Origin of the sequence: Bradyrhizobium algeriense, assembly GCF_003062295.1 — a bacterium.
GTDB lineage: Bacteria > Pseudomonadota > Alphaproteobacteria > Rhizobiales > Xanthobacteraceae > Bradyrhizobium > Bradyrhizobium algeriense.
In genome coordinates, this window is the sequence record NZ_PYCN01000016.1 from 110,304 (window position 1) to 167,605 (window position 57,302).

Below are 57,302 nucleotides of genomic sequence, written 5' to 3' on the forward strand. Positions count from 1 at the left end.
ACATCCTGCGCTTCCCGCAGATCACGCGCATCCATTTCATCGAATGCCCGGCCAATGGCGGCATGAACTGGCGCGCCGCGCAGATGAACTCACTGCAATTCAGCCACGGCATGGTCAGTTGCGCCGAATGGACCGGCGTCAGGCTGTCGACGCTGCTGGAGGAAGTCGGAATCAAGAAAGAAGCGAAGTGGGCGATGGTCGAAGGTGCCGACGGCGCGCATATGAACCGCAGCCTGCCGCTCGACAAATGTCTCGACGATTGTCTCGTGGTCTACGCGCAGAACGGCGAGGCGCTGCGCCCCGAACAGGGCTATCCGCTGCGGCTGGTGGTGCCGGGCTGGGAAGGCAACATCAACATCAAGTGGCTGCGCCGGATCAAGCTCGGCGACAAGCCCTGGCATTCGCGCGAGGAAACCTCAAAATACACTGACCTGATGCCGGACGGCACCTCGCGCGGCTTCACCTGGCTGATCGACGCCAAATCCGTGATCACCTTTCCCTGCCCGGAAAAGCCGCTCGATGGGCCCGGCCTCTATGAAATCAGGGGACTGGCATGGACCGGCAACGGCAAGATCAGGCGTGTCGACGTGTCCATGGACGGCGGCGTCAACTGGCAGACCGCACGGCTGCACGAGCCGGTGCTGTCGAAAGCGCTGACGAAATTCACCCTGCCCTGGCGCTGGGACGGCCGCCCGGCGCTGGTCGCATCCCGCGTCATCGACGAGACCGGTTACGTGCAACCGACCATTGCGGAGCTGCGAAAGCAGCGCGGCTCGAACTCGGTCTATCACAACAATTCGATCCAGACCTGGCAGGTCAAACCTGACGGAAGCGTCTTCAATGTACAGCTCGCGTAAGATTTGCCTGGCGATGGTGGCCATCCTGCTTACGGCCGGAAGCCTTGCAGGCGCGGCAGAGCCTGGCTCGTTCGGTTACGGCAGCGTAGCGACGCCGGCGCAGATCGCCGGATGGGACATCGACGTGCGCGGCGAGGACGGAGCAGGCCTGCCGCCAGGCAAAGGTACGGTCGACCGGGGCGCCGACGTCTATGCCGAGCAATGCGCGGCCTGTCATGGAACCTTCGGCGAAGGCGAAGGCCGCTTCCCCAAGCTGGTGGGCGGCGTCGGATCGCTCCGGGACGAGCGCCCGGAGCCGACGGTCGGCAGCTACTGGCCGTTCGCCCCGACCCTATGGGACTATATTAACCGCGCCATGCCGATGGCTGCGCCGCACACATTGTCAGCGGATGACGTTTATGCTTTGACCGCCTATATTCTGAGCCTGAACGACCTCGTTCCCAATGAATTCGTTGCCGATCGCAACAGCTTGCCGAAAGTCAAAATGCGCAATCGCGACAATTTCATCTGGACCGACCCGCGCCCCGATACGATGGCAAAGCCCTGCATGAATAATTGCGTCAACGCCGCCGATGTCAGGCTATCGTCGACAGCGGAAGGCAGAGACCTGACGCCGCGCACGACCGGGCCGCTTGATACGATGCAACCGAAATAGAAACGACGGAAACGCCTGTGACCGATCATTCCCTGACGGAATCCGCAAGACTTCTGGCGTCAAGACTTCTGGCGTTAAGGCTCCCGGCGCTCACGCTGACGCTGGTGATCGGCGCTTGCCTGTCGGCAGGCGCGGCGCATGCGCAGTCCGCCGCGGCCGAAGGCCAGAAGCTCGCCTTCGATCGCAGCAAGGGCAATTGCCTGACCTGCCACGTCATCAAGGGCGGCAACCTTCCAGGCTCTATCGGACCGGAACTGATCGACATCAAGAGCAAGTATCCCAATCGCGCAGATCTCGTCGCGATCGTTCACGATGAAACCGAGCGCAATCCCCTGACCGTGATGCCGCCATTCGGACGAAACCGGATTCTGACTCCAAAGGAAATCGAAGCGGTCGTTGATTTCCTGCAAACGCTGTGAAGCAAGACCAAGCGATTTAAGGCTGTGACGTGCGCGCGCACGCTTTAGGAGACGATGGACATGACTGACGTCGGATTTTCGGCCACGCGGCGGCTGATCCTGCAGGGTGCAGGCGCGGTCGCGCTCGTCGGACTCGGTAATCTTCCCTTTGGCCTGACGCCGGTGCTCGCCGCCGCCAACGACAAATATCCGGAAGAGGCGTTCAAGGCCAAGAACGAGGCCGACGCGATCAAGGCGCTCTACGGCAAGACGGCGGAGCCTTCGGACAAGGTCAAGATGGACGCGCCCGAAATCGCAGAGAACGGCGCGGTGGTTCCGATATCGGTGACGACGACGCTGCCGGACGTGACCTCGATCTCGTTCCTGGTCAGCGAAAATCCGGTCGCGCTGGTGGCGTCCTACAAGATTCCGGCCGGCACGCTTCCAAACGTCGCCAACCGCATCAAGATGGCGCGAACCAGCAACGTGATCGTGGTCGTGGAAGCCGGCGGCAAGCTCTACAGCGCCAACAAGGAAGTCAAGGTCACCGTCGGCGGTTGCGGCGGTTAGCGCATGATCCGGAAAAGTGGGCACCGGTTTTCCGACGAGATCATGCGCCAAATAATCAGCTAGGAGAATTCAGATGGCATCGACCATTCGCGTGCGCGCCACTTCGAGCGGCGAGACCACCGAGGTGCAGGCGCTGATCCAGCATCCGATGGATTCCGGCTTCATCAAGGATGCCAAGGGCGAGATCATTCCGCCGCATTTCATCCAGCAACTGACCTTCGAGTATGAAGGCAAGAACGTGTTCACCGCCGACTGGGGCGGTGGCGTGTCCAAGGATCCCTACGTCAAGTTCGCCTTCAAGGGCGGCAAGAAAGGCGACGAGCTGAAGATCAGCTGGGTCGACAACAAGGGCGCCACAGACACCACCACGGCGAAGATCCAATGAAGCTGCGATCCGCTATCTATCTGGCGTCCGCCGCGCTTGCCCTCGCAGCGCTGACGCTTGCGGGCAGCCTGCCCTCTGATGCTGCTGACAAGATCGACCCGGTCGCCGACGCCAAGGCGTTCCAGAAATTCTTCACCGACAAGTTTCCCAAGGTGAAGTTCGAGGATTTCGTCAACGGCCCCTATTCGATGAACGAGGACCTGCACCGGCAGTGGCAGGAGAAGGAGCAATTCCCGCCCTACGAATTCTCGCTCGAGATGGGCAAGGAAATGTTCTCCAAGCCGTTCAAGAACGGCAAGAGCTATGAAGATTGCTTCCCCAACAAGGGCATCGGCATCCGCCAGAACTATCCTTACTTCGATGAGAAGGAAGGCAAGGTCATAACGCTGGAGCTCGCACTGAACCGCTGCCGCGAGGCCAATGGCGAACCGCCGTACTCCTATGTGAAGGACGAAATGGCGGCGCTGACCGCCTACATGGCCTTCACTTCGCGCGGCAAGCCGATGGACATCAAGATCCCGAACGACCCCCGCGCGCTCGCGGCCTACGAGAACGGCAAGGAATATTTCTACACGCGACGCGGCCAGCTAAACTTCTCCTGCGCCACCTGCCACGTGCAGAGCCCGGGCGAGCGCATCCGCGCCGAAATCCTGGCGCCTGCGCTTGGCATCGTCAACGCGATGCCGATCTACCGTTCGGAATGGAGCGGCATGGGCACCACCAGCCGCCGCTTCACCACCTGCAACAGCCAGATCCGCGGCGTGCCGCTGAGCCCGCAGGATGACGAATACCGCAACGTCGAATACTACCTGTCCTATGTCAGCAACGGGCTGCCGATTTCAGGCCCGGGAGCGCGGCCATGAGGAACGTGATGCAGAAATCCGCGTTAATTCTGGCACTGCTTGCCGCGGGTGCGGCATCCGCGCTCGCCGCAGGCTCCGAGGACGACTTCAAGGCGGCTTACGCCGCCGCTGAAGCGGCCAACAAGGAGGCCGGCAAACTGCGCAACCAATGGACCACCACGGCGGCGACGCTGACGGCGGCGAAGAAGGCGGCGGACGCCGGCGATTTCGACAAGGCCACCGCATCGGCCAAGGAAGCCGAGGCCCTCGCGAAGGCTTCGATCTTCCAGGCCACCAGCGAGAAGACCCGCTGGAAGGACATGGAAATTCGCTAGAACATGATCCGGAAAAGTGGAAGCCGATTTTCTGCCAAGATCATGCTCAACAATTAAGAGTCTTTACGACGCGCGGAGACCCGCATGACCATCCGCCGCCGCGATTTCCTGACGCTAGCGGGCGCCGCCACCCTATCGGGCAGCCTGCCACGGTTGGCGCGCGGCGCCGAAAATGCGGGCGTTTACGATCTTGAGCGCTTCGGCAATGCGCGCATTCTGCACATCACCGATACCCATGCGCAGCTTCGGCCGGTGTTCTTCCGCGAGCCTGGCGTCAATATCGGCGTCGGACCGATGCGGGGCAATCCGCCGCATCTGGTCGGAAGGGCGTTTCTCGATCGCTTCGGCATCCGGCCCGACAGTGCCGACGCCTATGCTTTCACCTGCATCGAATTTGAAAAAGCCGCTGGGAGATTCGGCAAGCTCGGCGGCTTTGCGCATCTGAAAACCCTGGTCGACCGGATGCGCAGCGAGGCCGGCGCGGGGCGCGCGTTGCTGCTCGACGGCGGCGACCTCTGGCAGGGCAGCGGGCTTTCCAACACGCTGCAGGGCGCCGACATGGTCGACGCCGCCAACCTTCTCGGCATCGAGGCGATGACCGGCCATTGGGAATTCACCTATGGCGAAAAGACGCTGCGCGCCAACCTCGAACGCTTCAAGGGCGAATTCCTGGCGCAGAACGTCTTCCTCACCGAGGAAGCCGCCTTCAACGACGCCAAGGCGTTCGATCCGGCATCTGGCCGCGTGTTCAAGCCGTCCATCATCAAGGAAATCGGCGGGCGTCGCATCGCCGTAATCGGACAGGCGTTCCCCTACGTGCCGATCGCGCACCCGAAGCGTTTCACACCGGACTGGAAATTCGGCATCCGCGATGAAGAGCTGCAAAAGCTCGTCGATGTCAGTCGCAACACCGACAAGGTCGATGCCGTCATCCTGCTCTCGCATAACGGCATGGACGTCGACCTCAAGCTCGCCAGCCGCGTCACCGGCATCGACGTCATTCTCGGCGGCCATACCCATGACGCTGTGCCGCAGCCGATTGCCGTGACCAATGAAAGCGGCGTCACGCTCGTCACCAATGCCGGCTCGAACGGCAAGTTTCTGGCGGTGCTCGATCTCGAGGTCGGCAAGGGCAAGGTCAGCAATGTGCGATACCGGCTGCTGCCGGTGTTTTCGGAGTTGCTGAAGCCCGATCCGGCGATGCAGGCCCTGATCGACAAGATACGCGCGCCGCATGCGGCGACGCTGGATGAAAAGATCGCCGCCGCCGACCGCCTGCTCTATCGCCGCGGCAATTTCAGCGGCAGCATGGATCAACTGATCTGCGACGCACTGCTCGGCGAACTGAACGCCGAGATAGCGCTGTCGCCGGGCTTCCGCTGGGGCACTACGGCGCTCGCAGGCCAGCCGCTGACGATGGAGGACGTGATGGCGCAGACCGCCGTCACCTATCCGGAGACCTACATCCAGACCATGACCGGCGGCCAGATCAAGGACGTGCTGGAAGACATCTGCGACAATCTCTTCAACGCCGACCCCTATTACCAGCAGGGCGGCGACATGGTCCGCGTCGGCGGGCTCGCCTACACCTGCAGTCCGAACGAGAGCGTGGGCAAGCGGATTTCCGAACTCAAGCTCGACAACGGCCACGCGCTGGAAGCCGGCAAGCGCTACAAGGTGGCGGGGTGGGCCTCGGTCAACGAGCAGAGCGGCGCGCCGGTCTGGGACGTGGTCGCCAAACATCTGCGGTCGGGCAAGCCGCCCAACCGGTCGCCGCCTGGCGTCACGCTGAAAGGCGTCGAGGACAATCCGGGCATTGCGGGACAGGGATGACGGGTTTTTCGACCATCATGCGCACCATCGCCGCGGCGCTTCTGATCGCAGCCGCCGCGCCCGCCGCCCGCTCCCAGCAGGTGCCGCTGCAGGACAAGCCGTTCGCCGAGCACAGAATCGTGCTGCAGCTCTCCGACAACGACCCGCGCAAGCAGGGGCTCGTGCTCAGCGTCGCCAGCAATTTGATGAAGCATTACGACCCCGACAAGGTCGCGATCGAGGTCGTGGCGTTCGGTCCCGGTATCGAGCTGCTGCGCCCGGAAAATCCCAACCGCAAGATGGTCGAGAGCCTGGTGGCGCAGGGTGCGCGTTTCGACATCTGCCTCAACACGGTTGATACAATCGAACGCGAAGCCGGCAAGCGGCCGGAGTTCATTTCAGCAGCGACGCCGGTGCAGGTCGGCGTCGCGCAGATTCTGTTTCTGACGGAGAATGGGTATACGCTGGTGCGGCCGTGACTGCTTCCGCCGTCATTGCCGGCGGACAGATCGCAATACCGCCTCACCGTCATTGCGAGCGAAGCGAAGCAATCCATCTATCCCCGAGCGGAAATATGGATTGCTTCGTCGCTACGCTCCTCGCAATGACGTGGATAGAACTTTTACCATCGTACCGTCAGGCGTGGTACAATTAATGGAACTGCAGGAGCAGGGCTGGAGCCACGTCCGGCCGTAATGTGATAGATTTGAGAAGCAACATCCGGCAGCAGTAGCCATGATCTTTCGTCAGCTCTTCGACAGCGTTTCGGGCACCTACAGCTACCTGCTGGCGAGCCGCGCCGGCGGCGAGGCCTTGATCCTCGATCCCGTGCTGGAGAAAGCCGACCGCTACTGCCAGCTCCTGCGCGAACTGGATTTGCGGCTGGTGAAGGCGGTCGACACCCATCTGCACGCCGACCACGTCACGGGCCTCGGCGAATTGCGCGACCGCACCCAGTGCATCACCATCATGGGCGAGCAGAGCAAGGCCGACGTGGTGTCGATGCGGGTTTCCGACGGCGACAAGGTGATGATCGAGGGGCTGAGCCTCGACGTCATGTACACGCCCGGCCACACCGACGATTCCTACTCTTATTTGATGGGCGACCGCGTCTTCACTGGCGATACGCTTCTGATCCGCGGCACCGGCCGCACTGACTTTCAGAACGGCTCTTCGCGCGCGCAATACGAATCGATCTTCAACCGGCTGCTGAAATTGCCGGATGAAACCATGGTATTCCCCGCCCACGACTACAAGGGCGACACGGTTTCCACCATCGGCGAGGAGCGGCGTTATAATCCGCGCCTTCAGGTGCGCTCGGTCGACGAATATATCGAGCTGATGGCCAATCTGAAGCTGCCGAACCCGAAGATGATGGACGTGGCGGTACCCGCCAACATGCATGTCGGCCTGCATCAGGAGGATCTCGCCAGGCAGGGGCTCGCGCTCTCTGCCCGCGACGCGATCAACCGTCTCGGCCGGCCCGACATCCTGCTGGTGGATTTGCGCGAAACCAGCGAGCGCGCCAAGCACGGCACGATCTCGGGCGCGCTGCATGCGCCCTACCCCGGCATCGCCGAGAGCCTCAAGCCCGGCGGCATGCTGCGCGAAGTCGCCGCCGCCACCGGCCGCCGCGTGGTGTTCTTCTGCGCCTTCGGCGAACGCTCCGCGATGGCGGTAGCCGCCGCCAAGAGCGCGGGGCTCGCCAACACCGCGCATATCGAAGGCGGGATTGACGCGTGGAAGAAGGTAGGTGGGCCGGTGGTGATGGGGTAGTCTTTATGGGGGCCGTCGTCCCTGCGAACGCAGGGACCCATACGCCGCGGCGCCGATGATGGAAGGCAGTGGCAGACGCCTTGCTTGAATTATAACGTCCTGTGGTTATGGGTCCCTGCGTTCGCAGGGACGACGAGATAGTTTTGCCGGGACATCACCGCCCCACCCGCTTCACCTCCGCCGTCAGCGCATCCAGCGCATCCGCCAGCATCACGCCGCCGCACTCGGTCAGCCGTTCCGGAATCACGATGCGCTTTTCCGGCGGATAAAAACGCTCCAGCGCCGGATGCAACAGGAACGCCTGGCCGTCGTCCCTCGCGGTGTCGCCGGCCTGCGACACCACGATGAAGTCCGGCCGTAAGTTCACGATCGCTTCCAGCGAAGCAAAGCCGCCGAAGGCAAAGCCGAGATCACCGGCGGCGCTGCGCAGCCCGGTCTCGCCGAGCAGCGAACCGACAAAGCTGTCGCTTCCCGCCACCCAGCCGCGCCGCGATAGCGGCAGCACGCGATAGTGCCGTTCCGACACCGCGCGGCGGGCGCGCGCCAGCGCCGCATCGAGCCGCGCGATTTCCGCGGCCGCGCGATCGGGATGACCGGTGATGTCGCCGGCTTCGCGAATCTGCTGCCGCGCTTCATCGAGGGTTCGCGGCACCGCGAGTTCGGCGAGACGAAGCCCCTTGGCCTTCAACAGTTCCCGCGTCGAGCGCTTGTCGAACGCGCTGGCGACGACGATGTCGGGCCTGATGAGCAGTACATCCTCGGCTCCTCCTGATAACACCGGATAGCGGCTGATGTCGCCCGCCTGCGATTGCCAGCCGTCCCGCGAAAACCGGCTCAATCCCAAGATCTGTTCGGGATCGGCCAGCGCCAGCAGCAATTGGTCGGTGCAGACATTCATCGACACCAGGCGCGGCAGATTGGCTGCGAACGCAGTGCTGCCCGGCAACGCAAGCGCCATCACCGCGACCAGAAATGCCAGATATCGGCCCATCAGATATCCGCCCACGGCACGATCACGGCCTCGCGCTGGAATTCCGCGCGATAGGCCGAGATCCTGAACACGTCAGCCATCACCTGCTCGGACAGCGCTACCGCCGGCCCGCCCTGCGACACCAGGCGGCCTTCGCGCAGCACCAGCACATGGTCGGCAAACCGCGCCGCCAATCCCAGATCATGGGTCACGACAATGACGAGCACGCCCTTGTCGGCGGTCGCGCGCAAATTCTTCATGACGTCGATCTGATGCCGCGGGTCGAGCGAGGCGGTCGGCTCGTCGGCCAGGATGACCGGCGCCTCCACCGCCAGCGCGCGGGCCAACGCGACGCGGCTGCGCTCGCCGCCGGACAATTCCGTGACGCGGCGGTCGCTGAACTCGATCACGTCGACCGCCTGCATCGCGCGCAACACCGCCTCGGTATCTTTCGGCGACAGGCGCGCCGGATCGGTGGCGCCATGCGGATAGCGGCCGAGCGCGACGATGTCGCGCGCCGGCAGCGGCCAATGCACGACATGCCCCTGTGGCAGATAGCCGAAGCGTTTTGCGCGCTCGCGCAGCGGCAGCGAAGCCAGTGCGACGCCGCCGATCTCGATCTCGCCTTCGGACGGGATCAATCCCGACAGCGCGCGCAACAGCGTGGTCTTGCCGGCGCCGTTCGGCCCGACCAGCGCCACCAGATGTCCCGGCGACAGCGCGAGCGAGACATCCTTCAGCACGACGCGGCCGGCGAGCCTTACGCCAAGCCCCCTTGCGGTCAACAGTGCCGTCTCGCTCATGCGACACCTCCGCCGAGCGCGCGGCGTTCGCGCATGATCAGGTAGAGGAAGAACGGCACGCCGATGATCGAGGTCAGCACGCCGACCTTGATGTCCGATGTCGAGGGGATGATGCGCACCGCGATATCGGCCGCCAGCAGCAGCGCCGAGCCTGCGAGCGCGCTCGGCACCAACAGCCGCCCCGGATCATGCCCGATCAAGGGCCGCATCAGATGCGGCGCGACAAGCCCGATGAAGCCGATAGTGCCGGTAACGGCGACCGCACCGCCGACGCCGAGCGCGACGCCCGAAATCACGAACAGCCGCAAACGGCCGACATCGACGCCGAGACTTTGCGCGGTTTCCTCGCCCAGGCTCAGCGCGCGAAACGCATGGCGCTGGCTGAACAGCATGATCCCGCCGGCAATGATGAAGGGAAATGCCAGCATGACATGCTGAAAGCTGCGGTCCTCAAGCGAACCGAGCAGCCAGAACGCGATCTCCAGCACCAGAAAGGGATTGGTGGCAAGGTTCATCACCAGCGCGGTGGCAGCTCCGGCAAAGCTCGAAATCGCAAGCCCCGAGAGAATGAGGATCAAAAGCCCGGCATTGCGGCCGGCGATCGAGAGCAGCATGAATACCGAAGCGAATGCCGCACAGATCGCCGCGACCGGCAGCGCGTAGGAGCGCACATCGGCCAGCCCCAGCGCGATCACCAGCACCGCACCGAACGCGGCCGATTGCGGCGCGCCGAACAGATCGGGCGAAGCCAGCGGATTGCGCAACAGGCCCTGCAGCGATGCGCCTGACAGCCCGAGGATGGCGCCGATCGCCAGCGCCAACAGCGTCCGCGGCAGGCGGATTTCCCGCACGATCACCTGCGAAACCTCGCTGCCGCCGCCGAACAGCGCTTCCGCCACGGCAAGCGGCGACAGCCGCACCGGACCAATACCCAGCGAGATCAGCACCAGCAGCCCAACGAGGGCGGCAAGCGCCGCGGTCGCGCCGATCCGCCGGCGCGCGGCATCCTCGTTAGTCACGGTTACAGCCTCAACACTCATCGATCGTCCTAAAGCAGGTTTACCCGCTCCGGTACAGGAGCTGAGGCAGCAGTGCTCATGCGGCAAAAATAGCGCACTCGTCCAGTTGACATCGCGAGCGCGCCCAAGGCGGATTGACTCGAACTTTGGCAAACTTCTACCATAGTTCCCGACGGTTCCCGTTTTGGGGATCAAAAGGGAATGCGGTGCGGGGAAGTCCCCCAATTCCGCGGCTGCCCCCGCAACTGTAAGCGGCGAATCCTTCGTCATAGGCCACTGGGAATCTCGGTCCTGGGAAGGCGACGATGGGTAACGACCCGCGAGCCAGGAGACCTGCCGTCAGCCGTGGTCACACGCGAAGATGTCGGTCGGGGAGTACAGGCATTAGCTTCACCTAAGCTGCATTAGCACATGGTGAGACTTGGTTCGCTGTGACGTGCCACTGACGTCATACCGAGGTCTGAACCATGTCTTCCATCATCGCCACGCGGCAGCGCCGCTACTGGCTTGCCTCCAGTTTCCTGGTGCCCATCGTATCGCTCGGCATTTCCGGCGCGCAGGCGCAGCAGACGCCATCCGAGCAATTGCCGCCGATCGAGATCACCTCGCCCACCGACCCGAACCGGACCCGCGCCAGGCCGACCTACGATGAGCCATCAACCTCGCGACGCGTCGTACCGGCGGCGGCGCCGTCGAGAGGCACGCGGCCCGCAGCCGGGCCCGGCTCCAACGTCGCATCGCAAAGCGCCTCGCAAGGCGCGGGCGGAAGCGGCGGCCGGCAATTCTCCGGCATCGTCGGCACGGCGTCGACCGTTATTACCGCCGAAGAGATCGCGCATTCGCCGGCTCAAACCGTTCAGGAGATCATCGCGCAGGTGCCGGGCGTGCAGCTGACCAGCCTCTATGGCGGCGTCAACGGCGCCAAGACGTCGGTCGACCTGCGCGGCTTCGGCGCGTTCGCGACCTCAAATACCCTGGTCCTCATCAACGGCCGAAGGCTCAACGACATCGACATGGCCGGCGTCGATCTCTCGACCATTCCGCGCGATTCGATCGAGCGCATCGAAATCACGCGCGGCAACAGCGGCGCGGTGCTCTACGGCGACAACGCGGTCGGCGGCGTCATCAATATCGTCCTGAAGAACGGCGTCAGCGGCCCGCCGGTCGCCATGCGCGCAGAGGCCGGGGTTGGCTCCTTCAATCAGCGCATGGCGTCGGTTTCGACTGCGCTGAATTCGGGACCATGGTCGACGTCATTCTACGGCAACGCCATCAAGTCCGACGGCTACCGCGTCAACAACGCGCTCGACCAGCGCAATGGCGTCGGCAATCTCAATTACACCACGCCCGACCTGAAGGCATTCCTTACGGTGACCGGTGACGACCAGAAGCTCGGTTTTCCGGGCGGACGCACCGTCGATCCCTCGATCGGGCTAAATCAACTCGTCACCGATCGCAGGGGCACAAATACGCCGTTCGATTACGGCAACCAGCAGGGCGCCAGCGCGACCGCCGGATTCACCAAGACCCTGTGGGACGGCGCCGAACTGATCGTCGATGGCGGCGTCAGAGACAAGAAAACCCAAAGCGGATTCTTCGGCGCGATACCGTTTGCGTCGCCATTTCCGAGCTTCTCCTCCACCTATAACGACGCATCATTGCAGACCTGGTCGATCACGCCACGATTGAGCATCAAGAACTTGATCCTCGGGGTGCCCTCACAGATCCTGACCGGTATCGATTATTACGATGCGACGTTCCGCCAGGACCGCGGGGCGTTCAAGGGCCTTGCGCCGACCCACATCTACGATCTGTCGCAGCAGACGCTGGCCGGCTACTGGCAGCACACGGTAGGCCTGTTGCCGACGACCGATTTCTCCTATGGCGCCAGGATTCAAAACACCAGCCTGAGCGCCCGGGATCGGTTCGACGCCAACGCGCCCGGTTGCGCCATGTTCTTTAATTGCAGCGATCAAGCCTCCCCGCTGGACAGCAACGAGACGCAATACGCCTTGCACGTCGGGCTCGAGCACCGGCTCAACAACACATTCTCGCTGTTTGGCCGCGCCGCGCGCGCGTTCCGTACTCCGACCGTCGATGAACGCGTCTCCAGCGGCCCTTTCTTCGTTCCGGGGACCTTTCAGCTGAAAACCCAGACCTCGCACGACATCGAAGGCGGCTTCCGCGTCAAGGCCGGCGCATTCCAGATGCAATCGAGCATCTACGGTATGGACCTCGAGAACGAGATCCATTTCATTCCGGCGCTGTTCTTCAACGTGAACCTCGGTCCAACCCGCCGCTACGGCTCCGAGACCAGCGCGTCGCTGCGTGTCAGTGACAGCCTGTCGCTACGGGCGGGCGCAGCCTACACGCGTGCCGTCTTCCGCGAAGGGCCGTTCGCCGGCAACGACGTGCCGCTGGTTTCCCGCTACACAGCGATGGGCGGCGTGACCTGGAACATCTGGCAGAACTACCTGGTGTTCGATGCCACGCTGCGCGCCTGGAGCGAACGCACCATGGACAACGACCAGGCCAACACCCAGCGCCGCATCCCGGCCGACGCCACCGTCGATTTGAAACTGAGCGGCGCTTATGAACACTTCTTCTGGTCGCTGAGCGTGAACAACCTGTTCGATGCGCTGTACTACGACTACGCAATCGCGAGTTCGTTTACGCCAGGCCGCTTCTCGGCCTATCCGCTGCCCGGAAGGACCTACATGGTGAAGGTCGGCGCGACGTTCTGACCGCAATAGCCGGTTCGGCGCCCTGCCGAACCGGCTTGTCCTGACCTGACAGGACGGTATTCTCCTTGCGCCTATTGCCCGGGAGAATGCTTTTTCATGCCTGACCCGCTTCCGTTCCGCAGGCGACGATGAGCGCCGCAGCCATCGATCTCCTGCCGCGGGAAATATCCAATCCCGATACGCAATGGAGCCTCGGCACCTTCGGCGCCATCGCCGAATTTTCGCGCGACCCTGACGAGCCGGTGCGTTTGAGCCAAACGCCTGAGGCCGTTTCGGCCGTGACGGCGCGCGGCGGCATTGCCCTCAAACCGCATCCCGCCATCCGCCCCTTCGCGTCGGAAGGCATCACCAGGACCGGGTGGAATCAACGGGTCGCGCTTTGCCTGCCGCGAGATGATTGCGCCATGCACCAGCGCATTGCGCTAACGGAGATCGGCCCTGATCACGAAGCGCCGCGCGAGGAAGACCGGAATTCTGTTCTGTTCGATCTGGGTTTCGGCGCGCTGCAGATCGATTGCTGTATTCGAATCGACGATCGCAGCCTCGTCGCGCGATTGCGCGAACACGCCGGCCGCGCCGTGTTCGAGCCCGGCAATCCCGCCATGGCAATGATCCTCGCGGCCAATCCGCACCGCGTCTTCATCAGCCGGCTCGGCCGCATCGAGGTCTATCAGCCGATCCCGACGCCCTCGGGCAAGAGCCCGGAGGGACCGCACACGCACGTGCTGCCGCGGCTCCTGCAAAGCCGGCGAACCCATCCCGCGACCGAGCCGGTGCCTCAGGGGTGGATTCCCTGCGCGCATCTCTATCCGCCGCATCCGGCGCGGGACGGCCTCGGCGAGGCCCGGCCGTTCGACGCCACGCACCATCATGCCTTTCAGCGGATGATGGCCGCGTGCGGCGATCCCGCAGCCCTTGCGACCAAGCAGCGGGTGGTCGATGCGGTGCTTGCCGGCGAGCCGCCCACGGCGGTGGCCTGCGACCGCCACGGCCGGATCAGCGTCCGCATCGCATTGCGGCAGATGAAGTCGCTGGGCCATGCGTCGGCGGCGCTGAGCGCCTGGCTGGCGAGCTTCGATTCTGCGGCCCCCGACGAGGCCGACGACGACGCGGCCCTTCAAAATGAGGGCTGATTTGACAAGAAAGTGCGGCTTTTTCGACCGAAAATAACATCCTCTGCGCCCCGATCCGTGATAAACCGCCCCGAGACTGCTCGACGATATCTGTCGTGATTTCAGAGGTATGACATGGACGATGAGCCGAAGAGCGCCGCCGAACTGAAGGAGATTCGGCTGAATAGGAAGCGCACCCAGGAAGTCGAAGGCATCAAGGCGATGGCCGAGATCGCCGCCGCCGACATCGCGATCCGAAAGCGAACCGAGAAGTTGCGTGCCCTGCGTCTGGCAAAGGAAGCGGCCGACCGTGAGAACCCGCCGGAACCGGCGGTCAAAAGCAAGGCCAAGACCAAGGCCGCGAAAAGAGGCTGACCTGAAATGACTAAAGAAGATCGTGATCGCGCCCAGGCCCGCGCGGACAAGGTGACTAAGGCCGCCCAGGACGCGAGATCCGGCAAGGCCGAACGCGACGCCAGCGCCAAGGCTGTGCTCGACAATATGGCGAAGCTGAAGGCGTTGCGTCTCGCGCGCGAGGCAGCCGAGCCGCAACGTGCTCCCGCCGCGAAGGCCGCAAGGAAGGCGCCCGCCAGCACCAAGCGCTCGAACGAGAAGCCGGTGGCCTTGTCCGACTGGCTGGCGAGCCAGCAGAACGGCGGACGGCGAACCTGAGGCAGGACTCTTAGGTAGGACTCTTACGGGTGTCTCGTCACGCCCGGGCAAAAGCGCGAAGACGCGCTTCGCGCTTTTGCCGGGCCGAAACGAAAAGTCGGTCAGATATCCGCAGCGTTACGCCGGCCCAGGCCAATCGATCATCGAACGCGTCTTGTTCTCGGCGTCATAGACCTGCACCTGAAGCATCTGGAACCTGTTCTTCAAGGCCATGCCCGCCTCTTCGGCGGCCTCGACTGTCTCGTGATGTGATTTGAAATGACCGTCCACCACCAGCGAGTAACCGGTGGTCGGCGCCTTGTCGGCGCGGATGGTTTTGCGCGGCTGCGGTTCTTCCGCCGCAGGGCGGGGCTTCTTCATGCTGGCTCCGTGTGAAAGCCCTTTTGGACTGAACGCCGCAAAAAGGGCAGGAAAGTTCTTGTGGCCGGCGCTAACATGCCGGCCCAACGCGATCGGATTGAGATCATGCCGATACTCCGAATCGGCAAGCAGAGCAACGTCGATTCATCCGACGAAAAAGGCATCAGATGGGCGGAACTGGCAGGAAGAACGAGCCTCCGAAGCCGGCGGACGACAAGCCGAAAAAGCAGGAACGTCCGCCGGTCGAGGACGATGATTACGAGGACGGCGACATCGCCACACCGAAGCGCGATCGCCACGGCAATGATGATGAGCCGTTGTAACGGTTGGAACTTCGTAGGGTGGGCAAAGCGACTTGTCCGCCGTAGCTCAACGAGCGAAGGCGGAAGCGTGCCCACCATCGATATCACGGTCGAGGATAGGTGGTGGGCACGGCGCAAAGAGCGCCTTTGCCTACCCTACGGCTCACACACCAAACTCTTCCCCCTCGATCATTCGAATACTCGCAAGATCGAGCAGATGCGCGCCAAAACCGCCGCGTGGTTTTGCAGGATCAGGCATGTCGGATCATTGCCGCGGCGGGCCGCGTTTGTCTCCCGTTTTTAGCGATGCAATCGGCGTAGACCTGCCCTCCGCCGGGGCAGCCATGCAGCGGTATTCATGGACAAATAGCCGCTGGACGATATTTTCGCCGGTGCCCAGAGCCTTTTTCCGTTCCGATGGAATCGGAACGGGGCTCTGGATTTTCGATTTGACGCGTTTTCTTGACGCGAACCGGTCCCCACTTCGCTGGAAAACGCTTCAGCCGGGCCGTAAGTGACACGGGATTTTGAGCTGACATGGTCGACATTCTGGCCGCACCGCAACAAGCCAAAGCGGACACATCGCTGCGCACGCTGGCTGCGATTTCGGTTGCCCATTGGGTCAGCCATTTCCATCTCTTCGTGCTGCCGATGCTGTTTCCGTTCCTCAAAGAACAGCTTGGCGTCGGCTATATCGAGCTCGGTTTTGCGCTCACCGTGTTCGGCGTCGTCTCCGGCCTGACGCAGGCGCCAATCGGCTATCTCGCCGACCATATCGGCGCGCGCAAAGTGCTGCTGATCGGCCTCACCGTCGGCGGCCTGGCGCTGATCATGCTCGGCCTGCATCTGAGCTACGTCTCGCTGATCGTCTGCGCCGCGCTGCTTGGGCTCGCCAACAGCGTCTATCACCCGTGCGACTACGCGATCCTGTCGACGCATATGGATGAAGCGCGGATGGGCCGCGCGTTTTCGGTCCACACCTTTGCGGGCTTCCTCGGCGGCGCGGTCGCGCCGGCGATCATGGCCGCGCTGGTGGCAATCGTCGGCGGGCTCGGCGCGCTGATCGTGGCCGGCGCCGTCGGCCCGGTTGTGGCGCTGCTGTTGATCGCCGTCCGTATTCCCGATGCGAGCTCGGCTGATCGCAAGGAAGATGGCGCTGACGCGCCGAAGCAAAGCGTCATCACGCCCGCGATCATCATGCTGACGTTCTTCTTCATGCTGCTCGGCCTCTCCAATGCAGGCATCAGCAATTTCGGCGTCGTCGCGCTGATGAGCGGCTATGGCGTGACCTTCTCGGCCGCCAATATCGCGCTGACAGCGTTTCTCGGCGCCAGTGCTGCCGGCGTGCTGGCCGGCGGCTATCTGGCCGACCGCACCACGCGCCACGGACAGGTCGCCGCCGCCTGCTTCGGGATCAACGCGGTCATCGTGCTGGTAATTGCGACGACCAGCCTGGCGCCGGCCGTGCTGACCGCGGCGATGGGCATCGCCGGATTCCTCGGTGGCGTGATCGCGCCCTCCCGCGACATGCTGGTCCGCAATGCCGCACCTCCGGGTGCCGCCGGAAGAGCTTTCGGCATCGTGTCGACCGGATTCAATTTCAGCGGCATCCTCAGCCCGTTGTTGTTCGGCTGGATCATGGACCAGAACATGCCGCATTGGGTGTTTGGCGCCTCCGTCGCCTTTATGGTCATGACGGTGCTGCTGGCGCTCGTAACCGACCGCAAGCCGCAGAGCCGGTCAGAGGGCTCGGTCAAGGACCTAATGCATTCCTGAGGCTCATCCCGGGCGGTTGACAGCATCAGGGGACGTCGGATGATGCGCCAACAAAAACCATAACCGGGATGGAAGCCATGACCTCGACCCCCGACCTCGTGATCCGCGGCGGCACCATTGCCGATGGCAAGCGTGGCGAATTGTTCGAAGCCGATGTGGCTATCTCCGGCGGTCGCATCACAGAAGTCGGCAAGGTTTCCGCGAAGGGCAAGGAAGAGATCGACGCCAAAGGCAAACTGGTCGCGCCCGGCTTTGTCGACGTCCACACCCATTATGACGGCCAGGTCACCTGGAGCCAGGACATCACGCCCTCGTCGCAGAACGGCGTCACGACAGCGATCATGGGCAATTGCGGCGTCGGTTTTGCGCCGTGTCGCCCGGCCGATCATTTCAGGCTGATCCAGTTGATGGAGGGCGTCGAGGATATTCCCGAGCCGGTGCTGAGCGCCGGCATTCCCTGGGCCTGGGAAAGCTTTCCGGATTACATGGACTGGCTGTCGAAGCGGAATTTCGACATGGATATCGGCGCGCAACTGCCGCATGCGGCGCTACGCGTTTACGTGATGGGCGAACGCGGCGCGCGGCGCGATCCCGCAACGCCTGAGGACAACAAGGCGATGGCGGCGCTCGCCGGAAACGCCGTGCGATCGGGCGCACTCGGCTTCTCGACCTCGCGCACCCTCAACCACCGCACCTCGACCGGCGACTACACGCCGACGCTGAAAGCGGGCGAAGATGAATTGACCGCGATCGCCAGCGCGATGCACGGCGTCGGCCGCAGTGTGCTGCAATTCGTGCTCGACCAAAGCACCGTCGACGAAGATCTGCCGATGATGCTGCGGGTCGCTGAAAATACCAGATGCCCGATCTCGTTTTCTGTGGCCCAAGCCGACAAGGCGCCGCGGCGCTGGCGCCAGACGATGGACACCATCAACGAAGCCGCCGCCCGCGGCCTGTCGATCACGACACAGATTGCCGCGCGTCCCGTCGGGCTGCTGCTTGGGTTGGAATTGTCGCGCAATCCATTCCAGACTCATCCGAGCTACCGCGCGATCGCCAAGCTGCCGCTGGCTGAGCGGCTGACGCATTTGCGCCGGCCCGAAGTGCGCGCCGCGATCCTGAGCGAGACGGCTACGGCGACCGACGATCCGCTGTTCTTCCGGCCAAACTACGACAAGATGTATCTGCTCGGTAATCCCCCGGACTACGAGCAGCCGCCGGAAAATGCGCTCGGCCCGCAAGCCCGCCGCCAGGGCCGGCAGCCGGAAGAGCTCGCCTACGAGGCGATGCTGACGGACGAGGGCCGCGGCATGCTCTATGTGCCGTTCCTCAATTATGCCGACGGCAATCTCGATGCTGTACATGAGATGCTGCGCGAACCAAGCGCCGTGCCGGGCCTCTCGGACGGCGGCGCGCATTGCGGCATCATCTGCGACGCCAGCTTCCCGACCTATCTGCTGACGCACTGGACCCGCGACCGCAGCCGCGGCGAAAAACTTTCGATCCCGTTCGTGGTGGCAGCGCAGTCGCGCAAGACCGCGCTCTCGGTCGGCCTCTACGACCGCGGCGTGATCGCGCCGGGGTTCAAGGCCGACGTCAACGTGATCGATTACGACCGGCTGCATCTGCATCCGCCAAAGGTGCATTACGACCTGCCGGTCGGCGGCCGCCGCCTGATGCAACAGGTCGACGGCTATGAGGCCACCATCGTCTCCGGCGTGGTGACGCAGCGTGGCGGCCGGGCCACCGGCGCGCGCCCGGGCAAACTGGTGCGCGGCGCGCAGGGCTCAAAGCCGCAGTTCGACGCGGCGGCGAGTTGAGCTGGTTCAACAGATGCGGTGTCGTCCCTGCGAACGCAGGGACCCATACGCCGCGGCCCATCGTTCGTGGCGATGTGGCAGACGCCTCGCTTAAGCAATCAACATCGGTGGTTATGGTCCCTGCGTTCGCAGGGACGACGGATAGAGTTGCCATTCCGCTCACGCGAATTTCGGCTGTACCGTCGCCTGAGCCATCAGCCGCTTGCGCTCGGTATTCGGCCAGAGCAGCAACAGCCCGAGCAGCCCCGACGCCGCCATCACCACCGCATTGATGGTGAAGCCGGTCATGTAGCCGTCGAGCGGCACCGCCGCATTCTGGATCACGACGCCCATCACCAACGGGGCAATGAATCCCGCCAACGTATAGATCGCGCCATAGATCGCGAGCACGGCGCCACGCTGCTGCACCGGCGTGAATTCGCCGAGCATCGGCGGACAGACGACGTAGATCGAACCGCAGAGCCCGGAGCCGACCACGAGGAACGCGACCTGCCATCCCGCGCCGTTGACGGACGGCAGTACCGCGAGGATCAGCCCGCCGACAATCAAGGGCACCGACCCGAGCACGCCGCGAGCGCCGCGCGTGGTGTATCCGCGCGTCAGCATCACCTGCGAAATCCAGCCCGTCAGCAGCACGATAGTAGCGCCGAACACCCAGGGCAGCACCGAAACCCAGCCTGCATCCTGTTGCGAAAAGCCGAGCCCCTTGACGATGAAGGGCGTGAACCAGGTCAACCCGAGCGACAGCGCCCAATAAGCGCCGAAGGTCGCGGCGCAGCAGCCGATGAACGTTCGCGAGGTCAGAAGCTGGAAGTAAGGTACGCGCTGGTCGCCAGCCGCCGTTGTGACCGTCTGCACCAGCGGCCCTTCCTTGCCCATTACCAGCCACGCCACGACCCACATCAGGCCGACCACGCCGAGCGCGCCGAAGGCGTAGTGCCAGCTATGATTGACGATGATCCAGTTCAGCGCCGGCACCGCGAGGATCACGCCGAAGGCCGAGCCCTGCGAGAGAATGGCGGTGGGGAGCGTTCGCTTCTCGTCGGGAAACCACTTGTAGACTGCGTGCGCCGCCACCGCGAAGGCCGGCCCCTCGCCCGCGCCGAGGATGATGCGGCAGATCACGAGCGTGGTGAAACCGACGGTGCCGACCATTGGAAACTGCGCTACCGACCAGATCACCGCCATCGCGAGCAGCACCCAGCGGGTGTCGACGCGGTTGACGATGAAGCCGACGACGATGGCCGAGATCGAAAACAGGATGAAGAACGAGGAGCCGAGGAAGCCGAACTGTTCCGGCGAAAGCTTCAACTCGTCCATGATCGGTGCGCCGGCGAGGCCGACCACGATCTTGTCGGCAAAGTTCACCAGCATGAACAGGAACAGCAGGAAGGTGACTGTCCATGCGCCCTTAAGTGTCCCCTTGGGCGTCGGCTGCGCGGTCATGGCTGGTTTCCCCGTTTATCTTTGCAGGCTCTGTAAGATCGGCCGGTTTCGATGCTACAAGGGGGCTCGCGGGCAAGGCAACCCGGATTTTCCGCGGATGCAGCTTGCGCAACTGCCGGCTGCTGCGGCAGGCGCGCGCCACAACCGGATCACGATCACGTCGCGGCGCGATTGAGGCGTGATCCGGGGCGTCCGCCCTGATATGTTGCATGCCATCACGTCAGGGGATTTTCATGGTCAGATCGGTCCATCGTCGCGCATGACCAACGGCAATCCCAACGTGCTTCATGTGACCGGCCTGACCAAGAGCTACCGCACGGCCGGCGAAGAGGTCGCGGTGCTGCGCGGGGTGAACCTCTCGGTCGCCGCGGGCGAGAGCGTCGCACTGACGGGCGAATCCGGCAGCGGCAAGAGCACGCTCCTGCACCTGATCGCAGGGCTCGATGCAGCCGATGCCGGCGAGATCAGGCTGGCCGATGCACAGGTCTGCGAACTCAACGATGCCGGACGCGCGGAATTGCGCCGCGACCGGCTCGGTCTGGTGTTTCAGCAATTCAACCTGATTCCGAGTCTCACGGTGGAAGACAATTTGGTTTTCCAGTCGCGCATTGCCGGCCGTCATGACGCGGCCTGGCACCGCGAACTGGTGGAGCGGCTCGGGCTCGGCAATTTCCTCAAACGCTATCCCGAGCAATTGTCCGGCGGCCAGCAACAACGCGTCGCGATCGGCCGGGCCCTGGCGGTGAAGCCGCTGCTGCTGCTGGCGGACGAGCCTACCGGCAATCTCGACGAGGACACCGCCGACGAGGTGCTGGCGCTGGCGCGCGATCTGGTGGCGCGCAGCGGCTGCGGTTTTCTGATGGTGACCCACAGCGAACGGCTCGCCGCCACGCTCGACCGGCGGGTCAACCTCCACGCCGGGGTGATCGCGTGAAGCGCGCGCTGTGGACGCTGGCCGTGTTGCTGAGCCATTGGCGGCGGCATCCAATGCAGCTTGCGACCCTGCTGATCGGATTGATCTCGGCGACCGCGCTGTGGAGCGGCGTGCAGGCGCTCAATCAGCAGGCGCGCACCTCCTACGATCGCGCCGCCGCCACGTTTGGCGGGACGCGCACCGCCATGCTGGTCGCCCGCAGCGGCGCAAGCTTTCCGCAAAAGCTCTTCGTCGATTTGCGCCGCGCCGGCTGGCCGGTCTCGCCGGTGCTCGAAGGCCGCATCCAGATCGAGGGACGCTCGTTCCGGCTGCTGGGCATCGAACCGGTGACGCTGCCCGCGGAAGTCGGCAACGCGCCTGCGGTCGGCAGAGCCGATCTGCTATCCTTCATGACGCCACCGGGCGCGATGCTGGTGGCGCCGGAAACGCTTTCCGATCTCAAGCTCGCGGAGGGCGCGCGCCCGGAGGCCAATGGCGGCGCATTGCTGCCGCCGCTGCGCGTGCAGCCGAATCTCGTACCCGGCGTACTGGTCGTCGACATCGGCATCGCGCAGGGCCTGTTGAAAATGCCGGATCAGCTTTCGCGCCTCCTGATCGGCAAGACGGCGGCCAGACGCGCAACCCTTGAAAGCATTGCCGGCGACAGGCTTCGCCTGGTCGAGCCCGATGCGGAGACCGACCTCGAACGCCTCACCGACAGTTTTCACCTGAACCTGACCGCGTTCGGGTTGCTGTCATTCTTTGTCGGGCTCTTCATCGTCAATTCGGCGATCGGGCTTGCCTTCGAACAGCGGCTGCCGGTGCTGCGCACGTTGCGCGCCTGCGGCGTCTCGGCGCGGATGCTCAACGCCGTGCTGGTGCTTGAGCTGGTGTCGCTGGCGCTGGTCGCGGGGCTGATGGGCCTCGTGTGCGGCTACTTCATCGCCGGTGCGCTGCTGCCCGACGTCGCCGCATCGCTGCGTGGACTTTATGGCGCGCAGATTCCGGGGCATCTGACGCTCAAGCCGCAATGGTGGATCGCGGGCATCGCCATCAGCATAACCGGCGCGCTCGCGGCCGCCGCCGCCAGCCTGACCAAGGCGCTGCGGCTGCCGCTGCTCGCCACCGCCCAGCCCTACGCGTGGCAACAGGCGCAGCGGCGCTGGCTGACCTACCAGAGCGCGCTGGCGCTCGCCGCGTTCGCGGCCGCGGCCGGCCTGCTCTGGTTCGGCGATTCCCTGATTTCGGGGTTTGCCGTGCTCGCGGCGCTGATGCTCGGCGCGGCGCTGATCCTGCCGATGTTTCTGGAATTCATGCTGTCGCTTGGTCAGCGCTATGCGCGAACCCCGGTCAGCGTCTGGTTCTGGGCCGACAGCCGTCAGCAGCTATCCGGGCTGTCGCTCGCCTTGATGGCGCTGTTGCTCGCACTGTCCGTCAATGTCGGCGTCTCCACCATGGTCGAGAGTTTCAGCCGTACGTTCCTGGTCTGGCTCGACGGGCGGCTGGCGGCGGATGTCTATGTCAACGCCGCCAACGACGCCCAGGCAACCGAGATCACGGCGTGGCTGCGCGAGCGCCCCGAGGTCGAGGCGGTCCTGCCCGGCGCCCGCGCCGACACGCAATTGGCGGGCGCGCCGATCGAGGTGCTGGGCCTGCCCGATCACGCCACCTATCGCGACAACTGGCCGCTGCTGCAAGCGGTCGACAATGCCTGGATCAAGCTTCGTCCCGGCAATGCGGCCCTCGTCAGCGAACAACTGGCGCGGCGCCTGCACCTTTCTGTCGGCGACCGCATCGAGGTATCAGCGTCAGGCGGAAACTGGGCACTCGACGTGGTCGGCATCTATGCTGATTATGGCAACCCCAAGGGCCAGATCGCGGTGAACTACGCCGCGCTGACGCGGCGCTTTCCGGAAATCCCGCTGACGCGCATGGGATTGCGGGTCGCCTCACCAAATATCCCGGCATTGATATCGGCACTGCAGGAAAAATTCGCGCTCGACGACCGCAATGTCGCCGATCAGGCGACGATGAAGGCGGAATCGACGCGGATCTTCAACCGCACCTTTGCGGTGACCGCCGCGCTGAACGCGTTCACGCTTGGGGTAGCCGGCATCGCGCTGTTGACGAGCCTCTTGACGCTTGCCAATTCCCGCCTGCCGCAACTGGCGCCGCTATGGGCGATCGGCATCACGCGGCGGCGGCTCGCAGCGATCGAGCTTCTGAAGACGATGTCGGTGGCGCTGATCACCACCATCTTCGCGCTTCCGCTCGGTCTCCTGGTCGCGTGGTGCCTGCTTGCGGTCGTCAACGTCAAGGCGTTCGGCTGGCGGTTGCCGTTTCATGTCTTTCCGCTGCAACTGCTGTGGCTGACAGGCGTGGCGATGGCGGCAGCGCTGGCCGCATCCGCGCTCCCCGTCATCAGGTTGGCGCGCATGCAGCCGGCGAGCCTGATCAGGATTTTTGCCAATGAAAGGTAGCGGCTCGATCACCCGGCGCGGCTTCGTCGGCGGCGCGCTCCTCGCAGGACTAGGCGGCAAGGCACTCGCGCAGGGCTTCGCTGGGCTCAGCGAAAGCGCGGAGGGATTTGCGTCCGTCGTGCCCGGCAGGACGTTCGCATTTCCCGCCGACCACGGGCCACATCCGGAATTCCGCATCGAGTGGTGGTATGTGACGGCCAATCTCGCCGACGCGAATGGCACGGCCTATGGCGCGCAATGGACGTTGTTTCGCCAGGCAATCGCTGCCGGCAGCCCGCAGGAGGGCTGGGCCAACCAGCAAATCTGGATGGGCCATGCCGCCGTCACCCGTGCCGATACCCATCGCTTCAGCCAGGCGTTCGCGCGCGGCGGTGTCGGCCAGGCCGGCGTCGATGCAAAGCCGTTTCACGCCTGGATCGATGCCTGGGAGATGCGCGGGCTCGATCCTGTCAACGACGACAACATCTCACCACTTGTACTGAAAGCATCGGGCGCCGATTTCAGCTACGCGCTGCGCCTCGACGCGGAGCGGCCGCTGGTGCTGCAGGGCGACGGCGGCTACAGCCGCAAATCGCTGCGCGAACAAGCTTCGTATTATTACAGCCAGCCGCATTATACGGCGAAGGGCATTCTCACCATCGACGACAAGCCGGTCGACGTCATCGGGATGGCCTGGCTCGATCGCGAGTGGAGCAGCCAGCCACTGGCCTCCGATCAAAGCGGATGGGACTGGCTCTCGCTGCATTTCAATTCCGGCGATAAGCTGATGCTGTACCGGATGCGCCAGACCGACGGCCAGCATTATGGCTCCGGCAAATGGATCGCGCCCGACGGCACGGCCGAACAACTCGCCTCCGCCGATATCATGATGACACCGCTGAGCTTCACCGAGATCGAGAAACGGAAGATTCCGACGACATGGCGTATCGCCATTCCAAAGAAGGCGCTGTCGATCGAATGCACGCCGCTCAATCCGAGAAGCTGGATGGGCACCAGCTTTCCCTATTGGGAAGGCCCGATCCGTTTTGCCGGCAGCCATTCCGGGGTGGGCTATCTGGAAATGACGGGCTATTAAGCGCTGGCACGAAACTGGGGAATTCAGCGATGTATCATCTCACCGCGCTCGTCACCTTGCTGGCCGTCCTGGTCTACTTCTACTCGTCCATCCTGGTGTCGCGGGCGCGCGGCAAGTTCGGCGTCAAGCTGCCGGCCATTTCGGGCAATCCGGATTTCGAGCGCGTGTTTCGTGCGCAGATGAACACGCTGGAATGGCTGCCGATCTTCCTGCCGGCGCTGTGGCTGTTCGCGATCTATATCGGCGATGGCATCGCGGCCGCCATCGGGCTGGTCTGGGTGATCGGCCGGATTCTCTACGTGCTCGGCTACGCCAGGGCGGTCAAGGACCGCAGCCTGGGTTTTGCGATCCAGGCGCTGGCGACGATCGCGCTATGGGTCGGCGCATTCGGCGCGATCGTATGGCGGCTGGTGCAGGCGTGAGGGATTGAGGCGAACTCCATCCCCTCGTCGTCCCTGCGAACGCAGGGACCCATACGCCGTGTCCTTTCGATGAAGTAGAATGCCAGACGCCCGTTCTAACAACGGGCGCCTGTGGTTATGGGTCCCTGCGTTCGCAGGGACGACGATAGTGAGAGCGTGCTACTCACTTCACCAACGGGCAGCCGGAATCCTTCGCCGCCGGAAACGCCTTGTCGCCGGGCACGACCGCAAGCTGCTTGTAGTAATCCCACGGCTTCTTCGACTCCGTCGGCTTCTTGACCTCGAACAGATAGAGGTCGTGCACCATGCGGCCGTTTTCCAGCACCTTGCCGCCTTGCGCGAAGTCATCGTCCACCGGAAGCTCCTTCAGCTTCCTCGCCACCGCCTCGGTGTCCTTGGTGCCTGCCGCCTTGACCGCCTTCAGATATTGCAGCGTCGCCGAATAGGTGCCGGCCTGGATCATGTTCGGCATGCGGCCGGTACGCTTGAAGAAGCGTTCGGCGAGGTTGCGGCTCCTGGCGTCGCGGTCCCAGTAATAGCCTTCGGTCAGCACCAGGCCTTGCGCGGCTTCGAGACCGAGGCCGTGGACTTCGGCGAGCGTCAGCAGCAGGCCGGCCAGCTTCTGGCCGCGCTTGACGATGCCGAACTCGGCCGCCTGCTTGATCGAGTTGGTGGTGTCGAGGCCGGCATTGGCGAGACCGATGATCTTGGCTTTCGAGCTCTGCGCCTGCAGCAGGAACGACGAAAAGTCCGACGAGTTCAGGGGAACGCGGACCGCGCCGAGCACCTTGCCGCCCTTGGCCCTGACGTAGTCGCCGGTGTCCTTTTCCAGCGCATGGCCGAACGCGTAGTCCGCGGTCATGAAGAACCAGCTATCGCCGCCGGACTCCACCAGCGCGCCGCCGGTGCCGTAGGCGAGCGCGCGGGTATCGTAGGCCCAATGAAACCCGTAGGGCTGGCATGAATCTCCGGTGAGACGCGAGGTCGCCGCCCCCACGACGATGTCGATCTTCTTCTTTTCCTTCGAAAGCTCGTGAATTGCGAGCGCGACCGAGGACGTCGTCAGCTCCGTGATCATGTCGACGCCTTCGACTTCATACCAGCGCCGCGCAATGGCGGTACCGAGATCCGGCTTGTTCTGGTGATCGGCGGAGACGATCTCGATCTTGTGGCCCAGCACCTCGCCGCCGAAATCCTCGATCGCCATCCTGGCGGCCTCGAACGACCACTTGCCGCCGTAATCGGCGTAGACCCCGGACTGATCGTTCAGAATACCGATCTTGACGCCCTGCGCCGATGCCGGCGCGGCGAGCAAAACACCACCCACCGCAACGGCGGCTAACAATCCCGACTTCATTTTTTTCTCCTGGAATTTTTTTGTCAGAGGAACCTGGCAAGACTATTCAATAACCCCACGACTGCCCATCCATTTCGGATCAGCCAAAAGTATGGGGAACTCTTGAAGGCAAGGCGCGCGCCAACGCCTCATCCGCCATTCCTGGTGCGCAATTGCCCACCGGGGAATGACGACGGTGATGAACGGATCCGCCACTCACGCCGCCGCCGGCTTCTTGCCCTTCCCGTCCGCGAGATTCCGCACGATCACGTAAAAGATCGGCGTGAAGATCAGGCCGAACAGCGTAACGCCGAGCATGCCGAAGAACACGGCGACCCCCACCGCCTGACGCATCTCCGAGCCGGAGCCCGACGAGATCACCAGCGGCAGCACGCCGAGGATGAAGGCGAACGACGTCATCAGGATCGGCCGCAAGCGCAGCCGGCAGGCTTCGATCACAGCCTCCAGCCGCGCCTTTCCCTCGAGTTCGATATCGCGCGCAAACTCGACGATGAGAATGGCGTTCTTGGCCGCAAGCCCCACCAGCACCACGAAGCCGATCTGGGTCAGGATGTTAACGTCCTGCCCCATGATCCGCACACCGATGGTGGCAGCCAACAGACACATCGGCACAATCAGGATGACCGCGAATGGCAGGCTCCACGAGCCATATTGCGCCGCCAGCACGAGATACACGAACAGCACGCAGATCGGAAACACGTAGAGGCCGGCATTGCCGCCGGTGACCTGCTGATAGGACAGGTCGGTCCATTCGAACGAGAAGCCGCTCGGCAGCGTTTCCTCCGCAAGCTTCTTCATGGTGTTGATCGCGGTGGCCGAACTCGTGCCCGGCAACGCCTCGCCCTGCAGCTCCGCCGCCGGGTAGAGATTGTATCGGGCGACGCGGTCGGGACCGGAAACGTCGCGGAATTCCACCACGCTGCCGAGCATTACCATGTCGCCGGCGGCGTTGCGGGTGCGCAGCCGCGCCAGATCGGACCGCTCTTTTCTGAACGGCAGGTCGGCTTGGGCCGTGACGTGATAGGTGCGGCCGAACAGGTTGAAGTCGTTGACGTAGGTCGAGCCGAAATAGGTCTGGATGGTTTCGTTGACGTTGGCGATCGGCACGCCGAGTTTCTGCGCCTTGACACGATCGATATCGACGAAGAGCTGCGGCGTATTAGCCGTGAAGGGCGAGAACACCTGCGTCAGCCCGGGCGCCATGCGCGCCGCGTTGACAAGCTCGTCGTTGGCGGCGGCCAGCAGTTCGGGACCGCGGCCCTGACGATCCTGGACGCGCATCGTGAATCCGCCGCCGGTGCCGATGCCCGGCACGGGCGGCGGCGGAATGACAATGATGAAGGCCCCCTGAATCGCGGACAGGCGCTTGCGCAAATCGGCCGTGATGACGGCCGCGTTCAGGCCCTTCTTCAGGCGCACTTCCGGCTCCTCGAACACCGGGAAGAGAGCCGCAGCATTGCCCGCCTGTGTTCGGGTCGCGCCCGAGAAGCCCGCGAACGCCGCGACTTTAGTAATCCCCGGGGTATCCAGCGCCGCTTTCTCGATCTGACGCACGATGTCGGTGGTGCGCGCCAGCGACGCCGCGCCCGGCAACTGCACCGATATGATGACATAGCCGCGGTCCTGCGCCGGAATGAAACCTTGCGGCGTGATGGCGAGCAACCATCCGGCGCTGCCGATCAACGCCACATACAACAGCAGCATCGCCACTGAATGCCGGATCACGAAATCCGCCGCCCGGGCATAGCCGTGCGACAGCCGGTCGAAACCGCGGTTGAAATAGCCGGTGAATGCGTCCCAACCGCGCGCGATGAAATTCCAGCGTGCGGGCGGCTTCTTCTCCTCGTGCGGCACCAGGATCAGCGAGGCCAGCGCCGGCGACAAGGTCAGCGAGCAGAAGCAGGAAATCGCGGTCGCCACCGCGATGGTGACGGCGAATTGCTGGAAGAACTGCCCGGAGATGCCGCCGAGGAAGGCGGTCGGCACGAACACCGCACACAGCACCAGTGCAATCGAAACCAGCGCGCTGCCGACCTCTTCCATGGTCTTGAGCGCCGCATCGCGCCGGCTCATGCCGTGCTCGAGATGCCGCTCGACGTTTTCCACCACCACGATCGCGTCGTCGACGACGATGCCCACCGCGAGCACCAGGCCGAAGAGGGTCAGATTGTTGATCGAGAATCCGAGCGCCGCCATCACCGCGAAGGTGCCTACCAGCGACACCGGGATGGCCACGATCGGAATGATCGAGGCGCGCCAACCCTGCAGGAACACCAGCACCACGATCACCACCAGCACCATCGCCTCGTAGATGGTCTTGATCAGTTCGTGGACGGATTGCGCGATGAATTCGGTGGGGTTGTAGCCGATGTTGTAGTCGAGGCCCTTTGGAAAGCGAGCCTTCAACTTCTCCATGGTATCGGAAATGTTTTTCGCGGTCGCCAGCGCGTTCGATCCCGGCCGCTGCGTCACCAGCAGCGCGACCGCCGATTTGCGCAGCAGAAAGCTGTTGGTCGAATACGACAACGCACCGAGTTCGACCCGCGCCACGTCGCGCAGCCGAACGGTGCGACCGTCGGCGCCGGCCCGGACCACGATGTCCTCGAACTGCTTCGGATCCTTCAGGCGCCCGATAAAAGTGAGATTGGGCTGGAACGCGCGGTCGGCGATCGGCGGCTCTCCGATCTGCCCGCCCGTGATCTGCAAATTCTGCGCGCGGATCGCGGCCACCACTTCGGCGGAAGTCAGACCGAGCGTTGCTATCCGGTCCGGATCGAGCCACAGCCGCATCGAATAGTCGCGGGCGCCGAACATCTGGATGTCGCCGATGCCGTCGAGGCGGAGCAGCTCGTCGCGCACCTGCAGCAGCGCATAGTTGCTGATATAGAGCTGGTCGAAGCTGTCGTCAGGCGACAGCATGAAGACCACCATCAGGATGTCGGGACTGTTCTTGCGGGTGACGACGCCGTTGCGCTGCACCTCTTCGGGCAGCCTCGGCTGTGCGATCGCGACCCGGTTCTGCACCAGCACCTGCGCCTTGTCGAGGTCGGTGCCGAGCTTGAAGGTGACCGTGATGGTCAGATTGCCGTTCGAGGTCGCCTGGCTGTAGAGATACAGCATGTCCTCGACGCCATTGATCTCCTGCTCGATCGGGGCTGCAACCGTGTCGGAAACGGTCTGCGCGGTGGCGCCCGGATATTGCGTGGTGACGACGACGGTCGGCGGCACCACCTGCGGATATTCCGAGACCGGCAGCGTGGTGTAGGCGATCGCGCCGACGATCAGCAGCACGATCGACAGCACCATCGCCAGGATAGGCTGATTGATGGAAAGCCTGCCCAGATTCATGTCTTGCCACCGGCCGGCTTGACCTCGGCTGTCTGCGGGGTGACTTTCGCGCCCACGCGCGCCCGCTGCAGGCCATCAACGATCACGCGGTCTTCCGGCTTCAGGCCCTCACGGACCACGCGCAGGCCTTCATCGAGCGGCCCAAGCGTCACCGGCTTTGCCTCGACCGTGTTGTCGTCCTTGACGACGAAAACGATCTTCCGCGACTGGTCGGTCGCGACAGCCGTGTCCGGCAGCAGCAGCGCCTCATAGGGCGCGCTGCCGATGATCCGCACCCGGCCGAACTGGCCGGGCAGGATCGAGAGATCCTTGTTCTGGATGACGGCGCGGCTGCGCAGCGTCCCGGTCGAGACATCCAGGCGGTTGTCGAGGAAATCCATCTTGCCCTCATGCGAGGGCTTGGTCCCGCCGGTCAGCGTCACCTCGACTGGGTTCGGCGTATCACGCGAGCTCGGGCGTTTGCCTTCGAACCAGAGCCGGCTGTTTCGCAGGTAGGTCGCCTCGTCGACGTCGAAATAGATGTAGATCGGATCGAGCGAGACGATCGAGGTGAGCAGCGTCGCGCCGCCTTCGCTGCCCTGCACGAGATTGCCCGGCGTGACCAGATGGCGGCTCACCCGGCCAGTGATCGGCGCCATCACATGGCTGAACTCGATATTGAGCTTGGCGGCCTTGAGCGCACCTTCGGCCTGCATTTCCGCGGCGCGCGCCGCCTGCAAGGTCTGGCGGCGCTGGTCGACGATGGAATCGGATACGGCCTGGGTCTGGTTCAGGGTCAGGGCGCGGTCGAGTTCGCGCCTGGCAAGTTCGGCCCTCGCACGTGCGTCCGACAACTGGCCATCGGCCTGCTCGGCGACCGCCTCGAACGGACGAGCGTCAATCACATAAAGCAGATCACCCGCGCGCACGATGGAGCCGTCGCGGAATTCGACGCTGGTGACGAAACCGCCGACGCGGGCGCGAACCTGGACTTCCTGAATTGCCTCGAACCGCCCGGTGAACTCATCCCAGTCCGTCACGGTGCGCTTCACCGGCTGCGCGACCGTAACCGATGGCGCGGCGGGAGCCGCCTGTTGCGCCGGCTTGTCGCCGCAGGCCGACAGCGCCAGCGCGAGCAGCGGGGTCAACCATTTGAGGCTACGAGGTGAGCGAATGTCGACCCCCGCCGGCAAAACCGGACGTTTCAATTGCTCAGTTGCAGTCAAACCCCATCTCCCCTCTCGACATCCCTGATGGATGAAAGCCGCCGTGGAACTTATGGCGGAGGCCACAGATGTGATCGGTTCCCAGTCTCGTCAAGAACCCGGCGGGATCAAGCACAATCGTTATGCATCCGCGGAGCCAACGCGCCGCTCCATGCGGATCTCATGTTTTTTTGCACTGCGATGACGGCGGAACCGTTGCGGCGAGCGCTCAGCTAACCGCTGGCCGATGACGAAAACGTGACGCGAAGGCGTTACGTCGGCCCCGGAATGACCGCGGCAAGTTGCAGCGAAATAGCCGACGGGCAAACCAGCTTCGTAGCCCGGATGGAGCAAGCGAAATCCGGGGTTGCTCTAACACCGTTTCCGGATTTCGCGGAGCCTGTCATCACTGTGCGCGCGCAGCGCGCATTCGCGCGACCCGCCTGAAATCCGTAGGATGGGTGGAGCGCAGCGATACCCATCATCTCTCAAACCGGCATTGATGGGTATCGCTTCGCTCCACCCATCCTACGGGACGGTCCGGCCGCACCATCTTCGGGCATGACGCCGCTAATTTCCTCCGCTAACCTTGCCGGCCAAGGCTCGCAACAAGGGCCAAAAATGTCCGGGGAGGACAAGCGTGCACAAAGGGCGTGTCGTATTCGGCGCGATGGATGAGGTCGTGTTCGGACGGCCGGCATCCGAGGCGCTCGTCGAGCAGTTGAACCGGCTCGGCTCCACACGCGCCTTCCTGATGGTCAGCGGCACGCTGAACCGCGAAACCGATGAGATCGAGAATATTCGCCGCGGGCTGGGGCCGCACTGCGCCGGCACCTTCGATGCCATGCCGCCGCATACGCCGCGCGCGGCCGTCATTGCCGCCAGCGAACAGGCTCGCACCGCGAATGCCGATCTCATCGTTACCATCGGCGGCGGCTCGATTACCGACGGCGCCAAGGCGGTGCAGCTTTGCCTCGCCAACGATATCCGCCATCCTGACGACATCGACAGGATCAGGGCCGGTCGCGGCGCGTCGCCGCAGCTCACCGCGCCGACGGTGCGCCAGATCAGCGTACCGACGACGATTGCCGGCGGCGAGTTCTCAGCCGCGGCTGGAGTCACCAACGAGAACACCAAGGTCAAGGAAGGCCTGCGCCATCCACTGCTGATACCGCGCGCGGTGATTCTCGATCCCTGGCTTAGCCAGCACACCCCGGAATGGCTGTGGCTTTCGACCGGCATCCGCGCCGTCGACCATTGCGTCGAGGGCATCTGCGCGCGCGAGGCGCATCCTTACGGCGACGCCCAGGCGCTGATGGGGCTGTCGATGTTGGCGCAGGCGCTGCCGCGGGTGAAGGCCGACGCCAAAGACCTCGACGCGCGGATGGATTGCCAGATCGGCACCTGGCTTTCGACCGGACCGCTGGCCTCGGGCGTGCCGATGGGCGCCAGCCACGGCATCGGCTACGTGCTCGGCGCGGAATTCGGCGTGCCGCACGGCTACACCTCCTGCGTCATGCTGCCGTCGGTGATGCGCTGGAACAAATCTGTCAACGCCGACCGGCAGGCGCAGGTCGCAGCCGCGATGGGACACCCGAACGAGGACGCCGGCGATGTGCTTGACGCCTTCATTCGCAACCTCGGCATGCCGCGCAGCCTGCGCGAGGTCAAAGTTGGACCTGAGCATTTCGACCGTATCGCACAACAGGCGATGGCAACGCCCTGGGTGCCGCGCAATCCGCGCAAGATCGAGGGGCCGGCACAGGTTCGCGAAATTCTCGAGTTGGCCGCCTAGGGAGACCGGAACGACAATGTACACCGGCAAGCACGTTCATCTTCGTCCGCTACAGCCCGCCTTCATCATGGCTGATACCGGCGAGACGGTTACCTATCGCGAGCTGGAGGCGCGCTGCAACCGGCTGGCGCATCTGCTTCGCAACCGCGGCCTGAAGCGGCTCGATCACTATTCGATCTTCATGGAGAACAACAGCCGCTATCTGGAATCCTGCGGCGCCGGCGAACGCTCGGGCCTCTATTACACCTGCGTGAACTCTTACCTCACCGCGAGCGAGCTCGCCTATATCCTGACCAACAGCCAGTCGCGCATCCTCATCACATCAAGGGAAAAACTCGATGTCGCGCGCGAGGCGCTGAAGGAATACCCGCAGGTGGAGCTTTGCATCGTCGCCGATGGTGACGGCGAAAGCGACCGCATCGTTGGCCTGCAAGAAGTAACGGCTGACTTGCCGCACACCCCGATATCGGATGAATGCGTCGGCACCGCGATGCTCTATTCCTCCGGCACCACCGGCCGGCCGAAGGGGATTCTGCGCCCGTTGCCGAAACTGCCGGCTGACCAGCAATTGCCGCTGTTCGATTTCCTGGTGAAGATCTGGCAGTACCGCGAGGGCATGATCTATTTGTCGCCGGCGCCGCTCTACCACTCGGCGCCGCAGGCGGCCGTCAACCTCACGATCAAGATGGGCGGCACCGCCATCATCATGGAACGGTTCGATCCCGAACAATATCTCGCACTGATTCCGAAATGGGGTGTCACCCACACCCAGCTTGTGCCGACGATGTTCTCGCGCATGCTGAAACTGCCGCAAGAGGTGCGCGCCCGCCATGATTTGTCATCCCTCGAAATCGCGATCCACGCCGCCGCGCCCTGCCCCGCGGCGGTGAAGGACGACATCATCAAATGGTGGGGACCGATCATCCATGAATATTACGGCGCCACCGAAGGGCTCGGCTTCACCGCCTGCAATAGCGAGGAATGGCTGGCCCATCGCGGCACCGTGGGCCGGGTGCTGCTCGGCGATCTGCATATTCTCGACGAGAACATGCAGCCCTGCCCGGTCGGCACATCAGGCACGGTGTGGTTCAAGACCGCCACGCCGTTCGAGTATTTCAACGATCCGGGCAAGACCCGGGAGGCCCGCTCGGCCGACGGCAGCATGAGCACGGTCGGCGACGTCGGCTATGTCGACGATGACGGCTATCTCTATCTGACCGATCGCGCGACCTTCATGATCATCTCCGGCGGCGTCAACATCTATCCGCAGGAATGCGAGAACCTGCTGATCACCCATCCCAAGATCGCGGACGCGGCGGTGTTCGGCGTGCCCAATCCGGATCTCGGCGAAGAGGTGAAAGCGGTGGTGCAGCCGATGCCGGGCGTTTCGCCGGGGCAGGAACTGGCCGATGAACTGATCGCCTTCTGCAGCCTGTCGCTGTCGCGCCAGAAGGTGCCGCGCTCGATCGATTTCGAGGCCGAGCTACCGCGGCTTCCGACCGGAAAACTCTACAAACGCCTGTTGCGCGATCGCTATTGGGGCAACAAGACCTCGCGGATCGTATGAGGCCGGCACGCAAATCGAACGCAAACATGAGGCGTGGTGGTGCAGTGCATCATCAGGCGAGACATTACGGCGCGAGCGCCGACGCAGCGGCTGCGCTGCAACGAACCTGCCGATTTCGCAGCAAATGGGCCAGGCAGCGCGCGTGTTCCGCCACGCGGATTTCGATTAGTCCGAATTGCCGATCCTTGCATTGGCTTGGCAGGTTGCTCCAACGCCGCGCCATGGTATCGTCGATACCAATCGGCCGGTTGAGACCGAAAAATGTGGAGGGGATCATGCGGAGCGTGCAAGCGCTTGTTGTCGCGGCATTGTTATTGCTTCCGGCTTTTGACGTTGCATCGGCCGGCGAGCCGAAACAGGGCGGCATCCTCAGGGTCTATCACCGCGACAGCCCGGGCAGCGCCTCGATCCACGAAGGCGCGACCTATTCGATCAACATTCCCTTCATGCCGGTTTTCAACAACCTCGTCGTCTTCAAGCAGGACGTGGCGCAGAACAGCGTGGATTCGATTGTCCCCGATCTCGCGGAGAGCTGGGCCTGGAGCAGCGACGGCAAGAAACTGACCTTCAAGCTGAAGCAGGGCGTCAAATGGCATGACGGCAAGCCGTTCACGTCGGCCGACGTCAAATGCACCTTCGACATGGTGATGGGCAAGTCGCAGCAGAAGTTCCGCCAGAACCCGCGAAAGTCCTGGTATGATCAGGTCAGCGACGTGACCGTCAACGGCGATTTCGAAGCGTCCTTCGAATTGAAGCGGCCGCAGCCGGCTTTGCTGTCGCTGCTCGCCTCGGGCTACACGCCGGTTTACCCCTGCCACGTCTCTCCGGCCGACATGCGCACCAAGCCGATCGGCACCGGCCCGTTCAAATTCGTCGAGTTCAAGGCCAACGAGTCGATCAAGCTCACGAAGAACCCTGATTACTTCAAGAAGGGCCTGCCGCATCTCGACGGCATCGAATTCACCATCATTACCAACCGCTCGACGGCGATTCTCGGATTTGTCTCCGGAAAATTCGACATGACGTTCCCGACCGAAGTGTCGATCCCGCTGCTCAAGGAGGTCAAGTCGCAGGCGCCAAACGCGGTTTGCGTGGTCGAGCCGATTAATGTTTCGACCAACATCATCGTCAACTCGTCCTCCCCGCCGTTTGACAATCCGGACATTCGCCGGGCGCTAGCGCTGGCGCTGGATCGCAACGCGTTCGTGCAGATCCTGTTCGAGGGGCAGGCCGATATCGGCGGCACCATGCTGCCGGCGCCGGGCGGATTGTGGGCTATGCCGAAGGAAATGCTGGAATCGATCCCGGGCTACGGCCCCGACATCAACGCCAACCGGGAAGAGGCGCGTAAATTGATGCAGAAGGCGGGTTTCGGCCCGGACAAGCGTCTCGCCGTCAAGGTCGCCACGCGCAACATTCCGATTTACCGCGATCCTGCCGTGATCCTGATCGACCAGATCAAGAGCATCTACATCGATGGCGAACTCGACGTCGTCGACACCGCGCAATGGTTCCCGAAGGTCGCGCGCAAGGACTACGCGCTCGGCCTCAACCTCACCGGCAACGCGGTCGACGATCCCGACCAGTCGTTCTACGAGAACTATTCCTGCGGATCGGAGCGCAACTACACCAACTACTGCAACAAGGAGATCGAAAAACTGTTCGATCAGCAGTCGGTCGAGAAGGATGTTGCCAAGCGCAAGAAGCTGGTCTGGGAGATCGACAAGAAGCTTCAGGAAGATGTGGCGAGGCCGATCATATACCATAGCCGGAACGGCTCCTGCTGGCAGCCTTACGTCAAGGGCATCACCATCATGGTGAACAGCTCCTATAACGGCTATCGTTACGAAGACGTCTGGATGGACAAGTAAAGCCCAGCCGCGGAATCCGTTCGCCAGTCGAAATCTAATAACTTACGCGTATTCCGATCGCAAAACCGGTACCCACTTTTGCGGAATACGCTGACGGGAGAAACCGCCAGGTGTTTGCTTATATCGTGCGGCGCCTTGCATTGATGCTCGTGACCCTGATCGGGATCTCGATCATCATCTTCGTGCTGCTGCGCGTCGTCCCCGGCAACATCGTCGATATCCTGTTCGACGCCGCCGGCTTCGTCGACCCCACCGACAAGGCCAACCTCGAAAAGGAGCTTGGCCTCAACCTGCCGATCTACCAGCAATATCTGAACTGGATCGGCGGGCTACTGCACGGCGATCTCGGCTACTCCTACGTGTCGGAAAAGCCGGCGCTGCAGGAGATCCTGCCGCGCATTCCAATCACCGCGCGGCTGGCGGCGCTGGCGCTGCTGTTCTCCGCTTCCATCGGCATTCCCCTGGGCGTGCTCAGCGCAGTCCATCAGGGCTCGCGGCTCGACTATACCTTGCGCGTTGTCAGCCTGAGCGGCCTGTCGCTGCCTTCCTTCTGGCTCGGGCTGTTGATCCTGATGGCTTCGGTTTCGCTGTTCGGCAGCATGCCGATCTACAATCCGAATCCAAAGACCTGGACCGAGGCTTTTGCGATCTATGCCGTCCCCGCAATGGCGGTCGGCTTTCGCAGCGCCGCGCTGACCATGCGCATCACGCGCTCCTCGATGCTGGAAATCCTGCGGCAGGACTACATCCGCACCGCGCGCGCCAAGGGCGCTTCCGAGGCGTCGGTCAATTATCGCCACGCGCTGAAGAACGCCATTCTACCGGTCATTACCGTGATCGGCATCGAGGCGGCGTTCCTGATCGGCGGGCTGATCGTCACCGAAACCGTGTTCAACATTCCCGGCGTTGCCCGCTTCCTGGTCGAGGCGCTGCGCTGGCGCGATTACCCGATCGTCCAGAATCTCGTGATGCTGATCGCCGTGGTCGTGGTGGTCGCAAACTTCACCGTCGACATGCTTTACGCCGCGATCGACCCGCGCATCCGCTATGGGGACTAGCCGCTTGGCCACGATCAACTTCGACAGCGAGTTAAGACGGGCCGGCGCCCATTCGACGCATGGCTGGCGCCGTCTGCTGTTTTTGGCGCAGCGCTATCTGCTCGGCACGATCGGCCTTGTCATCATGGTGATGTTCGTCTGGATGGCGATTTCGGCCGACCTGATCTGCCGTTACGATCCACTCAGCGTCGATTCCGCGCAACGGCTGGCCTCACCCAGCGCGGCGCACTGGATGGGAACCGATTCATTCGGCCGCGACGTCTGGAGCCGGATCGTGCACGGTGCGCGCGTATCGCTCGCCGTCGGCATCGGCGCCACCGTACTGGGATCGTCAATCGGCGTCATTGTCGGGCTAGCATCCGGCTATCTGTCCGGCTGGGTTGACCTGCTATTCCAGCGCATCACCGACATTCTGCAGGCCCTGCCCTTGCTGGTGCTGGCGCTGGTGATGACGGCGGCGCTCGGGCCGTCATTGCCGAACGTCATCATCGCCATTGCGATCCCGCTGATCCCGACTGTCGCCCGCGTCATTCGCGCCAATACGCTGGCGCTGCGCGAACTGCCGTTCGTCGAGGCCGCAAAATCCATCGGCATGAGCGAGACCCGCATCGCGCTGCGCCACGTGCTGCCCAACACGCTGGCGCCTCTGATCGTGCTGGCGACCGCGCAACTCGGCTCCACCATCCTCACCGAAGCCTCGCTGTCGTTCCTCGGCCTCGGCATTCCCGAACCCTATCCGTCCTGGGGACGCATGCTGTCGGAATCGGCGGCGGAATATGTCCGCACCGCGCCGTGGCTGGTGATATTCCCCGGCGTCGCCATCAGCCTTGCGGTGTTCGGCACCAATCTGTTCGGCGACGCATTGCGCGACATCCTCGATCCAAGGCAGCGCGGCTGATGACCGAGGCGCAGAAGGATGACATCGTTCTCGATGTGAAGAACCTGCAGACGGTGTTCTTCACCAACTCAGGTCTGTTCCGCGCCGTCGACGATGTCTCGTTCAGCGTCCGCCGCGGCGAGACGCTGGCGATCGTCGGCGAGTCCGGCTGCGGCAAGAGCGTGACTGCGCTGTCGGTGATGCGGCTGGTGCCGGACCCGCCGGGCCGGGTGGTCGGCGGCTCGGTGACACTGGAAGGGACCGATCTGCTCGGCCTCGACGAGGCCGAGATGCGCAAGATCCGCGGCAACCGGATCTCGATGATTTTTCAGGAGCCGATGACCTCGCTCAATCCCGTGATGCGGATCGGCGACCAGATCACCGAAGTGCTGCGCCTGCACCGGGAAATGACCTCCAGGGAGACGTGGGCCAAGGCGGTCGAGATGCTGCGCCTCGTCCGCATTCCCGAGCCGGAACGCCGCGCGCACGAATATCCGCATCAGCTTTCCGGCGGCATGCGGCAGCGGGCGATGATCGCGATGGCCTTGGCGTGCCGACCGGCGCTGTTGATTGCGGACGAGCCGACCACCGCGCTCGACGTGACGATCCAGGCGCAGATCCTGGCGCTGATCGTCGATCTGCAGAAGACGCTCGGAACCGGATTGATCCTGATCACGCACGATCTCGGCGTCGTGGCGCAAACCGCACAGCGCGTCATCGTGATGTATGCCGGCAAGAAGGTCGAGGAAGCGACCGTGGAAGACCTGTTCGAGAACCCGAAGCACCCGTATACGCGCGGGCTGATGGCCTCGATGCCGGCGGTGATTTCATTTGGCGCCAAGACCGACGCACGACTGAACGAAATTCCCGGCATGGTGCCGTCGCTGACCAACCTGCCGCCGGGCTGCGCCTTTGCGCCGCGCTGCAGCCTCGCCGTCGATCGCTGCCGCGCAGAATACCCGCCGCTGCAGGAAGTCGACGGCGATCATTTTGCGGCGTGCTGGCGCGCGACAGAATTGGTAGGCGCGCCATGACCGATCAACGCCCGTTGCTGGAGGTTACCGACCTCGTCAAGCATTACGCGGTGCGCGGCGGCGTGCTGCGACGTCGCGTCGGCACCGTGCACGCCGTCGATGGCGTCAGCTTCTCCGTCGGCAAGGGCGAGACGCTGGGGCTGGTCGGCGAGTCCGGCTGCGGCAAGTCGACGGTCGCGCGCAGCGTGCTGCGGCTGGTGGAGCCGTCCAGTGGCGCCATCAAGCTCAACGGCACCGACATTACCGGCCTGAGCAAGGCCGAGATGCGGCCGCATCGGCGCTCGATGCAGATCGTGTTCCAGGATCCGTTCGCCTCGCTCAATCCGCGCATGACCGCGGGCGATATCGTCGGCGAGCCGCTCAGCGTGCACGGTCTTGCGACCGGCCGCGCGCAACAGGAACGCGTCGCTGAACTGTTTGCGCAGGTCGGGCTACGTTCCGACCAGATGAAGAACTATCCGCACCAGTTCTCGGGCGGGCAGCGGCAGCGCATCTGCATCGCGCGGGCGTTGTCGCTTGGGCCGAGTCTCATTGTGTGCGACGAGCCGGTGTCGGCGCTCGACGTCTCGATCCAGGCGCAGGTGATCAATTTGTTGATCGACCTGCAGCGCAAGAATGATTTTTCCTACCTGTTCATCGCCCACGACCTCGCCGTCGTCGCCCATATCAGCCACCGCGTCGCCGTGATGTATCTCGGGCGCATCGTCGAGATCGCGGACAAAGGCGAGTTGTTTGCAAACCCGCGCCATCCCTACACGCAGGCGCTGCTGGCCTCGGTCCCGATCGCCGATCCCAAAGCGAAGAAACTGGCGCCAATGGTCGACGGCGATGTCCCGAGTCCCATCAACCCGCCGTCAGGCTGCGCCTTCCATACCCGCTGCCGCTACGCCATGGAACGCTGCAGAGTGGAGCGGCCGGCGCTGGTGGCGGCTGGCGAACGGCATGAGGTAGCGTGCTGGCTGAATGATGGGACGGGGAGACCGGAGTAAGTCTATCGTCGTCCCTGCGAACGCAGGGACCCATACCACCGATGGTTGATGTCACATCGGCTGGAGCTCCAGCATTCGCACAACACAGTCCTGTGGTTATGGGTCCCGGGTCAAGCCCGAGACGACAGAGACTTTTGTCACGCCGCCGCGATCTCGACCACGATCCTGCCCGTCGTCACCTGCTCACCTTCAGCAACATCGATGGACGACACCGTACCGGCGACGCCCGCCATGTGTACATGCTCCATCTTCATCGCCTCCAGCGTCATCACGGGCTGGCCCGCTGCGACCTGCTCGCCGGGCTTGACGAGCACCGCCACCACGCGGCCGTTCATCGCCGCGCGCACCTTGCCATCGCCGCCCGCGGTCGCCGCGGACGCCGGTGGCGCAAGCGTCAGGTCTCGGGCGGCAATGGTGGCGCCGCGATGCAGAAAGTACAGCCGATCGCTGTCGCGCAGGAATCTGACTGACTCCATGATCCCGTCGGTGCGGAAGCGGATCGTATCGCGGTCGAGTTCGTCAATCTCGAAACGCTGTTCGCCACCATCAAGGTTCGCCAGATAACTCCCATCGCGCTCACGCACGATATCGAGTTCGCGCACGCCATGGCCAAGATCGATCCGCGTCGTCAGCGGGAACGTCGCCGCCAGACTTCGCCCGCTGCGCCAGGGTGGCGCGTGCGGATTGGTGACATAAAGCAACAGCGCCGCCAGCGCGGCGTCCGCCTTGTCGTTGGCGCGCGGCGCCAACAGTTCATCGCGATGCTGGCCGATGAAGGCCGTGGTCGCTTCGCCCTTGGCAAAGCCCGGATGACGCAGGCAGGAAATCAAAAATCCCTGATTGGTGGTGACGCCGAGCGCCGCCGTCTGCTCCAGACCGCAGATCAACCGGCCCCGCGCCTCGCTGCGGTCGGCGCCATGGCTGATGATCTTGGCGATCATCGAATCGTAGAACGGCGGGATTTCGGAGCCGGATTGCAGCGCGTGCTCGACGCGGACGCCATCCGGCATCTGCCACAGCGCCATTGTGCCGGACTGCGGCATGAAATCGTGATTGGCGTCCTCCGAGCACAACCGCACTTCGATGGCATGGCCGGAGAATTTGACATCCTCCTGCCTGAGCCCGAGCGGCTCACCGGCTGCAATGCGCAATTGCAGTTCGACGAGATCGAGCCCGGTGACGGCCTCGGTGACGGGATGCTCGACCTGCAGCCGCGTGTTCATCTCCATGAAGTAGAACTCGCCGCCTGGGTCGAGCAGGAATTCCAGCGTGCCGGCCCCCTCATAGCCGATCGACTTGACCGCAGCGACCGCGACCGCGCCCATGCGCGCCCGCAACTCCGGCGTCACCTTCGGCGACGGCGCTTCCTCGATCAGCTTCTGGTGCCGGCGCTGCACCGAACAATCGCGCTCGCCGAGATGAATGGCGTTGCCGTAGCGGTCGCCGAACACCTGGATCTCGATATGCCGGGGATTTACGATGGCGCGTTCGAGGATGACGGTGGGATCGCCGAACGCGCCCTGTGCTTCGGACCGCGCGCTACGCAGCGCATCCGGAAATGCCGCAGCGTCGGTAACCAGCCGCATGCCGCGTCCGCCGCCGCCGGCGACCGCCTTGATCATGACGGGGACGCCGATCTTCCTGGCCTCCGCCAGCATCGTCGCGTCGCTCTGGTCCGCGCCCTGATAGCCGGGCACGATAGGTACGCCCGCCTTCTGCATGATGTCCTTGGCGCCCGCCTTGTTGCCCATCGCCCGGATTGCTTCCGGAGACGGACCGATAAACACCAGCCCGGCATCGCGGCAGGCCTGTGCAAAGTCTTCGTTCTCGGCGAGGAAGCCATAGCCGGGATGCACCGCGCCGGCGCCGCTGGCCTTGGCGGCAGCGATGATGGCGTCGATCCGCAAATAGGACTGCGCCGGCAGCGCCTCGCCGATCCCGACCGCCTGATCCGCCTCGCGAACATGCAGGGCGTCACGGTCGGCATCGGAATAGACGGCGACCACGCCATAACCGAGCCGGCGCGCGGTGCGCATGATTCGCAGCGCGATCTCGCCGCGGTTGGCGATCAGGACCTTGAAGAACGGCGTTCGCTTCAATTCAGTTCCGCTCATGGCCGCGCGACCGAGAATTGCATGCGCTGGGGCGTGCGTGCCTCGGCCTCGCGGCAGATCGCCAGCACCTCGGCAAGCACGCTGCGGGTATCGCGCGGATCGATCACGCCGTCGTCGAGCACCCGCGCGCTGGTCGAGAACACGTCCATCTGGCCGTCGAACACGCCCGTGATCTGCGCCTTCATGGCGTCGAGCTTTTCCTTCTCGATCGGCTTGCCGCGCCGCGCCGCAGCGGCCTCGGTAACGATCGTCATGGTTTCAGCCGCCTGCTCGCCGCCCATCACCGCGGTCTTGGCGTTCGGCCAGGAGAAGCAGAAGCGCGGATGGAAGCCGCGCCCGCACATGCCGTAATTGCCGGCGCCGAACGAGGCGCCGCAATAGATCGTGATCTGCGGCACGGTCGCCGACGTCACCGCCTGGATCATCTTGGAGCCGTGCTTGATCATGCCGGCTTCCTCATACGCCTTGCCGACCATATAGCCCGTGGTGTTGTTCATATACAGAATCGGCGTGCGCGACTGGCAGCAGGTTTGAATAAAGTGCGTCGCCTTGTTGGCGCCGGGCACATCGAGCGGGCCATTATTGGTGATGATCCCGATCGCCTGCCCCTCGATACGGGCATGGCCGCATACGGTGGCGGGACCGTAGTTTGCGCCGAACTCGGTGAAGTCGGAATCGTCGACAAACCGCGCGATTGCCTGGCGCATGTCCACCGGACGCTTGTGATCCATCGGCATGATACCGAGCAGTTCGTCGGCATCATAGCGCGGCGGCTTGAAGGAAGCTTCCGCAGGCTTCGGCCGATCCCATTCCAGATTGGCCATGATGTCGCGCGCGATGCGCAGCGCGTCGCGATCGTCCTCGGCCAGATAGTCGCCGAGACCAGAGATAGACGTGTGCATCTCGGCGCCGCCGAGTTCCTCCTCGGTGGCAATCTCGCCCGTTGCGGCTTTCAACAGCGGCGGCCCGGCGAGGAACGCGCGGGTGCGGCCACGCACCATCACGATGTAATCGGAAAGTCCCGTTTGATAGGCGCCGCCGGCGGTGGAAGAGCCATGCGTCACGGTGACGACAGGCAACCCTGCCGCCGACAGCCGTGCCAGATTGCGAAAGATGTTGCCGCCGCGAATAAAGTCCTCGACCCGGTAGCGCAACAGGTTGGCGCCGGCGCTTTCGACCAGCTGCACGTAGGGCAGCTTGTTCTCCAGCGCCAGTTCCTGCACCCGCAACGTCTTGTCGAGGCCGAACGGCTGCAGCGCGCCGGCATCGATGCCGGAATCATTGGCGCTGACCATGCAGCGGATACCGGTGACGAAGCCAATGCCGGCGATCACGCCGCCGCCGGGCACGCTCTTGTCCGCATCCGGCACGTCGAACATGTAGCCAGCGAGCGTCGACAGTTCGATGAAGGGCGATCCGGGGTCGAGCACCAGCGCCACGCGCTCGCGCGGCAGCAACTGCCCGCGCTTGTGGAAGCGGTCCCGTGCCGCGGCCGATGCCGCACGCGTGCGATCTTCCAGCGAACGCATACGTGTGATCAGCGCCAGCATTCCGTCGCGATTGGCTTTATAGGCGGCGCTGGAGGGGGAGATGGTGGATTCGAGGATAGCCATTGATTAACTCACTCCGTCATTCCGGGATGGTCCGAAGGACCAGACCCGGAATCTCGAGATTCTCAGGTGCGCAATTGCGCACCATAGTTCACGCTTCGCGCCCCCCGGAATGACGACTTCAATGCCTTGTCCCGAAAATCTGCCGCGCCTCCGCCGGGCTTGCGATCTCGCGGCCCGCGCGCCGCGCGCACGCGGCAATGGCCTCAATGAGCTGCCCGTTCGAAGTCACCTTGGCGCCGTCGGCGAGATAGAAGGTGTCCTCCAGCCCGGTGCGCAGATGCCCGCCGAGGTCGGCGCAGCGCTGGTGCAGCGGCCAGATTTCGGCGCGGCCGATCGCGGTGACCTGCCAATGCGCGTCCGGCAATTTCAGTTTCAGCAGGATCGGCAGCAGTTCCGGATCAGCCGGCATGCCGGACGCCACGCCCATCACAAAATTATATTCGAGCGGGCCGGAATACATCCCGGTCTGCCGGTACATGCCGACGCAGCGCACGATGCCGACGTCGAAGCATTCGAACTCGGGGATCGTGCCCGCTTCCTTCATCACGTCGAGATAGTCCTGCACCTTCTCGACCGCGTTATCGAACATCATCGGCGGCCAGGCCCAGGTGTTGTCGGACTTCACCTTGAGATAATTCAGCGAACCGGCGTTGCAGGCCGCGATCTCGGGCCTCGTCTCGCGCACGCAGTCGAGCGCGCCCTGATACTTGGGCCCCGATGTGCCCGTGGTGTGGTTGATGATGACGCCGGGGCAGGCCTCGCGTATAGCCTGCTGAATCTCCCTGGACACGCTGACGTCCCAGGACGGCAGGTGCCCCTTGTTTGGCTCCTGCTGGCGCAGATGGACATGCATGATGCTGGCGCCGGCGTTGAACGCGGCCCTGGCCTCGCGCGCCATCTGCTCCGGCGTAACAGGTACGTTGTGCTGCTTCGGATCGGTCAGCACGCCGTTCAGCGCGCAGGTAATGACGGCCTTGTCGCCCATGGATCAGCCTTCGATTGCGGGACACGAGGAGTCGCGAAAATAGCTTTCGCGATCATGCGTCGGGCATCAGCCGGCTTCTTGCGTCCACCCGCTATTGCCGGCGGCGACGAGGCGGTGGCTATAGATCGCCAGATCGCGCGAGCCTGAAAAGATCGCGCGCGGCTTCAAGCCATAGAAGCGGCGGATCGAGTGGCTGAAATGCGTGGAGTCGGGATAGCCGATATCCTGCGCCAGATGCGCAAGGTTGATGTCCTGGTTGGCGAAATGCAGCAGATGTCGCGCGCGCTTCCAGGCGCGGAACGAACGGAAGGAAATGCCGGTCTCTTCCTTGAACAAATGCAGGAAGCGCGACGGGGACAATCCTGCCTCCGTGGCGCAGCTCGCCGCCGTCACCGGCTCGCCGGAGAATTTTCCGATCTGCAGAATCGCGCGCGCCACGCGGGGATCGAGTTCGCGCCGCGACAGCGCTTCACCAAGACAAAGCGTATCGAATTCGACGCTGGAGAACGCGTCGCCGGCATGATGCTCGCGCAGTTCGCGATAGGCAGCGCGGATGCGGCTGGTGAAAGCTGCGCCTTCAGGTCCCGCGAGACGCCGTGCGAGGTCTTCGAGCACACCGGGGCGAACGCTCTCCGGCTCGATCACGACGCTGAGCACCGAGCGATAATCGCTGGCGATGGTGTGCCTGATGTTCGGCAACAGGGCGACCATTTCGCCATGGGTTTCCCGGCCATCGGCGGTGGTGAGCCAGAGACCGCCCTCAAGCGCGACATAGATGTTGAACGCGCCCGAGCAGCGTTGGCGCGGACGGCCGAGCAGGCCGGCGTAGAACACGCGTTCCGGGGTGATCAGCATCAGATGGCCGGATTTGTGGCCGACATCGTCCATGGTGCGTCCTCCTCGCGCGGCTCTTTGGCCGCTGCGATGGGGTCAACCATAGCGGAAAATTGGAAGGTGTCATCTATCGCAAAGACGGTCATTCCGGGGCGCGAAGCGAACCCGGAATCTCGAGATTCCGGGTCTGGTCCTTCGGACCATCCCGGAATGACGGGTCTCTTTCAGGCCTGGATCCGTGGCGCGACGTTCTGCTCGACGCCGGCCTTGCGTTCCGCCGCAACCGCGCGCTGATATCCGTCACGTTCCTGCAACCGGGCCCAATAGGCCGCTACGTTCGGCCCGAAATCTTTGGCCAGCCCGATATTGCCCGCCAGCCGCAACGCATAGCCATTGACGATATCGGCGGCGGTGAACCGACCGGCGCACAAGGTTTCGGCATTCGCGGTGGCTGCCTCGACAGCGCGCAGCCGGCCGAGGAACCATTTGGCGTAATCACCGGCGACTTGCGGGTTCCGCCGCTCCTCCGGCTCGAGCTGGCTGTATCTCAGCACCAGCGTTTGCGGAAAAGTCAGCGTGGCGTCGCTGAAATACATCCAGTTCAGGAACGCGCCGTAGGCCGGATCGTCCTGCCCGACCACCAGCGGCGTCGGACCGTATGTGGTGCCGAGGTAATAGCAGATGCCGGAGGACTCCGTCATTTTGGTCTCGCCGTCGATCATGAACGGAATGGTGCCGAGCGGATTGATCGCGAGATATTCCTTGGCGAACACGCGTGGCGGGAACGGCAGCATTTTCAGCTCATAGGGCAAGCCCATCTCTTCGAGCATCCAGAGCGGACGAAATGAGCGTGCGCCGTCGCAGTGATAGAGCGTGATCATCAGGCATTCCCTCGTAAGTTCTGATCGGGCTTTTATTAGTTTTTCGGCAGCGTGCCCATCATCTTGCACAGCACTGTCAGCATCACCTCGTCGGCGCCGCCGCCGATCGAGGTCAGGCGGCTGTCGCGATAGGCCCGGCTGACCGGCGTCTCGTTCATAAAACCCATGCCGCCCCAGAACTGCAGGCAGGCATCGGTGAGTTCGCGGCCCAGACGCCCGGCCTTGAGCTTGGCCATGGTGGCAAGCCGCGTCACGTCCTCGCCCGCGACCAGCGCCTCGGCGGCGCGGTAGATCAGCGCGCGCAGCAGTTCGACCTCGGTCTGCATCTCCGCCAACTTGAAATGGACGGTCTGGTTGTCGAGGATCGACTTGCCGAATGCTTTTCGATTGCGGGTATATTCGATCGTCTCGCCGATAATGAATTCATGCGCCTTGAGGCAGGCGGCCGCGCCCCACAGCCGCTCTTCCTGAAACTGCACCATCTGGTAGGTAAAGCCCTTGCCTTCCTCGCCGATCCGGTTGCGCTTGGGCACCCGGACATTGTCGAAGAAGATCTGCGCGGTATCGGAGGAACGCATGCCCATCTTGTCGAGCTTGCGCGCGACCTGCACGCCCTTGGCTTTCATCGGCACACAGATCAGCGACTTGTTGCGGTGGACCTGGTCGTCGCTGGTATTGGCGAGCAGGCAGATCCAGTCGGCCTGCACGCCGTTGGTGATCCACATCTTGCCGCCATTGATGACGTAGTCATCGCCATCGGAGCGCGCCTGGGTCTTGATCGAGGCGACGTCGGAACCGGCGCCGGGCTCTGAAACACCGACACAGGCGACCGCATCTCCCGCAATCGCGGGGCTAAGAAATTCGCGTCGCACTTCATCCGAACCGAACCGCACCAGCGCGGGCGTTGCCATATCGGTCTGCACGCCGATTGCCATCGGCACGCCGCCGCATTTGATGGCGCCGAGTTCTTCGGCCATCATCAGTGCGTAGGAGTAATCGAGCCCCTGGCCGCCGAATTCGACCGGCTTGTTGAGGCCGAGAAAGCCGAGGTCGCCGAGCTTCTTGAACAGCTCGTGCGCCGGGAAGATGTCGTTGTTCTCCCAATCGTCGACGAAGGGATTGATTTCGGCGGCGATGAACTTTTGCAAGATGCGGCGGGGTTCGTCGTGGTCGGCGGTGAAGAGCATATTTTGATTTTCCCTGTCATTCCGGGGCGGCGCGAAGCGCCGAACCCGGAATCTCGATCGGTTCGTCCAACTTCTGGATTCCGGGTTCGCGTCTTCGACGCGCCCCGGAATGACGTGGGCGTGGCCTTCACAACCCCATCTGCCTCGAAGCGAGATCCTTCATGATCTCCTCGGTGCCGCCGCCGATGGCGTTGACCTTGACCTCGCGGTAGATGCGCTCGACCTTGACACCGCGCATGAAGCCGGCGCCGCCAAAAATCTGCACGGCCTCGGAGGCGCAGAACGCCATGGTCTGGGTCGCCTGGTTCTTCATCATGCAGATTTCGGCGACCGGGCTTTCGCCTTGCCCAAGCCGCCACGCCAGCATTTCCAGCATCGCCTGCGACGCCGCCACCTTCTGCGCCATGTCGACCAGCTTGTGACGGATCACCTGGTGCTGTGCGATCGGCTTGCCAAAAGTCTTGCGCTCCTTGGCATAGGCAATCGCCTCCTCGACGCAGACGCGGGCATAGGCCGTGCAGCTTGCCGCCATGCCCATGCGCTCGCTGTTGAAATTATGCATGATGATCTTGAAACCCTGGCCCTCCTCGCCGATCAGGTTTTCGCACCTTACGCGACACTCGTCGAAATGCAGCGTCGCGGTGTCGGACGCCCACCAGCCCATCTTCTTCAGCTTCGTGCGCGACAGGCCCGGCGTGTCGCCTTCGATCAGCAACAAACTGACGCCGCCCGGCCCCTCGCCGCCAGTCCGCACCGCGACCGTCAGATAGTCGGCCCGCATGCCCGAGGTGATGAAAGTCTTCTCGCCGCTGACGACATAGTGGTCGCCGTCACGCCGCGCCCTGGTGCGGAGATTGGCAACGTCGGAGCCGCCGCTGGGTTCGGTAATCGCGAGCGCCGAAATCTTCTCGCCCGATAGCACTTGCGGCAGCACCCTTGCCTTGACCTCGGGCCTCGCGGCGCGTGCGATCGGCGGCGAGCCGATGGTGTGGCTCATCAGGCTCGAACTGACCCCGCCCGCGCCGGCGCGCGCCAGCTCCTGCGATGCCACGATCTTCATGAACTGGTCGGCAGCCACCCCGCCATATTCTTCCGGGAAGCCGAGCCCGAGCAGCCCGACCCCGGAAGCTTTTCGATAAAGCTCGCGCGGAAACTCGCCGGCCTCGTCCCATTCATGGGCATAGGGCTCGATCTCGCGCGACACGAAGCGGCGCATCACGTCGCGGAACGCCTCGTGCTCGGCCGTATAGAACGGGCTTTGCGCTTTCGTTCGCTCCAGCATGGCTTCCTCCGAAAGGATCACGATGCCCCGATTTGCCTCTCGCAAACTTGCGTTGAGCGGCTGGCATGATCGTGCAGACGCGGCCGCCGCACCCGCAAACCCGGCGCGCGCTGTGTCCAGCAACTGAACGCAAGACCGGTTGCCCGAGCATGCCCTAGCCTTGGATCAAAACCAATAACAACATTGCCGGCCATTCGCCGGGGAGGATGAAGCATGATCCGATCGAGCAAGTTCGTCCCGGCGTTTTTCGCTTCAGCGCTGCTCTCCCTTGGCGCGGCGACGACAGCGACAGCCCAGCAGCCCGGCATATCAGACACCGAGATCAAGTTCGGCAACATCATGCCGTATAGCGGCCCGGCGTCGGCGCTCAGCGTCACCGGCAAGGCTTTTGCGGCCTATTTCGACCTGATCAACGAGAAGGGCGGCGTCAACGGGCGCAAGCTCAACATGATCTCGCTCGACGACGGTTTTTCGCCGCCGAAGACGGTCGAGGCGACACGCCGGCTGGTCGAGAATGACGGCGTCGCCTTCATGTTCGGAACCATGGGCACCGCGCCGAGTTCGGCGACCGCGAAATATCTCAACGGCGCCAAGGTGCCGTATCTGTTCCTGATCAGCTCGGCATCGAAATGGAACGACCCGACCAATCAGCGCTGGCTGATGGCGCTGCCCTGGGCGCCCAATTATGTCGAGGAAGCCGGCATCGAGGTGCGCTTCGCCCGCGCCAGGAATCCCAATGCGCGCTTTGCGATCCTTTATCAGAACGACGACGCCGGAAAGGATTATCTGCGCGGCGTCAAGGAAGCGCTTGGCGCGAACGCCGACAAGGTGATCGCGATGGCTGCGAGTTTCGAAGTCGCCGATCCCACGGTGGACTCGCAGATCCTCACGCTCGCCAACACCAAGGCCGACGTCTTCCTGATCTACAGCGTGACGCCGCGTGCGTGTGCGCAAGCGATCCGAAAGGCGTACGAAACCGGCTGGCGTCCGATGCGGTTCATCTCCTCGGGCTGCGCCAACAAGGAAACGGTGATGGTGCCGGCCGGGCTCGAGGCGGCGAGCGGCATCATGTCGGTCGGATCGCTAAAACCCTATTCGGTTGATTCCACCGACGCCGACCTGGTCACCTACCGGGACTTCATGAAGGCGCGACTGCCCAATATCGATCCCGCCAACATGGCGGCGGGATATGGCTACATGGTTGCCCAGGCGCTGGTCGTGGTGCTCACCCAGTGCAAGAACGACCTCAGCCGCGAAAACATCATGGCGCAGGCGGCCAACCTCAAGGGCGTCGCGCTGCCGATGCTGATGCCAGGGGTGAAACTCAACACCTCGCCGACGGACTACCGTCCGATCAAGGACGGCTATATGGTCGAGTTTCGCGACAACCAGTTCAACGTGATCAGCGAATTGCTGCGCGGCTCCTGAACTGGCGAGCTGTAAAGGCACTCGCGCGGCAGGGTCAGACCTCGCCGTCTCGCGCTTTAACAAGAGGGATGCTCAACCCCGCCAGGTGTGTATCCACGAACTGCGCCAATTGTTGGCGCAGCTTTTCCGGCGGCACCGCGACCATTCGCTCTTCCAGGCCGAGCGAGATGATGCCGTGCACGGCGGAGAACATCATGCGCGCCAGCAACGCGACCTCTTCCGGATCCCGGTCGGGCAAGAACCGGACCATCGGCTCATGCATCAGCGCAAACGCCTGCATCACCATCCGCAGGATGTCTTCGGGGAACGGCCGGTCGCCCTCCATCCGGTGTTCGAACAGCGAGCGCAAAAGATTGGCGTGATCGGTTGCGAACGTCAGGTAGCTCTCGGCCAATCCGTGGAGCTGGCGAACCGGGTCTTCGGCAGGGACCGCGACCAGTTGGGCGGTCAGGGCCCGAACCGTCTCGCGATTCACGGTCAGGATCAGGCCGTCGAAGTCTCCGAACTCGTTATAGACGCTTCCGATCGAGCAATCGGCGGCCTCCGCGACATCCCGAACCTTCAATGATCTCAAGCCATTAGTGGCAATCAAGCCACGGGCGATCTCGATCATGAGATGGCGCCGCAAAGTTTTTTTGCGGTCCCGCAAAGATTCTTCTTGAGCAATGCTCACGTTTGTCCTATACATTTTGAACAATGTTCATTTAACCCGGAGGCTACCCCAATGCAAACCCTCGTTTCCCAGCTGACCACCACTTTCGTCGACGATGCCATCGAACTCGTGAAGGGATTTGGCAAGGTTATCGCCCACATCGCCACCGCGCCGATCGAGCGCATTGCCAATGCCTGCGACGTCGGCGGCGTTCTGGCCCGCCGGCAGTCGGCGCGTCGCCTGCGCGCGATGATGAAGGCCCATCGTCCTCGCAGCCCGTGGAAGCGCTCGCTGTCGCCCTTTGCCTCCCTGCACTACCTGACCTGAGGCGCCGCCGCTTTCGTTCAAATGTGCCTCCAATCGTAAGAATGGGGTCACCATTCCGCGGCAAACCGTCGAGCAAGTTCCGCGCGACAATGTCCGGATAACTTTCCGTACAACCTTTCGATGCACCGTGCCCGGCGACCACTTCGCGCATCGGCCACAACTTTCGCACGACCGACGACGCTCACGTTAGCAGCTCACGATTTGCAGACCACATCCGGGATTGCCCGCCGGAAGTAACAGGAAATAGTCATGATCAAGGAATTGCTGTCCTCTCGCCGCTTCGCCCCGCTGTTCTGGTCGCAATTCTGTTCGGCCTTGAACGACAATGTGCTGAAGAATGCGCTCGTCATCATGCTGCTCTATGGCGTGGCCACTGAGGAGGGCGCTCCACTGGTGACGCTGGCCGGTGCGGTCTTCATCTTTCCCTTTTTCGTGCTTTCGGCGCTCGGCGGCGAACTGGCCGACAAATTCGTCAAAATGGCCGTCGCGCGGCGCCTGAAGTTCGCCGAAATATTTGCCGCCTGCTTTGCGGCCGCCGGCTTCTACGTGCATTCGATCCCATTGCTGTTCGTGGCGCTCGCGCTGTTCGGCATGATAGCCGCCCTGTTCGGCCCGGTGAAATACGCGATCCTTCCCGACCAGCTATCGGTTTCCGAACTCGCAACCGGCAACGCCCTCGTCGAGGGCGCGACCTTCATGGCGATCTTGATCGGCACGATCGCCGGCGCATTGTTTGTCGCAGGCGCCTCGCATATGGGATGGATTTGCCTGGCCGTGGTCGGGCTGTCGATCCTGTCCTGGGTGTTCGCGGCCCGTATCCCCGTGAGCCAGCCGTCCGCGCCTGATCTAGTGATCACCGCCAATCCCTGGACCTCCACCGTTCACCTCTTGAAGACGCTCTACGCCGAACCGCGCCTGTGGGACGGCATGTTGATTGTGTCCTGGTTCTGGATGGTCGGCGCGATCGTGCTGTCGCTGCTGCCCGCGCTGGTCAAGGGCGGCATCGGCGGCACTGAAGGCGTCGTGACGGTCTGCCTCGCCGTGTTCGCGATCGGTATTGCCGCGGGCTCGCTGGTTGCCGCGCAGCTCAGCCACGTGCGTCCGAATCTCGCGCTGGTGCCGATCGGCGCCATCGTGATGGGCCTCGTCGGTCTCGATCTGGCCTGGGCCATCGGAAGCACGGTGCACGGAACTGACGTAACCGCCGCCGCATTCATCACCTCCTTCGCGGGTGTCCGGATGCTGGCCGACTTCTTCCTGTTCGCCGTTGGCGGCGGCTTGTTCGTGGTACCGTCCTTCGCCGCGGTCCAGGCATGGTCCGCGCCGTCGGAACGGGCCCGCGTGATCGCCGCCGGCAACGTGCTGCAGGCTGCCTTCATGGTGGCCGGCTCACTATTCGTCGCGGGATTGCAGGCGCTTGGTCTTCCGGTCGCCTGGATCTTCTTCGGCCTTGCGATCGCAAGCTTTGGCTCGGTCTGGTTCGTGCTCGGCAAATGGGGCCGCGAAGGCGTGCGCGACTTCGGCGCGCTGCTGTTTCGTGCGCTGTTCCGCGTCGAGGTCCGCGGCATGGAGAATCTGCCGCCGGCCGGCACCCGCATGCTGATCGCGCCGAACCATGTCAGCCTGGTCGATGGCCCCCTGCTGCATGCCACGCTGCCGATCGACGCCAGCTTTGCCGTCGACACCGGGATTTCCAAGGCGTGGTGGGCAAAACCGTTCCTGAAGCTGATCAAGCACTACACCATGGATCCGACCAAGCCGCTGGCGGCGCGCGACCTGATCAAGCTGGTGGCATCGGGCGAGCCGGTGGTGATTTTTCCCGAGGGCCGCATCACGGTGTCGGGCTCGCTGATGAAGGTCTATGACGGCACCGCGATGATCGCCGACAAGGCCGATGCGGTCGTTGTGCCCGTCCGCATCGAGGGCGCGCAGCGTTCGCATCTGAGCTACCTGAAGAACGGCGAAATCAAACGCTCGTGGTTCCCCAAGGTGACGATCACGATCCTGCCGCCGGTCAAATTGCCGGTCGACCCGTCGCTGAAGGGCAAGACCAGGCGCAATGCGGCAGGCGCCGCGCTGCAGGACGTCATGATCGACGCGACGGTCAAGAACGCCATGATGGAGCAGACCCTGTTCGAAGCGCTGGCGCATGCCCATCGCGACCGCGATACTGGCAAGCCGATCATTGAGGACGCGCTCGGCACCAGGCTGACCTATCGCAAGTTGATCCTCGGCGCCCAGGTGCTGAGCCGCAAGCTGGAGAAGGGCACCACAGCCGGAGAGAATGTCGGCGTGCTGCTGCCGAACTCGGCCGGTGTCGCCGTCGTGTTCATGTCGCTGCAGAGCATCGGCCGCGTGCCCGCGATGCTCAATTTCTCCGCCGGTCCGGTCAATGTGCTGGCGGCGATGCAGGCCGCGCAAGTCAAGACCGTGCTGACCTCGAAGGCCTTCATCGAGAAGGGCAAGCTCGACAAGCTCGTCGCCGCCATCGCCGGCCAGGCCAGGGTCGTGTATCTTGAGGATGTCCGCGCCTCGATCGGCGCGCTCGACAAGGTCCGCGGCCTGCTCGCCGGCACCGCACCCCGCACCGCCCGCAAGGCGGACGATCCGGCGGTCGTCCTGTTCACGTCAGGGTCGGAAGGCACGCCCAAGGGTGTCGTGCTCTCCCATCGCAACATCCTCGCCAATGCGGCACAGGCGCTGGCGCGGGTCGATGCCAATGCCAACGACAAGGTGTTCAACGTGCTGCCCGTGTTCCACTCCTTCGGCCTGACGGGCGGAATGATGATGCCGATGCTGGCCGGCATTCCGATCTTCATGTATCCGTCGCCGCTGCATTACCGGATCGTGCCGGAACTGATTTACCAGACCGGCGCCACCATCCTGTTCGGCACGGATACTTTCCTCTCCGGCTATGCGCGCTCGGCCCATGCCTACGACTTCCGCACCCTGCGCCTCGTGATTGCCGGCGCGGAAGCGGTGAAGGACCGTACTCGGCAGGTGTATATGGAGCGCTATGGCATCCGCGTCCTCGAAGGCTACGGCGTCACCGAGACCGCGCCCGTGCTCGCGATGAACACGCCGATGGCAAACCGTCCGGGCACCGTCGGCCGGCTGTCGCCGCTGATGGAAGCCCGCCTCGATCCGGTCCCCGGCATCGACGAAGGCGGACGTCTGTCGGTGCGCGGGCCCAACGTCATGCTGGGTTATCTCCGTGCGGAAAATCCCGGCGTGCTGGAGCCGCTCGCCGGCGGCTGGCACGACACCGGTGACATCGTCACCATCGATGCGGCGGGTTTCATCGCCATCAAGGGCCGCGCCAAACGCTTCGCCAAGATTGCCGGCGAGATGGTCTCGCTGTCGGCGGTCGAAGCCATGGCCGCAGCGCTGTGGCCGCAGGCGATGTCGGTTGCGGTATCTATACCCGATGCGCGCAAGGGCGAGCGGATCGTGCTCCTGACCACGCAGAAGGATGCCGAACGCTCGGCGATGCAGCGCCAGGCCAAGACCGTCGGCGCGTCCGAACTGGCGGTGCCGGCGGATATCCGCGTGGTCGGCAACGTGCCGCTGCTGGGCTCCGGCAAGACCGACTATGTCGGCGCGACCAATCTTGCCAAGGAGCTTGCGACGCCGGCCGAGCCGGTGCGGCAACAGGAAGTCGCTCAACAGGAAGTCGCATAACGCTATCGCGTCGCCGCGGGATCAATGACGATCCTGCGGCGGCTGCGTGCGCCTCCAACAGCGCCCGCAAGGTTCGGAGACCTTACCTTGGCGACCTTGCCCCTGCCGCTAGTCTGCTGTCGGCACGAAGGAGCCGTCGATCATCTTGCCGCAAGCAGAGGGCGGCGGCTATTTCCCGCAAGTAGCGGTGAGACTCGGACTTCACGAAGTTGCCCGCCTGCCTGAAGGAACTCCGTTTCGAACCAAATCTGCCGCCGTACCGACCAATCAAAGCACCCGAGAGGACGCCCCCTGGCGAGGATGCGATGAAACTGCAGAAGATCCTCTTCAGCTTCGATGGCCGGATCGGCCGCCGCACCTATTGGCTGGCGATCCTCGCCCTGATCGTCGCGGGGCTGATCTCGACCTTCGCCCCCTTTCTCCTCGACAGCGAAGAGGCGGCCGTCCTGATGGTCGCCTTGACCTCGCAATTCATATGGCTCTTAAGCCTGTGGCCGATACTGGCCGTGGGCAGCAAGCGATTGCACGACCGCAACAAGAACGGCTGGTGGCTGCTGGTTTTCTGGCTGCTCCCCTTCGCCCTGTTCTGTGGCGGCGTCAGCATCTACCTCTTTAACGACCCCAGCACCGGCCGGAGCGGAGATTTCTCGACCGGCTCGATCCTGATTTTTGCGAGCCTTCCGCCCGCGCTATGGGGCATCGTCGAGCTCGGCATTCTGCCGGGCACCAAGGGGCCGAACCTGTACGGCGCCGACCCGGCGCAACAGCCGGCTTGAAAACCGCTATGCGTCCCGTGCCAGAGCCTTCCTGATCGCTCTTGCACCATAGCCGCTCCAACCCACAACCGGGTGTAAAACCGATCAACCGGAACTGCCAGCCGCGCTTTACTGCCGGGCGCAAGGCTAATGTCGCTTGTTGGAGTCGAAGCGATCACTTGCGATTTAAAGACCAATTGGTCTATATATTAGCGATGAGCCGCCAAACCCCAGTGCAGTTGCCCCGTGGCCGCCCCCGAAGCTTTGACGTGGAAGCCGCTGTCGAACGCGCGATGGGTGTGTTCTGGTCGCGCGGCTATCACGCCACGGCGCTCCCGGACCTTCTTCGCGCGACGAAGCTCTCGCGTGGCAGCCTTTACGCCGCTTTCGGTGACAAGCACTCGCTCTTCTTGCGTGCGCTTGATCGCTACATTGCCGATGCCCTGACACGGATGGATATCGAACTTGACCCCCGCGGAGAGCCGGTCGACGGCCTGCGGGCCTACCTTGCCGGCTACGTTGACCGCACGACCGGTGCCAATGGTCGGCGCGGATGCCTGCTGGTGGCCACAGCCATGGAACTGGCTGGCCAGGATGTTGAAGTTGGTCGTCGCATCGCGGGCTTTTTCAAAGCCATGGAGGCCAGGGTGGCCCATGCACTTTCCCGTGCGAAGACGGCGGGCAAGTTGGCCGATGGCGTTGAGCCTTCAAGCGCCGCCCGAATTCTCGTCTGTTTCGTCGAGGGGCTGCGAGTGGTCGGCAAAACGGCGCCGACACGAATCACAGCGCAAGCCACCGCTGACGCTCTTCTCGACCGCTTCATCAGGTAAACAACCCTTGGACGCCTCCTCTATTGGCGCGCCGATATATAGACCGCTCGGTCTTGAAAGGAAGAATGCCATGTCTGCCATCCAGGTCGTCTGCGCGGTGGCCGTTCCC

At 63.6% G+C, this 57,302-nt stretch carries 50 protein-coding genes and 1 riboswitch (2 of these 51 cut by a window edge); of the genes, 34 read left to right on the plus strand and 16 right to left on the minus strand.

From position 1 onward, the window contains the following. The 10 genes from soxC to C7G61_RS26610 form a co-directional block, all read left to right on the plus strand. Positions 1-857, plus strand: the 3' portion of a protein-coding gene (gene soxC, locus C7G61_RS26565) for a sulfite dehydrogenase (protein ID WP_244608475.1). It extends 352 nt beyond the left edge of the window; 857 of the gene's 1,209 nt are visible here — the last part of the coding sequence; the start codon falls outside the window, past its left edge; it ends in the stop codon at positions 855-857. Further along, positions 841-1,512 (plus strand): c-type cytochrome, encoded by a 672-nt coding sequence (locus C7G61_RS26570; RefSeq protein WP_108519628.1) that lies wholly within the window; start codon positions 841-843, stop codon positions 1,510-1,512. Before soxC ends, C7G61_RS26570 begins: the two co-directional genes overlap by 17 nt. A gap of 95 nt (positions 1,513-1,607) precedes the next feature. Continuing rightward, on the plus strand, positions 1,608-1,931 hold the full coding sequence (soxX, locus tag C7G61_RS26575) for a sulfur oxidation c-type cytochrome SoxX (RefSeq protein WP_244608476.1): 324 nt from the start codon (positions 1,608-1,610) through the stop codon (positions 1,929-1,931). 60 nt (positions 1,932-1,991) lie between these two features. Then, on the plus strand, positions 1,992-2,480 hold the full coding sequence (gene soxY / locus C7G61_RS26580; protein ID WP_108519689.1) for a thiosulfate oxidation carrier protein SoxY: 489 nt from the start codon (positions 1,992-1,994) through the stop codon (positions 2,478-2,480). 73 nt (positions 2,481-2,553) lie between these two features. Next, positions 2,554-2,865, plus strand: a complete 312-nt coding sequence (gene soxZ, locus C7G61_RS26585; protein ID WP_108519629.1) for a thiosulfate oxidation carrier complex protein SoxZ — start codon at positions 2,554-2,556, stop codon at positions 2,863-2,865. Continuing rightward, on the plus strand, positions 2,862-3,728 hold the full coding sequence (gene soxA, locus C7G61_RS26590) for a sulfur oxidation c-type cytochrome SoxA (protein WP_108519630.1): 867 nt from the start codon (positions 2,862-2,864) through the stop codon (positions 3,726-3,728). The genes soxZ and soxA overlap by 4 nt, the downstream gene beginning before the upstream one ends. 8 nt (positions 3,729-3,736) lie before the next feature. Beyond that, positions 3,737-4,042, plus strand: a complete 306-nt coding sequence (locus C7G61_RS26595; protein WP_108519690.1) for a hypothetical protein — start codon at positions 3,737-3,739, stop codon at positions 4,040-4,042. Between the two features lie 84 nt (positions 4,043-4,126). Beyond that, on the plus strand, positions 4,127-5,875 hold the full coding sequence (soxB, locus tag C7G61_RS26600; RefSeq protein ID WP_108519631.1) for a thiosulfohydrolase SoxB: 1,749 nt from the start codon (positions 4,127-4,129) through the stop codon (positions 5,873-5,875). Next, on the plus strand, positions 5,872-6,333 hold the full coding sequence (locus C7G61_RS26605) for a DsrE family protein (RefSeq protein WP_190241992.1): 462 nt from the start codon (positions 5,872-5,874) through the stop codon (positions 6,331-6,333). The genes soxB and C7G61_RS26605 overlap by 4 nt, the downstream gene beginning before the upstream one ends. Before the next feature lie 256 nt (positions 6,334-6,589). Continuing rightward, positions 6,590-7,630: an MBL fold metallo-hydrolase gene (locus tag C7G61_RS26610; RefSeq protein ID WP_108519632.1), complete on the plus strand. Its 1,041-nt coding sequence runs from the start codon at positions 6,590-6,592 to the stop codon at positions 7,628-7,630. A gap of 154 nt (positions 7,631-7,784) precedes the next feature. Here C7G61_RS26610 and C7G61_RS26615 read toward each other — a convergent pair whose 3' ends face one another. Genes C7G61_RS26615 through C7G61_RS26625 form a run of 3 tightly spaced genes read right to left on the minus strand, consistent with a single transcriptional unit; the run spans position 7,785 to position 10,443 of the window. Further along, a complete protein-coding gene (locus tag C7G61_RS26615; RefSeq protein ID WP_190241993.1) occupies positions 7,785-8,621 on the minus strand; it encodes an ABC transporter substrate-binding protein in 837 nt (278 codons plus the stop codon). Beyond that, positions 8,621-9,403, minus strand: coding sequence for an ABC transporter ATP-binding protein (locus C7G61_RS26620; protein WP_108519633.1), 783 nt, complete (start codon positions 9,401-9,403; stop codon positions 8,621-8,623). The genes C7G61_RS26615 and C7G61_RS26620 overlap by 1 nt, the downstream gene beginning before the upstream one ends. Then, positions 9,400-10,443 carry a FecCD family ABC transporter permease gene (locus C7G61_RS26625; protein WP_108519634.1) on the minus strand — a complete coding sequence of 348 codons (1,044 nt, stop codon included), beginning with the start codon at positions 10,441-10,443 and terminating at the stop codon, positions 9,400-9,402. The genes C7G61_RS26620 and C7G61_RS26625 overlap by 4 nt, the downstream gene beginning before the upstream one ends. A 135-nt stretch (positions 10,444-10,578) precedes the next feature. Further along, positions 10,579-10,777: riboswitch (cobalamin riboswitch) on the plus strand. Between the two features lie 112 nt (positions 10,778-10,889). Here C7G61_RS26625 and C7G61_RS26630 point away from each other — a divergent pair. The 4 genes from C7G61_RS26630 to C7G61_RS26645 all read left to right on the plus strand — a co-directional run bounded on the left by C7G61_RS26630 (position 10,890) and on the right by C7G61_RS26645 (position 14,950). Then, on the plus strand, positions 10,890-13,166 hold the full coding sequence (locus tag C7G61_RS26630) for a TonB-dependent receptor (protein WP_108519635.1): 2,277 nt from the start codon (positions 10,890-10,892) through the stop codon (positions 13,164-13,166). 128 nt (positions 13,167-13,294) lie between these two features. Next, entirely contained in the window at positions 13,295-14,299 is a 1,005-nt protein-coding gene (locus C7G61_RS26635; RefSeq protein ID WP_108519636.1) for a DUF6925 family protein, read from the plus strand. A gap of 114 nt (positions 14,300-14,413) precedes the next feature. Next, complete coding sequence (locus C7G61_RS26640) at positions 14,414-14,653, plus strand: transcriptional regulator (RefSeq protein ID WP_108519637.1); 240 nt, start codon at positions 14,414-14,416, stop codon at positions 14,651-14,653. 6 nt (positions 14,654-14,659) lie between these two features. Continuing rightward, on the plus strand, positions 14,660-14,950 hold the full coding sequence (locus tag C7G61_RS26645) for a hypothetical protein (RefSeq protein ID WP_108519638.1): 291 nt from the start codon (positions 14,660-14,662) through the stop codon (positions 14,948-14,950). 117 nt (positions 14,951-15,067) lie between these two features. On the opposite strand, the gene C7G61_RS26650 is transcribed toward C7G61_RS26645, so the two are convergent. After that, positions 15,068-15,310 (minus strand): hypothetical protein, encoded by a 243-nt coding sequence (locus C7G61_RS26650; RefSeq protein WP_108519639.1) that lies wholly within the window; start codon positions 15,308-15,310, stop codon positions 15,068-15,070. Between the two features lie 167 nt (positions 15,311-15,477). Between C7G61_RS26650 and C7G61_RS44890 the strand changes: the two genes are divergently transcribed. From C7G61_RS44890 to C7G61_RS26665, 3 genes are all read left to right on the plus strand, one after another. Then, positions 15,478-15,633 carry a hypothetical protein gene (locus C7G61_RS44890; protein ID WP_190241994.1) on the plus strand — a complete coding sequence of 52 codons (156 nt, stop codon included), beginning with the start codon at positions 15,478-15,480 and terminating at the stop codon, positions 15,631-15,633. 516 nt (positions 15,634-16,149) lie between these two features. Further along, positions 16,150-17,388, plus strand: coding sequence for an MFS transporter (locus tag C7G61_RS26660; protein WP_108519641.1), 1,239 nt, complete (start codon positions 16,150-16,152; stop codon positions 17,386-17,388). A 77-nt stretch (positions 17,389-17,465) separates the two neighbouring features. Then, positions 17,466-19,208, plus strand: coding sequence for an N-acyl-D-amino-acid deacylase family protein (locus C7G61_RS26665; RefSeq protein ID WP_108519693.1), 1,743 nt, complete (start codon positions 17,466-17,468; stop codon positions 19,206-19,208). A gap of 159 nt (positions 19,209-19,367) precedes the next feature. Here the strand turns inward: C7G61_RS26665 and C7G61_RS26670 are convergent, their stop codons facing one another. After that, entirely contained in the window at positions 19,368-20,654 is a 1,287-nt protein-coding gene (locus C7G61_RS26670; RefSeq protein WP_108519642.1) for an MFS transporter, read from the minus strand. Between the two features lie 259 nt (positions 20,655-20,913). Between C7G61_RS26670 and C7G61_RS26675 the strand changes: the two genes are divergently transcribed. From C7G61_RS26675 to C7G61_RS26690, 4 genes are read left to right on the plus strand one after another with little or no spacing between them, the layout of a single operon-like run. After that, positions 20,914-21,588, plus strand: coding sequence for an ABC transporter ATP-binding protein (locus C7G61_RS26675; protein ID WP_190241999.1), 675 nt, complete (start codon positions 20,914-20,916; stop codon positions 21,586-21,588). After that, the gene (locus C7G61_RS26680) at positions 21,585-24,047 is read left to right on the plus strand and encodes an ABC transporter permease (RefSeq protein ID WP_108519643.1); all 2,463 of its coding nucleotides are present in this window, start codon (positions 21,585-21,587) and stop codon (positions 24,045-24,047) included. Before C7G61_RS26675 ends, C7G61_RS26680 begins: the two co-directional genes overlap by 4 nt. After that, entirely contained in the window at positions 24,037-25,122 is a 1,086-nt protein-coding gene (locus C7G61_RS26685) for a lipocalin-like domain-containing protein (protein ID WP_108519644.1), read from the plus strand. Before C7G61_RS26680 ends, C7G61_RS26685 begins: the two co-directional genes overlap by 11 nt. Positions 25,123-25,151: 29 nt before the next feature. Then, positions 25,152-25,544 carry an MAPEG family protein gene (locus tag C7G61_RS26690; protein ID WP_108519645.1) on the plus strand — a complete coding sequence of 131 codons (393 nt, stop codon included), beginning with the start codon at positions 25,152-25,154 and terminating at the stop codon, positions 25,542-25,544. Positions 25,545-25,707: 163 nt separating this feature from the next. Here the strand turns inward: C7G61_RS26690 and C7G61_RS26695 are convergent, their stop codons facing one another. The 3 genes from C7G61_RS26695 to C7G61_RS26705 all read right to left on the minus strand — a co-directional run bounded on the left by C7G61_RS26695 (position 25,708) and on the right by C7G61_RS26705 (position 31,421). Next, positions 25,708-26,901 carry an ABC transporter substrate-binding protein gene (locus tag C7G61_RS26695; protein WP_108519646.1) on the minus strand — a complete coding sequence of 398 codons (1,194 nt, stop codon included), beginning with the start codon at positions 26,899-26,901 and terminating at the stop codon, positions 25,708-25,710. A 195-nt stretch (positions 26,902-27,096) separates the two neighbouring features. After that, on the minus strand, positions 27,097-30,249 hold the full coding sequence (locus C7G61_RS26700) for an efflux RND transporter permease subunit (RefSeq protein ID WP_108519647.1): 3,153 nt from the start codon (positions 30,247-30,249) through the stop codon (positions 27,097-27,099). Continuing rightward, positions 30,246-31,421, minus strand: a complete 1,176-nt coding sequence (locus C7G61_RS26705; protein ID WP_420836800.1) for an efflux RND transporter periplasmic adaptor subunit — start codon at positions 31,419-31,421, stop codon at positions 30,246-30,248. The genes C7G61_RS26700 and C7G61_RS26705 overlap by 4 nt, the downstream gene beginning before the upstream one ends. Positions 31,422-32,073: 652 nt before the next feature. Between C7G61_RS26705 and C7G61_RS26710 the strand changes: the two genes are divergently transcribed. The 7 genes from C7G61_RS26710 (at position 32,074) to C7G61_RS26745 (ending at position 40,624) form a co-directional block, all read left to right on the plus strand. Further along, entirely contained in the window at positions 32,074-33,228 is a 1,155-nt protein-coding gene (locus C7G61_RS26710) for an iron-containing alcohol dehydrogenase (protein WP_190241995.1), read from the plus strand. A 16-nt stretch (positions 33,229-33,244) separates the two neighbouring features. Next, entirely contained in the window at positions 33,245-34,795 is a 1,551-nt protein-coding gene (locus C7G61_RS26715) for an AMP-binding protein (RefSeq protein WP_108519649.1), read from the plus strand. A 275-nt stretch (positions 34,796-35,070) separates the two neighbouring features. Then, entirely contained in the window at positions 35,071-36,666 is a 1,596-nt protein-coding gene (locus C7G61_RS26725) for an ABC transporter substrate-binding protein (protein ID WP_108519651.1), read from the plus strand. A gap of 110 nt (positions 36,667-36,776) precedes the next feature. Further along, positions 36,777-37,724, plus strand: a complete 948-nt coding sequence (locus tag C7G61_RS26730) for an ABC transporter permease (RefSeq protein ID WP_108519652.1) — start codon at positions 36,777-36,779, stop codon at positions 37,722-37,724. A gap of 4 nt (positions 37,725-37,728) precedes the next feature. Then, positions 37,729-38,622, plus strand: coding sequence for an ABC transporter permease (locus C7G61_RS26735; protein ID WP_190241996.1), 894 nt, complete (start codon positions 37,729-37,731; stop codon positions 38,620-38,622). Then, the gene (locus C7G61_RS26740; protein ID WP_108519654.1) at positions 38,622-39,635 is read left to right on the plus strand and encodes an ABC transporter ATP-binding protein; all 1,014 of its coding nucleotides are present in this window, start codon (positions 38,622-38,624) and stop codon (positions 39,633-39,635) included. Before C7G61_RS26735 ends, C7G61_RS26740 begins: the two co-directional genes overlap by 1 nt. Next, entirely contained in the window at positions 39,632-40,624 is a 993-nt protein-coding gene (locus C7G61_RS26745) for an ABC transporter ATP-binding protein (protein WP_108519655.1), read from the plus strand. Before C7G61_RS26740 ends, C7G61_RS26745 begins: the two co-directional genes overlap by 4 nt. 137 nt (positions 40,625-40,761) lie before the next feature. Here the strand turns inward: C7G61_RS26745 and C7G61_RS26750 are convergent, their stop codons facing one another. The 7 genes from C7G61_RS26750 to C7G61_RS26780 form a co-directional block, all read right to left on the minus strand. Next, positions 40,762-42,738 (minus strand): acetyl/propionyl/methylcrotonyl-CoA carboxylase subunit alpha, encoded by a 1,977-nt coding sequence (locus C7G61_RS26750; RefSeq protein WP_108519656.1) that lies wholly within the window; start codon positions 42,736-42,738, stop codon positions 40,762-40,764. Then, a complete protein-coding gene (locus C7G61_RS26755) occupies positions 42,735-44,351 on the minus strand; it encodes an acyl-CoA carboxylase subunit beta (protein ID WP_108519657.1) in 1,617 nt (538 codons plus the stop codon). The genes C7G61_RS26750 and C7G61_RS26755 overlap by 4 nt, the downstream gene beginning before the upstream one ends. A 118-nt stretch (positions 44,352-44,469) precedes the next feature. Further along, positions 44,470-45,336, minus strand: coding sequence for a beta-keto acid cleavage family enzyme (locus tag C7G61_RS26760; protein WP_108519658.1), 867 nt, complete (start codon positions 45,334-45,336; stop codon positions 44,470-44,472). A 66-nt stretch (positions 45,337-45,402) separates the two neighbouring features. After that, positions 45,403-46,224: an AraC family transcriptional regulator gene (locus tag C7G61_RS26765; protein ID WP_108519659.1), complete on the minus strand. Its 822-nt coding sequence runs from the start codon at positions 46,222-46,224 to the stop codon at positions 45,403-45,405. A 170-nt stretch (positions 46,225-46,394) separates the two neighbouring features. Then, the gene (locus tag C7G61_RS26770; protein ID WP_108519660.1) at positions 46,395-47,051 is read right to left on the minus strand and encodes a glutathione S-transferase family protein; all 657 of its coding nucleotides are present in this window, start codon (positions 47,049-47,051) and stop codon (positions 46,395-46,397) included. A gap of 35 nt (positions 47,052-47,086) precedes the next feature. Further along, positions 47,087-48,238 (minus strand): acyl-CoA dehydrogenase family protein, encoded by a 1,152-nt coding sequence (locus C7G61_RS26775; protein ID WP_108519661.1) that lies wholly within the window; start codon positions 48,236-48,238, stop codon positions 47,087-47,089. Between the two features lie 127 nt (positions 48,239-48,365). Then, positions 48,366-49,520, minus strand: a complete 1,155-nt coding sequence (locus tag C7G61_RS26780) for an acyl-CoA dehydrogenase family protein (RefSeq protein ID WP_108519662.1) — start codon at positions 49,518-49,520, stop codon at positions 48,366-48,368. Between the two features lie 213 nt (positions 49,521-49,733). Between C7G61_RS26780 and C7G61_RS26785 the strand changes: the two genes are divergently transcribed. Next, positions 49,734-50,948, plus strand: a complete 1,215-nt coding sequence (locus tag C7G61_RS26785; RefSeq protein WP_108519663.1) for an ABC transporter substrate-binding protein — start codon at positions 49,734-49,736, stop codon at positions 50,946-50,948. 34 nt (positions 50,949-50,982) lie between these two features. Here the strand turns inward: C7G61_RS26785 and C7G61_RS26790 are convergent, their stop codons facing one another. Then, positions 50,983-51,561, minus strand: a complete 579-nt coding sequence (locus C7G61_RS26790) for a TetR/AcrR family transcriptional regulator (RefSeq protein ID WP_108519664.1) — start codon at positions 51,559-51,561, stop codon at positions 50,983-50,985. 111 nt (positions 51,562-51,672) lie between these two features. On the opposite strand from C7G61_RS26790, the gene C7G61_RS26795 reads away from it, so the two are divergent. The 5 genes from C7G61_RS26795 to C7G61_RS26815 all read left to right on the plus strand — a co-directional run. Beyond that, complete coding sequence (locus C7G61_RS26795; protein ID WP_108519665.1) at positions 51,673-51,927, plus strand: hypothetical protein; 255 nt, start codon at positions 51,673-51,675, stop codon at positions 51,925-51,927. A 249-nt stretch (positions 51,928-52,176) separates the two neighbouring features. After that, positions 52,177-55,608, plus strand: coding sequence for an acyl-[ACP]--phospholipid O-acyltransferase (locus C7G61_RS26800; RefSeq protein WP_108519666.1), 3,432 nt, complete (start codon positions 52,177-52,179; stop codon positions 55,606-55,608). 305 nt (positions 55,609-55,913) lie between these two features. Further along, positions 55,914-56,384 (plus strand): DUF805 domain-containing protein, encoded by a 471-nt coding sequence (locus C7G61_RS26805; protein ID WP_108519667.1) that lies wholly within the window; start codon positions 55,914-55,916, stop codon positions 56,382-56,384. A gap of 194 nt (positions 56,385-56,578) precedes the next feature. Further along, positions 56,579-57,193 (plus strand): TetR/AcrR family transcriptional regulator, encoded by a 615-nt coding sequence (locus tag C7G61_RS26810; protein WP_190242000.1) that lies wholly within the window; start codon positions 56,579-56,581, stop codon positions 57,191-57,193. A gap of 70 nt (positions 57,194-57,263) precedes the next feature. Continuing rightward, positions 57,264-57,302, plus strand: partial view of a DMT family transporter gene (locus C7G61_RS26815; RefSeq protein ID WP_108519668.1) — the beginning only. It continues 822 nt past the right edge of the window; 39 of the gene's 861 nt are visible here — the first part of the coding sequence; the start codon lies at positions 57,264-57,266; the stop codon falls past the right edge of the window.

What these genes read in the sequence shown, in the direction of transcription:
- C7G61_RS26770 (WP_108519660.1), bottom strand. Translation starts at nt 47,051, where the DNA reads ATGATCACGCTCTATCACTGCGACGGCGCACGCTCATTTCGTCCGCTC.
- C7G61_RS26675 (WP_190241999.1), top strand. Translation starts at nt 20,914, where the DNA reads ATGACCAACGGCAATCCCAACGTGCTTCATGTGACCGGCCTGACCAAG.
- C7G61_RS26615 (WP_190241993.1), bottom strand. Translation starts at nt 8,621, where the DNA reads ATGGGCCGATATCTGGCATTTCTGGTCGCGGTGATGGCGCTTGCGTTG.
- C7G61_RS26620 (WP_108519633.1), bottom strand. Translation starts at nt 9,403, where the DNA reads ATGAGCGAGACGGCACTGTTGACCGCAAGGGGGCTTGGCGTAAGGCTC.
- C7G61_RS26660 (WP_108519641.1), top strand. Translation starts at nt 16,150, where the DNA reads ATGGTCGACATTCTGGCCGCACCGCAACAAGCCAAAGCGGACACATCG.
- C7G61_RS44890 (WP_190241994.1), top strand. Translation starts at nt 15,478, where the DNA reads ATGGGCGGAACTGGCAGGAAGAACGAGCCTCCGAAGCCGGCGGACGAC.
- soxZ (WP_108519629.1), top strand. Translation starts at nt 2,554, where the DNA reads ATGGCATCGACCATTCGCGTGCGCGCCACTTCGAGCGGCGAGACCACC.
- soxA (WP_108519630.1), top strand. Translation starts at nt 2,862, where the DNA reads ATGAAGCTGCGATCCGCTATCTATCTGGCGTCCGCCGCGCTTGCCCTC.
- C7G61_RS26625 (WP_108519634.1), bottom strand. Translation starts at nt 10,443, where the DNA reads ATGAGTGTTGAGGCTGTAACCGTGACTAACGAGGATGCCGCGCGCCGG.
- C7G61_RS26760 (WP_108519658.1), bottom strand. Translation starts at nt 45,336, where the DNA reads ATGGGCGACAAGGCCGTCATTACCTGCGCGCTGAACGGCGTGCTGACC.
- C7G61_RS26785 (WP_108519663.1), top strand. Translation starts at nt 49,734, where the DNA reads ATGATCCGATCGAGCAAGTTCGTCCCGGCGTTTTTCGCTTCAGCGCTG.
- C7G61_RS26790 (WP_108519664.1), bottom strand. Translation starts at nt 51,561, where the DNA reads ATGATCGAGATCGCCCGTGGCTTGATTGCCACTAATGGCTTGAGATCA.
- C7G61_RS26605 (WP_190241992.1), top strand. Translation starts at nt 5,872, where the DNA reads ATGACGGGTTTTTCGACCATCATGCGCACCATCGCCGCGGCGCTTCTG.
- C7G61_RS26725 (WP_108519651.1), top strand. Translation starts at nt 35,071, where the DNA reads ATGCGGAGCGTGCAAGCGCTTGTTGTCGCGGCATTGTTATTGCTTCCG.
- C7G61_RS26765 (WP_108519659.1), bottom strand. Translation starts at nt 46,224, where the DNA reads ATGGACGATGTCGGCCACAAATCCGGCCATCTGATGCTGATCACCCCG.
- C7G61_RS26690 (WP_108519645.1), top strand. Translation starts at nt 25,152, where the DNA reads ATGTATCATCTCACCGCGCTCGTCACCTTGCTGGCCGTCCTGGTCTAC.
- C7G61_RS26780 (WP_108519662.1), bottom strand. Translation starts at nt 49,520, where the DNA reads ATGCTGGAGCGAACGAAAGCGCAAAGCCCGTTCTATACGGCCGAGCAC.
- C7G61_RS26595 (WP_108519690.1), top strand. Translation starts at nt 3,737, where the DNA reads ATGCAGAAATCCGCGTTAATTCTGGCACTGCTTGCCGCGGGTGCGGCA.
- C7G61_RS26645 (WP_108519638.1), top strand. Translation starts at nt 14,660, where the DNA reads ATGACTAAAGAAGATCGTGATCGCGCCCAGGCCCGCGCGGACAAGGTG.
- C7G61_RS26795 (WP_108519665.1), top strand. Translation starts at nt 51,673, where the DNA reads ATGCAAACCCTCGTTTCCCAGCTGACCACCACTTTCGTCGACGATGCC.
- C7G61_RS26750 (WP_108519656.1), bottom strand. Translation starts at nt 42,738, where the DNA reads ATGAGCGGAACTGAATTGAAGCGAACGCCGTTCTTCAAGGTCCTGATC.
- C7G61_RS26805 (WP_108519667.1), top strand. Translation starts at nt 55,914, where the DNA reads ATGAAACTGCAGAAGATCCTCTTCAGCTTCGATGGCCGGATCGGCCGC.
- soxY (WP_108519689.1), top strand. Translation starts at nt 1,992, where the DNA reads ATGACTGACGTCGGATTTTCGGCCACGCGGCGGCTGATCCTGCAGGGT.
- soxB (WP_108519631.1), top strand. Translation starts at nt 4,127, where the DNA reads ATGACCATCCGCCGCCGCGATTTCCTGACGCTAGCGGGCGCCGCCACC.
- C7G61_RS26775 (WP_108519661.1), bottom strand. Translation starts at nt 48,238, where the DNA reads ATGCTCTTCACCGCCGACCACGACGAACCCCGCCGCATCTTGCAAAAG.
- C7G61_RS26610 (WP_108519632.1), top strand. Translation starts at nt 6,590, where the DNA reads ATGATCTTTCGTCAGCTCTTCGACAGCGTTTCGGGCACCTACAGCTAC.
- C7G61_RS26640 (WP_108519637.1), top strand. Translation starts at nt 14,414, where the DNA reads ATGGACGATGAGCCGAAGAGCGCCGCCGAACTGAAGGAGATTCGGCTG.
- C7G61_RS26740 (WP_108519654.1), top strand. Translation starts at nt 38,622, where the DNA reads ATGACCGAGGCGCAGAAGGATGACATCGTTCTCGATGTGAAGAACCTG.
- C7G61_RS26715 (WP_108519649.1), top strand. Translation starts at nt 33,245, where the DNA reads ATGTACACCGGCAAGCACGTTCATCTTCGTCCGCTACAGCCCGCCTTC.
- C7G61_RS26665 (WP_108519693.1), top strand. Translation starts at nt 17,466, where the DNA reads ATGACCTCGACCCCCGACCTCGTGATCCGCGGCGGCACCATTGCCGAT.
- C7G61_RS26630 (WP_108519635.1), top strand. Translation starts at nt 10,890, where the DNA reads ATGTCTTCCATCATCGCCACGCGGCAGCGCCGCTACTGGCTTGCCTCC.
- C7G61_RS26685 (WP_108519644.1), top strand. Translation starts at nt 24,037, where the DNA reads ATGAAAGGTAGCGGCTCGATCACCCGGCGCGGCTTCGTCGGCGGCGCG.
- C7G61_RS26755 (WP_108519657.1), bottom strand. Translation starts at nt 44,351, where the DNA reads ATGGCTATCCTCGAATCCACCATCTCCCCCTCCAGCGCCGCCTATAAA.
- C7G61_RS26745 (WP_108519655.1), top strand. Translation starts at nt 39,632, where the DNA reads ATGACCGATCAACGCCCGTTGCTGGAGGTTACCGACCTCGTCAAGCAT.
- C7G61_RS26800 (WP_108519666.1), top strand. Translation starts at nt 52,177, where the DNA reads ATGATCAAGGAATTGCTGTCCTCTCGCCGCTTCGCCCCGCTGTTCTGG.
- C7G61_RS26570 (WP_108519628.1), top strand. Translation starts at nt 841, where the DNA reads ATGTACAGCTCGCGTAAGATTTGCCTGGCGATGGTGGCCATCCTGCTT.
- C7G61_RS26700 (WP_108519647.1), bottom strand. Translation starts at nt 30,249, where the DNA reads ATGAATCTGGGCAGGCTTTCCATCAATCAGCCTATCCTGGCGATGGTG.
- C7G61_RS26810 (WP_190242000.1), top strand. Translation starts at nt 56,579, where the DNA reads ATGAGCCGCCAAACCCCAGTGCAGTTGCCCCGTGGCCGCCCCCGAAGC.
- C7G61_RS26695 (WP_108519646.1), bottom strand. Translation starts at nt 26,901, where the DNA reads ATGAAGTCGGGATTGTTAGCCGCCGTTGCGGTGGGTGGTGTTTTGCTC.
- C7G61_RS26650 (WP_108519639.1), bottom strand. Translation starts at nt 15,310, where the DNA reads ATGAAGAAGCCCCGCCCTGCGGCGGAAGAACCGCAGCCGCGCAAAACC.
- C7G61_RS26635 (WP_108519636.1), top strand. Translation starts at nt 13,295, where the DNA reads ATGAGCGCCGCAGCCATCGATCTCCTGCCGCGGGAAATATCCAATCCC.
- C7G61_RS26670 (WP_108519642.1), bottom strand. Translation starts at nt 20,654, where the DNA reads ATGACCGCGCAGCCGACGCCCAAGGGGACACTTAAGGGCGCATGGACA.